This is a genomic window from Streptomyces sp. NPDC001194 (assembly GCF_042896985.1).
Taxonomy (GTDB): Bacteria; Actinomycetota; Actinomycetes; order Streptomycetales; family Streptomycetaceae; genus Streptomyces.
The window spans coordinates 114,359-169,343 of the sequence record NZ_JBIAXU010000019.1; the positions used below are offsets into that span (position 1 = coordinate 114,359).

Annotated in this window: 49 protein-coding genes and 1 riboswitch; of the genes, 35 read left to right on the plus strand and 14 right to left on the minus strand. The window is 72.1% G+C overall.

Annotated features, from left to right (window positions below; genetic code table 11):
• Positions 1-81: 81 nt before the first annotated feature.
• The 4 genes from ACFY1T_RS29355 to ACFY1T_RS29370 all read left to right on the plus strand — a co-directional run bounded on the left by ACFY1T_RS29355 (position 82) and on the right by ACFY1T_RS29370 (position 4,999).
• Positions 82-1,482, plus strand: a complete 1,401-nt coding sequence (locus ACFY1T_RS29355) for an ABC transporter substrate-binding protein (RefSeq protein ID WP_390790822.1) — start codon at positions 82-84, stop codon at positions 1,480-1,482.
• A gap of 12 nt (positions 1,483-1,494) precedes the next feature.
• Positions 1,495-2,424, plus strand: a complete 930-nt coding sequence (locus ACFY1T_RS29360; protein WP_390790823.1) for a carbohydrate ABC transporter permease — start codon at positions 1,495-1,497, stop codon at positions 2,422-2,424.
• A gap of 14 nt (positions 2,425-2,438) precedes the next feature.
• Positions 2,439-3,314, plus strand: coding sequence for a carbohydrate ABC transporter permease (locus ACFY1T_RS29365; RefSeq protein ID WP_390790824.1), 876 nt, complete (start codon positions 2,439-2,441; stop codon positions 3,312-3,314).
• A 68-nt stretch (positions 3,315-3,382) separates the two neighbouring features.
• Positions 3,383-4,999: a glycoside hydrolase family 13 protein gene (locus ACFY1T_RS29370; RefSeq protein WP_390790825.1), complete on the plus strand. Its 1,617-nt coding sequence runs from the start codon at positions 3,383-3,385 to the stop codon at positions 4,997-4,999.
• A gap of 48 nt (positions 5,000-5,047) precedes the next feature.
• Here the strand turns inward: ACFY1T_RS29370 and ACFY1T_RS29375 are convergent, their stop codons facing one another.
• Positions 5,048-6,289 carry a citrate/2-methylcitrate synthase gene (locus tag ACFY1T_RS29375; protein WP_390790826.1) on the minus strand — a complete coding sequence of 414 codons (1,242 nt, stop codon included), beginning with the start codon at positions 6,287-6,289 and terminating at the stop codon, positions 5,048-5,050.
• A 55-nt stretch (positions 6,290-6,344) separates the two neighbouring features.
• Here ACFY1T_RS29375 and ACFY1T_RS29380 point away from each other — a divergent pair, with 55 nt between their 5' ends.
• Together ACFY1T_RS29380 and ACFY1T_RS29385 are read left to right on the plus strand one after the other, a co-directional pair.
• A complete protein-coding gene (locus ACFY1T_RS29380; protein WP_390790857.1) occupies positions 6,345-7,511 on the plus strand; it encodes a citrate synthase/methylcitrate synthase in 1,167 nt (388 codons plus the stop codon).
• A gap of 14 nt (positions 7,512-7,525) precedes the next feature.
• On the plus strand, positions 7,526-8,722 hold the full coding sequence (locus tag ACFY1T_RS29385) for a CobW family GTP-binding protein (RefSeq protein ID WP_390790827.1): 1,197 nt from the start codon (positions 7,526-7,528) through the stop codon (positions 8,720-8,722).
• On the opposite strand, the gene ACFY1T_RS29390 is transcribed toward ACFY1T_RS29385, so the two are convergent.
• Positions 8,723-10,819 (minus strand): restriction endonuclease, encoded by a 2,097-nt coding sequence (locus ACFY1T_RS29390; RefSeq protein WP_390790828.1) that lies wholly within the window; start codon positions 10,817-10,819, stop codon positions 8,723-8,725.
• Between the two features lie 100 nt (positions 10,820-10,919).
• Positions 10,920-13,376, minus strand: coding sequence for a DNA topoisomerase (ATP-hydrolyzing) subunit A (locus ACFY1T_RS29395; protein ID WP_030859547.1), 2,457 nt, complete (start codon positions 13,374-13,376; stop codon positions 10,920-10,922).
• A 250-nt stretch (positions 13,377-13,626) separates the two neighbouring features.
• On the opposite strand from ACFY1T_RS29395, the gene ACFY1T_RS29400 reads away from it, so the two are divergent.
• The 4 genes from ACFY1T_RS29400 (at position 13,627) to ACFY1T_RS29415 (ending at position 18,368) form a co-directional block, all read left to right on the plus strand.
• Positions 13,627-14,985 carry a M16 family metallopeptidase gene (locus ACFY1T_RS29400; RefSeq protein ID WP_390790829.1) on the plus strand — a complete coding sequence of 453 codons (1,359 nt, stop codon included), beginning with the start codon at positions 13,627-13,629 and terminating at the stop codon, positions 14,983-14,985.
• Positions 14,986-15,005: 20 nt separating this feature from the next.
• Positions 15,006-16,373: a M16 family metallopeptidase gene (locus ACFY1T_RS29405; protein WP_390790858.1), complete on the plus strand. Its 1,368-nt coding sequence runs from the start codon at positions 15,006-15,008 to the stop codon at positions 16,371-16,373.
• 184 nt (positions 16,374-16,557) lie between these two features.
• A riboswitch (cyclic di-AMP (ydaO/yuaA leader) is annotated at positions 16,558-16,716 on the plus strand.
• Between the two features lie 13 nt (positions 16,717-16,729).
• Complete coding sequence (locus ACFY1T_RS29410) at positions 16,730-17,524, plus strand: M23 family metallopeptidase (protein WP_390790830.1); 795 nt, start codon at positions 16,730-16,732, stop codon at positions 17,522-17,524.
• 178 nt (positions 17,525-17,702) lie between these two features.
• Complete coding sequence (locus ACFY1T_RS29415; protein ID WP_229336108.1) at positions 17,703-18,368, plus strand: GntR family transcriptional regulator; 666 nt, start codon at positions 17,703-17,705, stop codon at positions 18,366-18,368.
• 228 nt (positions 18,369-18,596) lie between these two features.
• Here the strand turns inward: ACFY1T_RS29415 and ACFY1T_RS29420 are convergent, their stop codons facing one another.
• A complete protein-coding gene (locus tag ACFY1T_RS29420; protein WP_053691473.1) occupies positions 18,597-18,878 on the minus strand; it encodes an HPr family phosphocarrier protein in 282 nt (93 codons plus the stop codon).
• Positions 18,879-19,062: 184 nt separating this feature from the next.
• Here ACFY1T_RS29420 and ACFY1T_RS29425 point away from each other — a divergent pair, with 184 nt between their 5' ends.
• From ACFY1T_RS29425 to ACFY1T_RS29440, 4 genes are all read left to right on the plus strand, one after another.
• Positions 19,063-21,840 carry a GNAT family N-acetyltransferase gene (locus ACFY1T_RS29425; RefSeq protein WP_390790831.1) on the plus strand — a complete coding sequence of 926 codons (2,778 nt, stop codon included), beginning with the start codon at positions 19,063-19,065 and terminating at the stop codon, positions 21,838-21,840.
• A 55-nt stretch (positions 21,841-21,895) separates the two neighbouring features.
• Entirely contained in the window at positions 21,896-22,501 is a 606-nt protein-coding gene (locus ACFY1T_RS29430; RefSeq protein WP_229336106.1) for a DUF5998 family protein, read from the plus strand.
• A complete protein-coding gene (locus tag ACFY1T_RS29435) occupies positions 22,501-23,703 on the plus strand; it encodes an alkaline phosphatase family protein (protein WP_390790832.1) in 1,203 nt (400 codons plus the stop codon). Before ACFY1T_RS29430 ends, ACFY1T_RS29435 begins: the two co-directional genes overlap by 1 nt.
• A gap of 64 nt (positions 23,704-23,767) precedes the next feature.
• Positions 23,768-24,418, plus strand: a complete 651-nt coding sequence (locus ACFY1T_RS29440; protein WP_030859530.1) for a thymidine kinase — start codon at positions 23,768-23,770, stop codon at positions 24,416-24,418.
• A gap of 12 nt (positions 24,419-24,430) precedes the next feature.
• Here the strand turns inward: ACFY1T_RS29440 and ACFY1T_RS29445 are convergent, their stop codons facing one another.
• Positions 24,431-25,228, minus strand: a complete 798-nt coding sequence (locus tag ACFY1T_RS29445) for a VOC family protein (protein ID WP_390790833.1) — start codon at positions 25,226-25,228, stop codon at positions 24,431-24,433.
• Positions 25,229-25,403: 175 nt separating this feature from the next.
• Between ACFY1T_RS29445 and ACFY1T_RS29450 the strand changes: the two genes are divergently transcribed.
• Entirely contained in the window at positions 25,404-26,258 is an 855-nt protein-coding gene (locus tag ACFY1T_RS29450; protein WP_390790834.1) for a sulfurtransferase, read from the plus strand.
• A 48-nt stretch (positions 26,259-26,306) separates the two neighbouring features.
• Here ACFY1T_RS29450 and sepH read toward each other — a convergent pair whose 3' ends face one another.
• Complete coding sequence (gene sepH, locus ACFY1T_RS29455; protein WP_030859525.1) at positions 26,307-27,335, minus strand: septation protein SepH; 1,029 nt, start codon at positions 27,333-27,335, stop codon at positions 26,307-26,309.
• A 537-nt stretch (positions 27,336-27,872) separates the two neighbouring features.
• Here sepH and ACFY1T_RS29460 point away from each other — a divergent pair.
• Positions 27,873-28,745, plus strand: coding sequence for a hypothetical protein (locus ACFY1T_RS29460; RefSeq protein WP_390790835.1), 873 nt, complete (start codon positions 27,873-27,875; stop codon positions 28,743-28,745).
• Between the two features lie 6 nt (positions 28,746-28,751).
• On the opposite strand, the gene ACFY1T_RS29465 is transcribed toward ACFY1T_RS29460, so the two are convergent.
• Complete coding sequence (locus ACFY1T_RS29465) at positions 28,752-30,089, minus strand: D-arabinono-1,4-lactone oxidase (RefSeq protein ID WP_390790836.1); 1,338 nt, start codon at positions 30,087-30,089, stop codon at positions 28,752-28,754.
• Complete coding sequence (locus ACFY1T_RS29470; protein WP_030859519.1) at positions 30,040-31,296, minus strand: MFS transporter; 1,257 nt, start codon at positions 31,294-31,296, stop codon at positions 30,040-30,042. The genes ACFY1T_RS29465 and ACFY1T_RS29470 overlap by 50 nt, the downstream gene beginning before the upstream one ends.
• Before the next feature lie 184 nt (positions 31,297-31,480).
• Here ACFY1T_RS29470 and ACFY1T_RS29475 point away from each other — a divergent pair, with 184 nt between their 5' ends.
• Together ACFY1T_RS29475 and ACFY1T_RS29480 are read left to right on the plus strand one after the other, a co-directional pair.
• Complete coding sequence (locus ACFY1T_RS29475) at positions 31,481-32,665, plus strand: ferrochelatase (RefSeq protein ID WP_390790837.1); 1,185 nt, start codon at positions 31,481-31,483, stop codon at positions 32,663-32,665.
• Entirely contained in the window at positions 32,665-33,465 is an 801-nt protein-coding gene (locus tag ACFY1T_RS29480; RefSeq protein ID WP_390790859.1) for an inositol monophosphatase family protein, read from the plus strand. Before ACFY1T_RS29475 ends, ACFY1T_RS29480 begins: the two co-directional genes overlap by 1 nt.
• Positions 33,466-33,540: 75 nt before the next feature.
• Here the strand turns inward: ACFY1T_RS29480 and ACFY1T_RS29485 are convergent, their stop codons facing one another.
• Positions 33,541-33,708 carry a hypothetical protein gene (locus tag ACFY1T_RS29485; RefSeq protein ID WP_390790838.1) on the minus strand — a complete coding sequence of 56 codons (168 nt, stop codon included), beginning with the start codon at positions 33,706-33,708 and terminating at the stop codon, positions 33,541-33,543.
• A gap of 244 nt (positions 33,709-33,952) precedes the next feature.
• Here ACFY1T_RS29485 and ACFY1T_RS29490 point away from each other — a divergent pair, with 244 nt between their 5' ends.
• The 4 genes from ACFY1T_RS29490 (at position 33,953) to ACFY1T_RS29505 (ending at position 37,470) form a co-directional block, all read left to right on the plus strand.
• Entirely contained in the window at positions 33,953-34,606 is a 654-nt protein-coding gene (locus ACFY1T_RS29490) for a response regulator transcription factor (RefSeq protein ID WP_030154340.1), read from the plus strand.
• 5 nt (positions 34,607-34,611) lie between these two features.
• On the plus strand, positions 34,612-35,856 hold the full coding sequence (locus tag ACFY1T_RS29495; protein WP_030859513.1) for a HAMP domain-containing sensor histidine kinase: 1,245 nt from the start codon (positions 34,612-34,614) through the stop codon (positions 35,854-35,856).
• Positions 35,857-36,240: 384 nt separating this feature from the next.
• A complete protein-coding gene (locus tag ACFY1T_RS29500; protein ID WP_030154344.1) occupies positions 36,241-36,537 on the plus strand; it encodes a DUF4193 domain-containing protein in 297 nt (98 codons plus the stop codon).
• Between the two features lie 12 nt (positions 36,538-36,549).
• Positions 36,550-37,470, plus strand: coding sequence for a hypothetical protein (locus ACFY1T_RS29505; protein ID WP_390790839.1), 921 nt, complete (start codon positions 36,550-36,552; stop codon positions 37,468-37,470).
• A 42-nt stretch (positions 37,471-37,512) separates the two neighbouring features.
• Here the strand turns inward: ACFY1T_RS29505 and ACFY1T_RS29510 are convergent, their stop codons facing one another.
• Positions 37,513-37,968: a DUF3093 domain-containing protein gene (locus ACFY1T_RS29510; RefSeq protein WP_390790840.1), complete on the minus strand. Its 456-nt coding sequence runs from the start codon at positions 37,966-37,968 to the stop codon at positions 37,513-37,515.
• A gap of 58 nt (positions 37,969-38,026) precedes the next feature.
• Between ACFY1T_RS29510 and ACFY1T_RS29515 the strand changes: the two genes are divergently transcribed.
• From ACFY1T_RS29515 to ACFY1T_RS29545, 7 genes are all read left to right on the plus strand, one after another.
• Positions 38,027-38,611, plus strand: coding sequence for a PaaI family thioesterase (locus ACFY1T_RS29515; protein ID WP_229336093.1), 585 nt, complete (start codon positions 38,027-38,029; stop codon positions 38,609-38,611).
• Positions 38,611-39,147, plus strand: coding sequence for a dUTP diphosphatase (gene dut, locus ACFY1T_RS29520; protein ID WP_030859505.1), 537 nt, complete (start codon positions 38,611-38,613; stop codon positions 39,145-39,147). The genes ACFY1T_RS29515 and dut overlap by 1 nt, the downstream gene beginning before the upstream one ends.
• Position 39,148: 1 nt before the next feature.
• The gene (locus ACFY1T_RS29525) at positions 39,149-39,928 is read left to right on the plus strand and encodes a DUF3710 domain-containing protein (protein WP_030859504.1); all 780 of its coding nucleotides are present in this window, start codon (positions 39,149-39,151) and stop codon (positions 39,926-39,928) included.
• Positions 39,929-40,091: 163 nt separating this feature from the next.
• Complete coding sequence (locus tag ACFY1T_RS29530; protein WP_390790841.1) at positions 40,092-42,716, plus strand: ATP-binding protein; 2,625 nt, start codon at positions 40,092-40,094, stop codon at positions 42,714-42,716.
• Positions 42,713-43,399 carry a response regulator gene (locus tag ACFY1T_RS29535; RefSeq protein ID WP_030859501.1) on the plus strand — a complete coding sequence of 229 codons (687 nt, stop codon included), beginning with the start codon at positions 42,713-42,715 and terminating at the stop codon, positions 43,397-43,399. The genes ACFY1T_RS29530 and ACFY1T_RS29535 overlap by 4 nt, the downstream gene beginning before the upstream one ends.
• A 24-nt stretch (positions 43,400-43,423) precedes the next feature.
• Entirely contained in the window at positions 43,424-43,843 is a 420-nt protein-coding gene (locus ACFY1T_RS29540) for an OB-fold nucleic acid binding domain-containing protein (RefSeq protein ID WP_078860160.1), read from the plus strand.
• Between the two features lie 3 nt (positions 43,844-43,846).
• On the plus strand, positions 43,847-44,581 hold the full coding sequence (locus ACFY1T_RS29545) for a DUF3159 domain-containing protein (protein ID WP_390790842.1): 735 nt from the start codon (positions 43,847-43,849) through the stop codon (positions 44,579-44,581).
• An 86-nt stretch (positions 44,582-44,667) separates the two neighbouring features.
• On the opposite strand, the gene ACFY1T_RS29550 is transcribed toward ACFY1T_RS29545, so the two are convergent.
• Together ACFY1T_RS29550 and ACFY1T_RS29555 are read right to left on the minus strand one after the other, a co-directional pair.
• A complete protein-coding gene (locus ACFY1T_RS29550; RefSeq protein WP_030859497.1) occupies positions 44,668-45,330 on the minus strand; it encodes a TrkA family potassium uptake protein in 663 nt (220 codons plus the stop codon).
• Positions 45,327-45,995, minus strand: a complete 669-nt coding sequence (locus tag ACFY1T_RS29555) for a TrkA family potassium uptake protein (RefSeq protein WP_030154367.1) — start codon at positions 45,993-45,995, stop codon at positions 45,327-45,329. Before ACFY1T_RS29555 ends, ACFY1T_RS29550 begins: the two co-directional genes overlap by 4 nt.
• 209 nt (positions 45,996-46,204) lie before the next feature.
• Here ACFY1T_RS29555 and ACFY1T_RS29560 point away from each other — a divergent pair, with 209 nt between their 5' ends.
• Positions 46,205-48,253 carry an APC family permease gene (locus tag ACFY1T_RS29560; protein WP_390790843.1) on the plus strand — a complete coding sequence of 683 codons (2,049 nt, stop codon included), beginning with the start codon at positions 46,205-46,207 and terminating at the stop codon, positions 48,251-48,253.
• 97 nt (positions 48,254-48,350) lie between these two features.
• A complete protein-coding gene (locus tag ACFY1T_RS29565; RefSeq protein ID WP_390790844.1) occupies positions 48,351-49,682 on the plus strand; it encodes a class I SAM-dependent RNA methyltransferase in 1,332 nt (443 codons plus the stop codon).
• 65 nt (positions 49,683-49,747) lie between these two features.
• On the opposite strand, the gene ACFY1T_RS29570 is transcribed toward ACFY1T_RS29565, so the two are convergent.
• Positions 49,748-50,668 carry a ScbA/BarX family gamma-butyrolactone biosynthesis protein gene (locus ACFY1T_RS29570; protein ID WP_390790845.1) on the minus strand — a complete coding sequence of 307 codons (921 nt, stop codon included), beginning with the start codon at positions 50,666-50,668 and terminating at the stop codon, positions 49,748-49,750.
• A gap of 124 nt (positions 50,669-50,792) precedes the next feature.
• Between ACFY1T_RS29570 and ACFY1T_RS29575 the strand changes: the two genes are divergently transcribed.
• The 4 genes from ACFY1T_RS29575 (at position 50,793) to ACFY1T_RS29590 (ending at position 54,375) form a co-directional block, all read left to right on the plus strand.
• Positions 50,793-51,455, plus strand: a complete 663-nt coding sequence (locus ACFY1T_RS29575; protein ID WP_390790846.1) for a ScbR family autoregulator-binding transcription factor — start codon at positions 50,793-50,795, stop codon at positions 51,453-51,455.
• Complete coding sequence (locus ACFY1T_RS29580; protein ID WP_390790847.1) at positions 51,455-52,405, plus strand: NAD-dependent epimerase/dehydratase family protein; 951 nt, start codon at positions 51,455-51,457, stop codon at positions 52,403-52,405. The genes ACFY1T_RS29575 and ACFY1T_RS29580 overlap by 1 nt, the downstream gene beginning before the upstream one ends.
• 122 nt (positions 52,406-52,527) lie before the next feature.
• Complete coding sequence (locus tag ACFY1T_RS29585) at positions 52,528-53,157, plus strand: TetR family transcriptional regulator (RefSeq protein WP_390790848.1); 630 nt, start codon at positions 52,528-52,530, stop codon at positions 53,155-53,157.
• A 123-nt stretch (positions 53,158-53,280) separates the two neighbouring features.
• Positions 53,281-54,375 (plus strand): IS701 family transposase, encoded by a 1,095-nt coding sequence (locus ACFY1T_RS29590; protein ID WP_390790849.1) that lies wholly within the window; start codon positions 53,281-53,283, stop codon positions 54,373-54,375.
• Positions 54,376-54,397: 22 nt separating this feature from the next.
• On the opposite strand, the gene ACFY1T_RS29595 is transcribed toward ACFY1T_RS29590, so the two are convergent.
• On the minus strand, positions 54,398-54,703 hold the full coding sequence (locus ACFY1T_RS29595; protein WP_390790850.1) for a hypothetical protein: 306 nt from the start codon (positions 54,701-54,703) through the stop codon (positions 54,398-54,400).
• Positions 54,704-54,985: the final 282 nt, after the last annotated feature.

Below are 54,985 nucleotides of genomic sequence, written 5' to 3' on the forward strand. Positions count from 1 at the left end.
ATTGCGCACATCTGTGGGTGGTGGTTGAGTGTGCCGCGCTCGCCCCCACGCCTCCTGCCCGATGCTCGAAGGGGACCACCGATGAGAACCAGCCTCCGCCGCAGCACCGCGGCCGCCGTTGTCTGCGCCCTCGCCGTCACGGCCCTCGCGGCCTGCGGTACGAGCAGCAGCGGCAACGACAAGTCCGAGCGGCCGAGCGGCGGTTCCGCCGACGCCGCCGCCCCGCTCGACCCGAAGACGAAGGTCACCCTCTCCATCGACTGCATGCCGCCCGCGGCGAAGGCGGCCGAGCTCAAGGAGTGGAAGGAGGACGTGGCGGAGTTCAACAAGACGTACCCGAACGTCACGATCGAGGGCCGCTCCACCCCCGGCCAGTGCCTGGAGCCCCCGCGCTTCACCGCGATGCTGAAGGCCAAGTCCCAGCCGGACGTGTTCTACGCCTACTTCACCGACCTCCAGCAGGTCCTCGACAACGACGGCGCCGAGGACATCTCCCCCTACGTCACCCCGCGCTCGGTGCCCGCGCTCGGCGACATCGACAAGAACGTCCTGGGCGTCCTCCGGCGCGACGGCAAGCTCTACGGCCTCCCCACCAGCAACTACACGATGGGCCTGCTGGTCAACCGCAAGCTCTTCCAGCAGGCGGGCCTGAACCCCGACACCCCGCCGCGCACCTGGGACGAGGTCCGGGCGGCGGCCAAGAAGATCGCGGCCCTCGGCAACGGAACCGCAGGCTACGGCGAGTACAGCGTCGACAACACCGGAGGCTGGCACTACACGGCCGCCGTGTACGGCCTCGGCGGGGACATCGTCGGCGCCGACGGCAAGGCCGCCTTCAACAGCCCCACCGGACGGCAGATCGTCGACAACCTCCACGCCATGCGCTGGGAGGACGACAGCATGGGCAGGACCCAGCTGCTCAAGTGGGGCGACCTGCAGAAGCAGATGGCCTCGGACAAGCTCGGCATGTTCCTCGCCGCGCCCGACGACATCACGTACATGGTCCAGCAGCTCGGCGCGAAGTACGAGAACTTCGGCATGGGCCCGATCCCCGGCGGTGCGGCGACCCTGGCCGGCGGCAACGGCTACATGATCAAGAAGGGCGCTTCGCCCGACAAGATCAAGGCCGCCGTCGCCTGGCTGGACTTCAAGACCCTGGCGGTGGGCAAGGGCCAGTTCCGGTACGACCGCTCCAAGGCCGACGGCCTGCCGGTCGGCCTCCCGCAGCCCGCCTTCTTCACCGGCGCGAGCAAGACGAGGGACGACGAACTGAAGGCCGCCAGCGCCACCATGCCCGTCGCCAACTTCAAGGCCTTCCTGGACAACCCGGTACCCGGCAAGGCCGAGCCGAGGAAGGCCCAGGAGGTCTACAAGGTGCTCGACAAGGTGATGTCCGGGGTCCTCACCAACAAGGACGCCGACGCCGGACAGCTCCTCGCCGAGGCGGAGAAGGCGGTCAACCAGCTGCTGGCGAACCAGTAGGAGCGGGCGGACATGTCGGCCCCCACCACGCTGCCCGCGGGCCGCGCCGCGCGCGCGGCCTCGAAGGAGGAGTTCCGCCGGGCGTTCAGGCGGAACCTCACGGCCCACGGATTCCTGATCGGCGCCGTCCTCTGCTTCTCCTTCTTCTCCTGGTACCCGATGGTCCGGGAGTTCCTGCTGGCCTTCCAGAAGACGCAGGACGGCACCACCCGATGGGTCGGCTGGGACAACTTCCGCCACGTCTTCCAGGACCCCGGCTTCTGGCAGGCCTGGCGCAACACCCTGCTCTTCACCGGACTCGCCCTGGTCCTCGGCTTCCTGCTCCCCTTCGTGGTCGCCGTCGTCCTCAACGAGTTCCGGCACGCGCAGGGCTACCTGCGCCTGCTGGTCTACCTGCCCGTCATGATGCCGCCGGTCGCCTCGGTCCTGCTGTTCAAGTACTTCTACGACCCCGGATACGGCCTCTTCAACAGGGCCCTGGAATTCCTGCACCTGCCGGCGCAAGACTGGCTGCAGTCCGGCGACACCGCCATGCTCTCCGTCGTCATCGCGTCGACCTGGATGAACATGGGCGGCGCGACCCTGATCTACCTGGCGGCCCTCCAGGGCATCCCCGGAGAGCTGTACGAGGCCGCCGAGATCGACGGCGCCGGACTGCTGCGCAAGATCTGGCACGTCACCGTCCCGCAGACCAAGCTCATCCTCTCGCTCATGCTGCTGATGCAGATCATCGCGACGATGCAGGTGTTCACCGAACCGTTCCTGCTGACCGGCGGCGCCGGCCCCGAAGGCTCGACCACCACCGTCGTCGTCCTCATCTACCAGTACGCCTTCAGCTTCAACGAGTACGGCGGCGCCGCGGCCCTGGGCCTGTGCCTGCTCGTCCTGCTCGCCGGCTTCTCCGCCCTGTACGTCCGCCTCAGCCGCGACAACGAGAGCTGACAGGAGCCCCCGCGATGGCAGAGCGCACGCTGACATCCCCCGCCCGGCTGGGCCGCACCCGGGGCAAGATCCTCTACTGGACCGTCCTCGCCGTGGTCGTCGTCGTGTTCACCGTCGTCTTCCTCGGCCCCCTCTACTGGATGGTGGCCGGCGGCCTCAAGAGCACCGAGGAGTTCGCCCGCGTCCCGCCCACCCTGGTGCCGCACTCGGCGCACACCGCCAACTACACGGCCGCCTGGAAGGTCATGGACCTCGGCAAGCTCCTCTTCAACACCCTCTACTACGCCTTCGGAGCCCTCGCCTTCCAGCTCGTCCTCGACGTCGGCGCCGCCTACTCCCTGTCCAGGCTGCGGCCGGTCTTCGGCAAGGCGGTCCTCGGCATGATGCTGGCGACCCTGATGGTCCCGGCCACCGTCCTCGTCGTACCGCAGTACCTCACCGTGCTCGACATGCCGCTCATCCGGCGGAACCTGCTCGACTCGCCCTGGGTCATCTGGCTGCCGTCCGTCACGAACGCCTTCAACATCTTCCTGCTGAAGCGCTTCTTCGACTCCATCCCGCAGGAGATCCTCGACGCCGCCTCCATCGACGGAGCGAGCGCCCTGCGCACCCTGCGGTCCGTGGTCCTGCCGATGTCCCGGCCCGTCCTCGGCGTCGTGTCGATCTTCGCGGTCGTCGGCGTCTGGAAGGACTTCCTCTGGCCGATGCTCACCCTCCCCGACCCGGCGCTGCAGACCCTCAACGTCGGCATCTACTCGCTGTCCACCGGAGTGCCCGAGAACCACCTCATCGCCGCACTCGCGATGGCCTCGGCGCCCACGCTCCTCGTCTTCCTGGTCTTCCAGCGCAACATCATGGGCGGTCTGACGGCGGGCTCCCTCAAGGGCTGACGCCGAGGGCCGACGACCGCAGCGCCCCGCACCGCCACGCCCGGCCGCCCCCCGTGAAAGGACCCCCCGTGGCTGACCTCCCCCCGCCCGCAGACGCCGCCGACTGGTGGCGCACGGCCGCCATCTACCAGGTGTACGTCCGCAGCTTCGCCGACGGCGACGGGGACGGCACCGGCGATCTCGCGGGCGTCCGGGCCCGCCTCCCGTACCTCGCCGAACTGGGCGTGGACGCCCTCTGGTTCACCCCCTGGTACCTCTCCCCGCTCGCCGACGGAGGCTACGACGTCGCCGACTACCGCAGCATCGACCCCGCCTTCGGAACCCTCGCCGAGGCCGAGAAGCTCATCGCCGAGGCCCGCGAGCTGGGCCTGCGGACCATCGTGGACATCGTCCCCAACCACGTCTCCGACCGGCACCCCTGGTTCCGGGCCGCGCTCGCCGCCGGGCCCGGCAGCCCCGAGCGCCGCCTCTTCCACTTCCGCCCCGGCCGCGGCGAAGGGGGCGAACTGCCGCCGGGGGACTGGCCCTCCCAGTTCAACGGCGCCGCCACCTGGACGCGCGTACCCGACGGCGAGTGGTACCTGCACCTGTTCACCCCGCAGCAGCCCGACCTCAACTGGGACCACCCCGCCGTGCGGCGGGAGCACGAGGACGTGCTGCGGTTCTGGTTCGAGCGGGGGGTGGCCGGCGTACGGATCGACTCCGCCGCCCTGCTCGCCAAGGACCCGGCCCTGCCCGACCTGGCCGGCCGCCCGCCCGAGCCCTGGCCGCCCGGGACCGGCGAGTCCCATCCGTACATCGACCGGGACGACCTGCACACCGTCTACCGCGCGTGGCGCGCGATCGCCGACGCCTACGGAGCCGTCTTCGTCGGCGAGGTCTGGCTGCCCGACTCCGAGCGCTTCGCCCGCTACCTGCGCCCCGACGAGCTGCACACGGCCTTCAACTTCTCCTTCCTCAGCTGCCCCTGGGACGCGGGGCGGCTGCGCACCTCCATCGAGGAGACCCTCGCCGAGCACGCCCCGGTCGGCGCCCCGGCCACCTGGGTGCTGTGCAACCACGACGTGACCCGTACCGTCACCCGCTACGGGCGCGCCGACACCGGCTTCGACTTCGCCGCCAAGGCCTTCGGCACCCCCACCGACCTGGCCCTCGGCACCCGGCGGGCGCGCGCCGCGGCCCTGTTGACGCTCGCCCTGCCCGGGTCCGTGTACGTCTACCAGGGCGAGGAACTGGGCCTGCCGGAAGCCGACATACCGGCCGGCCGGATCCAGGACCCCATGCACTTCCGCTCCGGTGGCACCGACCCGGGGCGCGACGGCTGCCGGGTCCCGCTGCCGTGGACCGCCGAGCCGTGGCACGACCCCTGGCTGCCGCAGCCCGAGGGCTGGGGGGCGTACGCAGCGGACCGCCAGGGCGACGACCCGGACTCGATGCTCTCCCTCTACCGGACGGCCCTCGGGCTGCGCCGCGCGGCCGGCGGTTTCGGAGACGGCTCGCTCGCGTGGGTGCCCGCGCCGCCCGGGGTGCTGGCCTTCGCCCGCCCCGACGGGCTGGTCTGCGTGGTCAACCTGTCCGGTGCCCCGGTCGGGTTGCCGGCGCACACGAGCCTCCTGCTGAGCAGCTCCCCCCTGGATGCGGACGGGATGCTTCCACAGGACACGGCGGTCTGGCTGCGGACCTGACCCCGCGGCCGGACCGCCGGCACGAGAGCGTTCACGGGCCGGGGCGCGTCACGGCATCGGCTGGGGCGGGCGGGGCCCCTGGTACTGGCCGCTCGGACGCATCCGCAGCGGCCGCTCCTGGTACTCCTCCAGCGCGTGCGCCATCCAGCCCGCGGTCCGGGCCACCGCGAACACCGTCTCCCCGGCCTCCGCGGGCATCCCGCAGGACACCGTCAGCACCGCCAGCGCCAGGTCCACATTGGCGTGGAGCCCGCCGCGCCGGGCCGCCGCCGTCGCGACGACCTCCCGGGCGGCCGCCAGCGCGGGCCCCGCCTGCGGTACGCCCTCCAGCCGGGCGAACAGCGCCGTGGCCCGCGGGTCCTCGCCCTCGTACAGCCGGTGCCCCAGCCCCGGGACCCGCCGCCCCGCCCGCAGGTGGTCGGCGACCACCGGCGCGGCTCCGCCCCGCTCCAGCGCCTCCACCAGCGTCCTGTGCGCGAGCCGTCCGGCCGCGCCGTGCAGCGGTCCTTCGAGCGCCCCGAGACCGGCCGAGACGGCCGCGTACGGATGGGCCCGCGCGGAGGCGGCCACCCGTACGGCCAGGGTCGAGGCGGCCAGATCGTGGTCGATGAGCAGGGTGAGGGCCAGGTCCAGCGCGCCCAGCGCGTCCGGATCCGGCTCACGCGGCGTCAGTCGCGTCCACAGCTGCCGGGCCAGCCGGCCGTCCCCGCTCAGGCCGGGCGGGCCCAGCTCGGGCAGCGCGCCGACCAGGGTGGGGATCAGGCAGCGAGCGGAGCCCAGTACGGCCTCGGCGGAGAGGTCGAAGCGCAGCGGATCGGTGACCGCGGCGGCCGCCGTCGCCACCCGCAGCCGGTCGATCGGACCGCTGTGCTCGGGCAACGCGGCCACCGCGCGCCGGGCGGCGGAGAGCGCCTGCGGGGGAGCGGTGAACCGCGCGCTGCGCGGCAGCGCCCCGGTCCACAGCCACTCGGCGACCTCCTCGTAGGGGTACCGCGAAGCCAGCTCGACGGCGTCCACGCCCCGGAAGTAGTACCGGTCGGGCTCGATGAGCGTGAGCGAGGTGCGTACGGAGAGCTCCGCGCCCGGGGGCGCCGCCGCCTCGCGGCGGCTGCGCAGGGCCAGGGCCTCCACCTCGCGCGCGTCGAAACTGCTGCCGCGGCCGACGGGATCGCGGCGGCTGGTGAGCTGGCCGCGGCTGACGTACGCGTACACCGTCGCGGGCTTCACCCCCAGCAGTTCCGCCGCCTGCCGGGTGCTGAGCCGGCGTTCGCCCTCCGCCTCGTCGTTCATGACATCCACCCTACATATATTGATTCAATCAACATTGACAAGGATTCAATCCATGATGGATGGTCGATTCATGAACAGCACCGTCGATGTGCCCCGCGGTCTCGCGGGAGTCGTGGTCACCGAGACCGAACTCGGTGACGTCCGAGGCCGCGAGGGCTTCTACCACTACCGCCAGTACTCGGCCGTCGAGCTCGCCGCGAGCCGCAGCTTCGAGGACGTGTGGCACCTGATGTTCCGCGGCGCCCTCCCGGCCGACGCCGCCGAGCGGGCCGCCTTCGCCGCCGAGATCGCCCCGCTGCGCCGCCTGCCCGACGCGGTGCGGGGAGCCCTGCCCGGCCTCGCCCGGGCCACCGCCCTCTCCGGCCCGCTCGCCGGGCTGCGGACCGCGCTGTCCCTGCTCGGCGCCTCCGCCGGGTTCCGCCCCGTGTACGACATCGACCCCGGGCGGCGGGCCGCCGACGCGCTGGCCGCCTGTGCCGCCGTACCGACCCTGCTCACCGCCCTGCACCGGCTGGGGCAGGGCCTGGAGCCGGTCGAGCCGCGCGCGGACCTCCCGTACGCCGCCAACTACCTGTACATGCTCACCGGTCAGGAGCCCGACCCGGCCAAGGCGCGGGCCGTGGAGCGGTACCTGATCTCCACCATCGACCACGGCTTCAACGCCTCCACCTTCACCGCCCGCGTGATCGCCTCCACCGGCGCGGACGTCGCCGCCGCCCTCACCGGGGCGGTCGGCGCGCTCTCCGGCCCGCTGCACGGCGGCGCGCCCAGCCGCGCCCTCGACACCCTGGACGCCATCGGCACGGCGGAGCGCATCGAGCCGTGGGTCCGCGAGCGGGTGCTCGCCGGGGACCGGATCATGGGCTTCGGGCACCCCGTGTACCGCACGGAGGACCCGCGTTCGCGCATGCTGCGCGACATCGCGCTCGGGTTCGGCGGTCCGCTCGTGGACTTCGCCGTGGAGGTGGAGCGGCACGTCGAGGAGATCCTCGCGGAGCTCAAGCCGGGGCGGGAGCTGCACACCAACGTGGAGTTCTACGCCGGCGTGGTCATGGAGCTGTGCGGGCTGCCGCGCGAGATGTTCACCCCGACCTTCTGTGCGGCCCGCGTGGTCGGCTGGAGCGCGAACATCCTCGAACAGGCGGCCGATTCGAAGATCATCCGTCCGGCCGCCCGGTACGTGGGCCCGAACCCGCCCGAGCCGGTTCCGGCGCTCGGCTGACTACGATCGGCCGTGTGAACAGCAGTCAGCCCGCCCAGTGGTCCGCTCCGGCGGCCGCCCAGCCGATTCCCGTCGTCGTGCTGTCCGGATTCCTCGGATCCGGCAAGACGACGCTGCTCAACCACCTCCTCGGCAACCGGGGAGGCACCCGGATCGGCGTCGTCGTCAACGACTTCGGCTCGATCGAGATCGACGCGATGGCCGTGGCGGGCCAGGTCGGCGACTCGATGGTCTCGCTCGGCGGCGGCTGCCTGTGCTGCGCGGTCGACGGCAGCGAGCTCGACGCGTACCTGGAGAAGCTCTCCGCACCCGTCCACCGGATCGACGTGATCGTCATCGAGGCGAGCGGGCTGGCCGAGCCCCAGGAGATGATCCGGATGCTGGTGGCCAGCGAGAATCCGGCGATCCGGTACGGCGGGCTGGTCCAGGTCGTGGACGCGGCGGAGTTCGACGCGACCCGGGCCAAGCACCCGGAGACCGACCGACACCTGGCCGTCGCGGACCTGATCGTGCTGAACAAGACCGACCGGGCGGAGCCGGCCGGCCTCACCCGGATCGAAGCCGAGCTCGGCAGGGTCTGCCCCGGCACGCCGGTGGTGGCAGCCGACCACGGCCGGATCGACCCGGAGCTGCTCTTCGACCGGCGCCCGTGGACCGAGACCCGGGGCCAGCTGTCCTTCGAGGACCTGATCTCACAGGCCAGGGACGGCGACGACGCCGATCACGAGGACCACACCGGACACGCCCACACGGTGTACGAGAGCACGGAGTTCGTGTCCGAGCAGGCCCTGAACCCGCGCCGCTTCATCGACTTCCTCGACCGCCGGCCGGCCGGGCTGTACCGGATCAAGGGCTACGTCCACTTCGGCGTCCCCGGCCACGAGGAGCGCTACGAGGTCCACGCCGTCGGCCGTTTCCTCCGCTTCGTGCCGGGCCCCTGGGGCCGGGGCGAGCCGCGCCGGAGCCAACTGGTCCTGATCGGCGCCGGTACGGACGGCCCCGCCCTGCTCCGCGATCTGGAGGCCTGCCGCGAACCGGCCCCGCAGCACGCGCCCCCGGAGAGCATGTGGGGCGTCCTGCGCTACGTCGACCGCCCGCCGCTGCCGGAGGCCGGGCAGGAGCCCGAGCCGGAGCCGGAGCCGGAGCCCTGCGATCCCGATCCGTACGGCGATCCGTACGGCGAGCCGTACGGAGGTCCCGACTCCGACTGATCAGGCGACCTCGACGCCGTACTCGCCCAGCAGGTCCTCCAGGCCGCCGCGGTAGCCCTTTCCGCCGATCACGAAGTCCCAGTCGCCGTTGGAGCGGCGCCGGAACGAGCCGAGGACCAGAGCGGTCTCCCCGGCCCGCCCGTCCGAGACGTCCAGCCGGCCGAGCTCCTCGCCGCCCGCGGACAGGAGGCGGATGTGGGCGTCCGTGAATCCGGCGAGATCGGCGTCCGGATCGACCTCCGGGTCGATCGCGGCCACGAGGACCAGCCGGTCGGCGGGCTCGGGCAGGGCGTCGAAGGAGACCTCCAGGGCCGCCTTGTCGGGCGCGGCGTGCGCGCGGGACCGGACCGAACCGTCCGGTGTCCGCGGGTTGTTGTAGAACACGAAGTGCTCCTCGCTCAGCACCCGGTTGCCCGTGCAGACGAGGGCGCACACGTCCAGCGCGACGGCCCCCGTCCAGTCCATGCCGAGCACGTTGTGCTCCGCCGAGGGGGCGGCGGGCTCGGGCTCGGGCTCGGGGGCGCGCTGCGCCGGACCGCCGCCGAGCCGCCCGCGCAGCCCGTACTGGTGGAGGAGCTCGACGAGGTCCGCCCCGGGAACCAGCTCCAGCGGCTTGCCGTTGGCAAAGGCGTACGACCCCGGACCGAAGGACGCGGTGGTGACCAGGACCCCCTTGTTCGCCCCCTTGTCCTGGACCGTGCCGTACAGATCACGCACGGCCGTCGGCGGCACCGTGTTCCGGTAGCGCTTGACCTGCACGACGATCCGCCCGCCCCGGATCGGCGCCGGGTCCAGCGCCTCCACGTCCACCCCGCCGTCGCCCGACCGCTGCGTGGTCACCGCCTCCATGCCCATCGCCCGGAACAACTCGGCGACCAGGTTCTCGAAGGCGATCGGATCCATCGCGAAGAGGTCCGGCTCGTCCTCGTCCGCTCCGCCCGCCTGCCCGCCATGGCTGACGACCCCTCCGCCGACCTCGTCCGGCCGCCGTCCGGGGCGCACCGCGGTCAGCTGGTCGGGCCGCCCCGACAACTGCCCGCCCAGCCCCGACACCAGACAGTCCACGGCGCTGACCTGCTCCAGGCGCAGCCCTCCGAAGGCGGACCGCGCCGCCGGCACCGTGGAGAGGACGAACCGCGCCTCCTGCCCGGTCGCCGGATCGTGGCAGTCCACGAACCCGTTGACCACGACCGAGTCCAGTACGCCGTACTCGTCCGCCGCGAACAGCTCGCGCACCACCAGCAGCATGCACTGAGCCAGCAGGTCCCGGTACAGGGCCCGGCGCTCCGTCACCCGGCGGGGCTTCACCCTGTCCTGGTCCGTACTCGGCAGGTACTGCACCGCGCTGGCCTCCGGCACCACCGCGTACCCGGGGAGCTCCCAGTCCAGGACCAGCTGGCGCGCCGCCGGGTCGTACGCGGCCGCCACCTGCCGCGGCAGCGCCTCCGGCCAGGCCGTCGAGGCGTACAGGGCGGCCGAGAAGTACTCCACCGCCGCCTCCGCGTCACCCGTGCGCAGGGCGGCGGCCAGCTCGGTGAGCCCGCTGTTGTGCGCCCGTACCCCGGCGAGCTGCTCGGCGGCCCACCGGTCGTACTGCTGCCGGTACGCGGCCAGCTGCTGCTGCCGCTGCGCCTCCGCGGCGCTCGCGGCCCGCCAGGCCTCCGTGTACCGGGCGTGGGCCTCCCGCTCCGCCTGCGCCCGGTGGTGCGAGCCGAGCGTCCAGCCGCTGCTCTGCTGCTGGAACTGGTCGATGCGCGGCATCGGCACCGGATGCGCCAGCGCCCCGGGGTCGAAGGGTTCCAGCTGCTCGGGCCGGGCCAGGGCGGATATCCGGAACGCCGGCGCCCGGCAGCCCGCGACCAGCAGCCCCTTGAGGGCGTCGACCTCGGCGTCGATCTGCGCGGTCCGCCGCAGGGCCTCGGCCTCGCGGTACTGCCGGTGGCTGCGGTTCGCGTCCCGTTCCTGGGTCCGCTGCCGGTCCCGTTCGTACGCCAGCAGCCGGCGCTCCGCCTCCCGCTGCTGGATCACCTGCGTCTGCTGCTGCCGGCGCTGGGCCTCGGCCCAGTCCCCGATCAATCCGCCCGACCGACGACTCATCAGCTGTGTACTCCCCCCACCAACACCCAGAGGGAAAACACTAGTCGGCATTCGGGTGGTACGTCCCCCCGGTCGCACCACCCGAACGCCGCAGTACGTCCTACAGCGCGCCCCCCGCCAGGGCGGCGACGACCGCGGGCAGCGCGGCCCCCGATCCGTCGCGGCGCGGGTCCACGGCCGGCAGTTCGGCCGGGCTGCCGTTCGCCGCGGCCGCGCGGACCGGGGCGTTGCCGGCCCAGGCCAGGACCAGCAGGTCCTCGCCCTTCAGGAACCGCTGGCAGCGCACGCCGCCGGTGGCCCGGCCCTTGCGCGGGTACTGGTCGAACGGGGTGAGCTTTCCGGACAGCATCGAGTCGTCCAGCGTCCCGTGCGAGCCCGCCACCGTGAACACCACGGCCTCGCGGGCCGGGTCCACCGCCGAGAAGTGGATCACCTTGGCGTTCTCGGCGAGCTTGATGCCCGCCATGCCGCCCGCGGGGCGGCCCTGCGGGCGCACCTGGCCCGCCGGGTAGCGCAGCAGCTGGGCGTCGTCGGTGAGGAAGACCAGGTCCTCCTCGCCCGTGCGCAGTTCGACCGCGCCGACGATCCGGTCGCCCTCCTTGAGGGTGATGACCTCCAGCTCGTCCTTGTTCGCCGGGTAGTCCGGCACGACCCGCTTGACCACGCCCTGCTCGGTGCCCAGGGCCAGCCCCTGCGAGGACTCGTCCAGCGAGGTCAGGCAGACCACCTTCTCGTCCGCCTCCAGCCCGGAGAGGAACTCCGAGACCGGGGCGCCTCCCGCCAGGTTCGGCGCGGCGTGGGTGTCCGGCAGCTGCGGAAGGTCGATCACCGCGAGCCGCAGCAGCCGCCCGTACGAGGTCACCACGCCGACGTCGGCCCGGGCCGAGGCCGCCACCTGCGAGACGATCAGGTCGTGCTTCGCGCGGGAGCCGCCCTCCTCCTCCGGCAGCGGCTCGCCGTTGGCGGTGCGCGCCAGCAGGCCCGTCGAGGACAGCAGGACCCGGCACGGGTCGTCCGCGACCTCCAGCGGAACCGCGGCGACCGCCGTGCCCGCCGACTCCAGCAGGACCGTACGGCGCTCGGTGCCGAACTTCTTCGCGACCGCGGCCAGTTCCGCGGAGACCAGCTTGCGCAGCTCGGTGTCGGACTCCAGGATCCCCGTCAGCTCGTCGATCTCGCCCGTCAGCCGGTCGCGCTCGGACTCCAGCTCGATCCGGTCGAAGCGGGTGAGCCGGCGCAGCGGGGTGTCCAGGATGTACCGGGTCTGGATCTCGCTCAGCGAGAAGCGCTCGATCAGCCGCTCCATCGCCTGCGCCGAGTTGTCGCTGTCCCGGATGATCCGGATGACCTCGTCGATGTCGACCAGGGCCACCAGCAGGCCCTCGACCAGGTGCAGCCGGTCGCGTCGCTTGGTGCGCCGGAACTCGCTGCGCCGCCGCACGACCTCGAAGCGGTGGTCGAGGTAGACCTCCAGCAGCTCCTTGAGGCCCAGCGTCAGCGGCTGGCCGTCGACCAGCGCGACGTTGTTGATGCCGAAGGACTCCTCCATCGGCGTCAGCTTGTACAGCTGCTCCAGGACGGCCTCCGGGTGGAAGCCGTTCTTGATCTCGATGACCAGGCGCAGGCCGTGCGAGCGGTCGGTGAGGTCCTTGACGTCCGCGATGCCCTGGAGCTTCTTGGAGCCGACCAGGTCCTTGATCTTCGCGATGACCTTCTCGGGACCGACCGTGAAGGGCAGTTCCGTGACGACCAGGCCCTTGCGGCGGGCCGTCACGTTCTCCACGGCGACCGTCGCGCGGATCTTGAACGTGCCGCGACCGTTCTCGTAGGCGTCCTTGATCCCCGAGAGGCCCACGATCCGGCCGCCCGTGGGCAGGTCCGGACCCGGCACGAAGCGCATGAGCGCCTCCAGGTCCGCCTGCGGGTAGCGGATCAGGTGGCGGGCGGCCGCGATGACCTCGCCCAGGTTGTGCGGGGGCATGTTGGTGGCCATGCCGACCGCGATCCCGGAGGCGCCGTTGACCAGCAGGTTGGGGTACGCCGCGGGCAGCGCGACCGGCTCCTGTTCCTGGCCGTCGTAGTTGGCGGTGAAGTCGACGGTGTCCTCGTCGATCGACTCCGTCATCAGCGACGTGGCGTCCGCCATCTTGCACTCGGTGTAACGCATCGCGGCCGGCGGGTCGTCGTTGCCGAGCGAACCGAAGTTGCCGTGGCCGTCGACCAGCGGCAGCCGCATCGAGAAGGGCTGGGCCATGCGCACGAGGGCGTCGTAGATCGACGCGTCACCGTGCGGGTGCAGCTTGCCCATGACCTCGCCGACGACGCGGGCGCACTTCACGTAACCGCGGTCGGGGCGCAGGCCCATCTCGTTCATCTGGTAGACGATGCGCCGGTGTACCGGCTTCATGCCGTCCCGGGCGTCGGGCAGGGCGCGGGAGTAGATCACCGAGTACGCGTACTCGAGGAAGGAGCCCTGCATTTCGTCGACGACGTCGATGTCGAGGATCTTCTCCTCGAAATCCTCCGGCGGCGGGGTCTTCGTGCTGCGGCGGGCCATCGCTGCGCGGCTCCTTAACCAAGAAAGAAAGTGTGCTGGTGTCTGGCGGGTGGTCTGATCGGCGTGGACGGGGGTGTCGCGGACCATTGTGGCCCGAGGCGCCGACAACGCCGACTCCGACCCTGGGGTCACCCCCGGACGGAGGGGTGGGCGAGTGTGAGTCGGGAACTTCTCCGGTGCCCGACGCGCTTGCATACAGTGGCAGGTCTGACGGAAAACTCTGCATCGCGATCGAAGGGACCACATGCCCATGGGTCACACGGCCACAGCCCAGGCCGGCTCCGGCGGCCTGACAGCGACCGAGCACCGGCTGGCCAACGGCCTGCGCGTGGTGCTCTCCGAGGATCACCTGACCCCGGTCGCCGCGGTCTGCCTCTGGTACGACGTCGGCTCGCGCCACGAAGTCAAGGGACGGACCGGCCTGGCTCACCTCTTCGAGCACCTGATGTTCCAGGGCTCGGCGAGCGTACCCGGCAACGGGCACTTCGAGCTGGTCCAGGGGGCCGGCGGCTCGCTCAACGGCACCACCAGCTTCGAGCGCACCAACTACTTCGAGACCATGCCGGCCCACCAGCTGGAGCTCGCGCTCTGGCTGGAGGCCGACCGCATGGGCTCGCTGCTGGCCGCCCTGGACGACGAGTCCATGGAGAACCAGCGCGACGTCGTCAAGAACGAGCGCCGCCAGCGGTACGACAACGTCCCGTACGGCACGGCCTTCGAGAAGCTGACCGCCCTCGCCTACCCGGAGGGCCACCCGTACCACCACACCCCGATCGGCTCGATGGCCGACCTGGACGCGGCCTCCCTGGAGGACGCCCGCGCCTTCTTCCGCACGTACTACGCGCCCAACAACGCGGTGCTGTCGGTCGTCGGCGCCATCGACCCGGTACAGACGCTCGCCTGGGTCGAGAAGTACTTCGGCTCCATCCCCGGGCACGACGGCAAGCAGCCGCCGCGCGACGGCACGCTGCCCGAGACCATGGGCCGCGAGCTCCGCGAGGAGATCGTCGAAGAGGTCCCGGCCCGCGCGCTGATGGCCGCCTACCGGCTCCCGCACGACGGCACCCGCGAGTGCGACGCCGCCGACGTGGCGCTGACCGTCCTGGGCGGCGGCGAGTCCTCCAGGCTCCACAACCGCCTGGTACGCCGCGACCAGAGCGCCGTCGCGGCCGGCTTCGGCATGCTGCGGCTCGCCGGCGCGCCCTCGCTGGGCTGGCTGGACGTGAAGACCTCCAGCGGGGTCGAGGTGCCCGCCATCGAGGCGGCCGTCGACGAGGAGCTCGCGCGGTTCGCCGCCGAGGGCCCGACGGCCGAGGAGATGGAGCGCGCCCAGGCGCAGCTGGAGCGCGAGTGGCTGGACCGGCTGAGCACGGTGGCCGGGCGCGCCGACGAACTGTGCCGCTTCGCGGTGCTGTTCGGCGACCCGCAGCTGGCGCTCAGCGCGGTCGGGCGCGTCCTCGACATCACCGCCGAGGAGGTGCAGGCCGTGGCCGCGGCCCGACTGCGCCCCGACAACCGCGCGGTGCTGGTGTACGAGCCGCTCCCGGCGGAAGCCGGGGAAGCGGACGAGGCCGACGTGAACGACGAGAACGAAGGGGCGGAGCAGTGAGCGACACCGCAGCCGTCACGATGACCTTCCACCCGCGGCCCCAGGCGGGCGAGGCCAGGCCGTGGGCCTTCCCGGCCCCCGAGCGCGGATCGCTGCCCAACGGCCTGACCGTGCTGCGCTGCCACCGCCCCGGGCAGCAGGTCGTCGCCGTCGAGGTGAACCTCGCCGCCCCGCTGGACGCCGAGCCCCAGGGCCTGGACGGCGTGGCGACCATCATGGCCCGCGCGCTGTCCGAGGGAACGGACAAGCACTCCGCCGAGGAGTTCGCGGCCGAGCTGGAGCGCTGCGGCGCCACGCTCGACGCGCACGCCGACCACCCGGGCCTGCGGGTCTCGCTGGAGGTCCCGGCCTCCCGCCTGCACAAGGCGCTCGGTCTGGTGGCCGAGGCGCTGCGCGCCCCGGCCTTCGCCGACAGCGAGGTCGACCGGCTGGTGCGCAACCGGCTCGACGAGATCCCGCACGAGCTGGCCAACCCGCAGCGCCGGGCCGCCAAGGAGCTCTCCCGGCAGCTCTTCCCGCCCACCCTGCGGATGTCCCGGCCGCGCCAGGGCACCGAGGAGACGGTCACCCGGATCGACTCCGCGGCCGTACGCGCCTTCTACGAGGCCCACGTACGGCCCGCCACCGCCACCGCGGTGGTCGTCGGCGACCTGACCGGCATCGACCTGGACGCCGTCCTGGGGGACACCCTGGGCGCCTGGACCGGCAACTTCGCCGAGCCGCTCCCGGTCCCGCCGGTCACCGCCGACGACACCGGCCGCGTGGTCATCGTGGACCGGCCCGGCGCGGTCCAGACGCAGCTGCTCATCGGCCGGATCGGGCCGGACCGGCACGACCGGGTCTGGGCGGCGCAGGTGCTCGGCACGTACTGCCTGGGCGGCACCCTCACCTCGCGCCTGGACAAGGTGCTGCGCGAGGAGAAGGGCTACACGTACGGCGTGCGCGCCTTCGGCCAGGTGCTGCGCTCCACGGCCGACGGCAAGGGCGCCTCGATGCTCGCCATCAGCGGTTCGGTGGACACCCCCAACACCGGCCCGGCGCTCGAGGACCTCTGGAAGGTGCTCCGCACGCTCGCGGAGGGCGGCCTGACCGACGCCGAACGGGACGTGGCGGTGCAGAACTTGGTGGGCGTGGCCCCGCTGAAGTTCGAGACGGCCGCGGCCGTCGCCGGCACGCTCGCCGACCAGGTCGAGCAGGAGCTCCCGGACGACTACCAGGCGCAGTTGTACGCGCAGCTGGCCCAGACGGGCACGGTGGAGGCGACTTCGGCCGTTCTGGCCGCCTTCCCGGTGGACCGCCTGGTCACGGTCCTGGTGGGCGACGCCGCGCAGATCGAGGAGCCGGTGCGGGCGCTCGGCATCGGTGAGGTCACCGTCGTCACCAACTGACGGACATTTCAAGGGGCTCCGGCGGCTTGTCCGCCGGAGCCCCTTTTGTCTGTTTCGTGGAGAGGTTGCTCGTATGGGGTGTGGCGTATGCAACAAAAACGCGTGTGTGTTTGGCGATTGACTGATGATCCGCCTAGCGTCGGCCGTGCTGTCCGTCAGTTGTACCCGCCGCATCCGCGGCACCGGGCAGCGATCGCCGAGTCCCCGTCAGGCGCGAGCCTGGGGAGCCGGGGACCCACATGCGTCCCTGGGGTGAATCGGACCGCCTCGCCAGAGGGGGTCCGTAGGAGACCTTCCTGCTCCGAACCCGTCAGCTAACCCGGTAGGCGAGAAGGAAGGAAAGGATCAGCCCCTTCATGGCGTTTGGCAGTCGTGCCGCCGGTAAGCACCGTGGTTCCAGTCGTCTGAGCCGCAAGACCGCCGGTTACGCCGGCATAGCCGCCCTCGCCACCACCGGTGTCGTCGGCTCCCTCGCAGGCCCGGCGTTCGCCGCGTCGGACAAGTCCCCCTCCATGGAGGACACCGGCCTGAACGCCGTCGTGACGGCCGAGGACCTTCCGGGGCAGATCGAGGCCCAGGCCGATGCCCAGGAGCACGCGGCCGAGGCCGCGGCCCTCAAGGCGAAGGCGGAGGCCGACGCGAAGGCGCGCGCCGCCGAGGCCCGGCAGAAGGCCGAGGAGAAGGCGAAGGCCGAGCGCGAGGCCGCCGAGCGTGCCGCCCGCGAGGAGGAGCGCAAGCGCCTCAACACCTTCGTCGCCCCCGTCGACGAGTCCTACATCAGCACCCAGTGGCACGCGGGCGGCGGCATGTGGTCCTCCGGCAGCCACACCGGCATCGACTTCCACGCGGCCTCCGGCACCACGGTGCACGCGGTCGGCCTCGGCACCGTGGTCGAGGCCGGCTGGGGCGGCGCGTACGGCAACAACGTCGTCATCAAGCACGCCGACGGCACGTACACGCAGTACGGCCACATGTCCTCGCTGAGCGTCTCCGTCGGCGACCAGGTCACCGCCGGCCAGCAGATCGGCCTGTCGGGCTCCACCGGCAACTCCAGCGGCCCGCACCTGCACTTCGAGGCCCGTACCGGCGCCCAGTACGGCTCGGACATCGACCCGGTCGCGTACCTGCGCCAGCACGGCGTCAACGTCTGACCCGCAGCACTCCACCGAAGGCCCCGGCTCTCCGAGCCGGGGCCTTCGTGTTGGCCGTAAACATCCGCTATTCACGCCCGCGCTCGGAATTTAACGCGTAGTGCAATAGAGTCCCCGTACGATCGGGATACGGTCGCGGCAATGGCGTCGGCAGTCGGAAATAGGCGGAGGTCCGGACTTGCGTATTCCTGCGCACGCGGTATGCACGGCAATCCGCGAAGACATCGTCTCCGGGGTCTTCGAACCGGGTGCCCGGCTGACCGAGGAACTGCTGGCCCGCCGGTACGGAGTCTCCCGCGTCCCCGTCCGCGAGGCGCTGCGGACCCTGGAGTCCGAAGGCTTCGTCACCACCCGCCGGCACGCGGGCGCCTGCGTCGCCGAGCCCACCGAGCAGGAGGCGGCCGACCTCCTGGAGCTGCGGCTGCTGCTGGAGCCGCTGGCGGCGGCCCGCGCGGCCCGGCGGCGCACCGAGGGCCACCTCAAGGTGTTGCGCGGGCTGGTCAGGCTGGGCCAGGAGCGGGCCAGGCGGGGCCAGGGGGAGGATCTGCGGTCCCTGGGCGGCTGGTTCCACGAGACCCTCGCCCAGGCCTCCGGCAGCCCCGGGCTGATCGCGCTGCTCACGCAGATGCGGCACAAGGTCGCCTGGATGTACGCCGTGGAGGCGCCGGCCCGGCCCGTGGACTCCTGGGCGGAGCACGGCGCGATCGTGGACGCGGTCGCGCGCGGGGACGCCGAGCGGGCCCGGGCGCTGACGGCGGTGCACGCGGAGCGCGCGGCGGGGGCGCACCGGCTGCGGGTGAGGACTTCGCAACATGCCGTAAACATGTCGAGCGGCCCGCATTAACAAAAGGCGCGTATCAAAGAGTGGGAGCGGCCCGGGGAAATGGGGGCGGCTTGAAAAGCGAGTGCGGCTCGTCGGGCGAGGGCTGCGGCAGCTGAATTGGCGCCGCATTTCCTGTCGTCCTGCGCGTGTGCGCTGAATTCCCGAATACGGGGGAACGAAGAAGCCGCGGCCACCGGAATACCGGTGGTGGCCGCGGCTTCTTCGTGTGCCCGGGGTGAACCCGAAGGGTCAGACGGTCTCGGGGAGCTCCTCGAGACCCTCGGCGACCAGCTTCGCGAGGCGGTCCAGCGCCGCCTCGGCGCCCTCGGCGTCGGACGCGAGGATGATCTCCTCGCCGCCCTGCGCACCCAGGCCCAGCACCGCGAGCATGGACGCGGCGTTGACGGGGTTCCCGTCGGCCTTCGCGATGGTCACCGGGACGCCGGAAGCGGTCGTCGCGCGGACGAAGATCGAGGCGGGACGAGCGTGCAGGCCCTCGGCCCAGCCGACGTTGACGCGGCGCTCTGCCATGGTGATGCCCTTCAGGTTCTTACGGTTGTCTAGACCAGTCTCTCACGACGCCCCTCATGCTCCGACCGACCTTCGGCCCGAATCCACCGCCGTTCGACCTACCCCAGCTTGCACTGGTTTGCCCATGCTTGCCGCGTGCGCCGCGCAGGAGCTATCCGGCCAGTCCTGGCCTTAAGATCGCCGCATGACCACCGCGTCGGACCCCTCGTACCCGGCCCACTGGGAAGCGGACGTCGTCCTGCGCGACGGCGGCACCGCCCGGATCAGGCCGATCACCACGGAGGACGCGGGCCGGCTGGTCAGCTTCTACGAGCAGGTCTCCGACGAGTCGAAGTACTACCGCTTCTTCGCGCCCTACCCCCGGCTCTCGGCCCGCGACGTGCACCGCTTCACCCACCACGACTACGTGGACCGGGTCGGCCTCGCGGCGACCGTCGGCGAGGAGTTCATCGGCACCGTCCGCTACGACCGGATCGGCCCCGACGGCCGGCCCGCCTCCGCCCCCGCCGACGAGGCCGAGGTCGCCTTCCTCGTCCAGGACGCCCACCAGGGCCGCGGGGTCGCCTCCGCGCTCCTCGAACACATCGGCGCGGTCGCCCGCGAGCGGGGCATCCGCAGGTTCGCGGCCGAGGTGCTGCCCGCCAACAACAAGATGATCAAGGTGTTCAAGGACGCCGGGTACGAGCAGAAGCGCAGCTTCGAGGACGGCTCCGTCCACCTCACCCTCGACCTCGAACCCACCGCCGAGTCCCTGGCCGTCCAGCGCGCCCGCGAGCAGCGCGCCGAGGCCCGCTCCGTACAGCGGCTGCTGACCCCCCGCTCCGTGGCCGTCATCGGAGTCAGCCGCTCCGGCGGCGGCGTCGGCGCGGCGGCCCTGCGCAACCTGCGCGACAGCGGCTTCCGCGGTCACCTCTACGCCGTGAACGAGGCCGTCACCACCGATCTGCTGGACGGCGTGCGGGCCTACCCCGCGCTCGCCGCCGTCGGCGCCCCCGTCGACCTCGCGGTGATCGCGGTCCCCGCCGAGCGCGTCCCCGAGGCCGTGGCCGCCTGCGGCGAACACGGGGTGCAGGGGCTCGTGGTGCTGTCCGCCGGGTACGGGGAGAGCGGTGCGGCCGGGCTCGACCGGCAGCGCGAACTGGTGCGCCAGGTGCGCTCGTACGGGATGCGGCTGATCGGGCCGAACGCCTACGGCGTGATCAACACCGCCCCCGAGGTCAGGCTCAACGCCTCCCTGACCCCGGCGCCCGCGCCGATCCGGGGCCGCATCGGGCTCTTCACCCAGTCCGGGGCGATCGGCATCTCGCTGCTCTCCGCACTGCTGCGGCGGGGCGAGGGGCTCTCGTCCTTCGTCTCGGCGGGCAACCGGGCGGACGTCTCCGGCAACGACATCCTCCAGTACTGGTACGAGGACGAGGCCACCGACGTCGCGCTCATGTACCTCGAAACCCTCGGCAACCCGCGGAAGTTCACCCGGCTCGCGCGGCGGACGGCGGCCGTGAAGCCGGTGGTCGTCGCACGGGGCGGCCGCCACACCCCGGCCGGGCACGTGGTCCCCGGGACCAGGCTGCCGGACGCCACCGTCTCGGCCCTGCTGCGGCAGGCGGGGGTGATCCGGGTCGGCACGGTGACGGAGCTGGTGGACGTCGGCCTGCTGCTGGCCTCGCAGCCGCTGCCGGCCGGACCGCGCGTGGCGATCCTCGGGAACTCGGAGTCGCTCGGCGTCCTCACGTACGACGCCTGCCTCGCGCAGGGGCTGCGGCCCCGGGCCCCGCGGGACCTGACGACGGCGGCGACCCCGGAGGACTTCCGGACGGCGCTGCGCGCCGCGCTGGGCTCCGCCGAGAACGACGCGGTGATCGTCACCGTGATCCCGTGGGTGAACGAGCAGGAGCCGCAGGACGACCTGGCCGACGCCCTGCGGGACGCGGTCGCCGCGTACCCCGGCAAACCGGTCGCGGTGGTCCACGTGGAACTGGCCGAGCTCGTCGACGCCCTGTCCCCGGCCGGGCTGACCGCCGCGCCCGCGGGCGGGCCGCTGCCCGCCCGCCCCCGCCCCACCGACGAGGACGGGGGCGGGTACGCCCGGCCGGACGTGCGGATCCCCGCGTACCCCGCCGCCGAGCGGGCCGTACGGGCCGTGGCCGAGGCCGTCCGCTACGGCCAGTGGCGGCGCGCCAACGCCGACGCCGGCCAGGTCCCCGAGTACGAGGACATCGACGAGGCCGGCGCCGCCGCCCGGCTCGCCGCCCTGCTGGCCGGCGTGGGCGACGGCGTGCTCACCCTCTCCGAACCCGACGCGGCCGCGCTGCTGGCCCACTACGGGATCCGGGTGCTCCCCACCCTGCCCGCGCCCACCGCCGACGCCGCCGTCCGGGCCGCCCGGAGCCTGGGCTACCCCGTCGCCCTCAAGACCACCGCCCCGCACCTGCGCCACCGCGCGGACCTCGGCGGCGTACGCCTCGACCTCGCCACCGAGGCCGACCTGCGCCGCTCGTACGAGGAGCTCACCGACCTCCTCGGGACCCCCGACGAGCTGCTCCCCGTGGTCCAGGCCATGGTGCCCCGCGGGGTCGACACCGTCGTGCGGTCCGTCATCGACCCCGCCGCCGGCTCCGTCCTCTCCTTCGGGCTCGCGGGCGTCGCCTCCGAGCTGCTGGGCGACACCGCCCACCGCCTCGTCCCCGCCACCGACCGGGACGCCGCCGGGCTGATCCGGTCCATCCGGACCGCACCCCTCCTCTTCGGCTGGCGCGGCAGCGACCCCGTCGACACCGCCGCCCTCGAAGAGCTCCTGCTGCGACTGTCCCGGCTGGTCGACGACCACCCCGAAGTGGTGGGCGTCACGCTCGAACCCGTCGTCGTCGCCACCGAGGGCCTCTCCGTGCTCAGCGCCGCCGTCCGCGTGGCCCACCCGCCCGCCCGCACCGATCTCGGCCCCCGGACACTGCCGAGCTACTGACCGGGCCGTTAGTCCAGCACCTTGGGCGCCCTGGGCGCCCCGTACGGGCCTTAGGATGGGCCCCATGGCGAAATCCGGTACGACGACCCAGGGGCTGCGCACGGCGATCGAGCGCAGCGGCTACTACCCGGCCCTCGTGGCCGAGGCCGTGGAGGCCGCGGTGGGCGGCGAGCCGATCTCGTCGTACCTGGTCCACCAGGAGACGACCTTCGACTCCAACGAGGTGCGCCGGCACGTCACCGTCCTGGTCCTGACCGGCAACCGCTTCATCGTGAGCCACACCGACGAGCAGGCCGCCGACGCCGGGTCCCCCTCCCCGTACGCGACCACCTCCACCGAGTCGGTCAAGATCGGTGCGATCTCCTCCGTGGTGCTCAGCCGCGTCGTCGCCAACCCCGAGTCGTACACCCCCGGCACCCTGCCCCGCGAGGTCGTCCTGACCATCGGCTGGGGCGCGGTCTCCCGGATCGACCTGGAGCCCGCCGCCTGCGGCGACCCGAACTGCGACTCCGACCACGGCTACACCGGAAACTCCACCGCCGACGACCTCAGCCTGCGCGTCAGCGAGGCCGGCGACGGCCCGGAGGCGGTCCGCCAGACCCTCGTCTTCGCGCAGGCGCTCAGTGAAGCGACCGCGGCGACATCCGGTCCCGCCCGCTGATGTCCTACTCCGCACCATCGAACTGGGACGAGCCGGAGCTGCTGGACCTCGGCGGCGCCCCCGTCCCGGAGTACGGAACCGGCTCGCTCGCCGACCTGCTGCCGACCCTCGTGGCCGGCCAGGGCGTCCCCGGGTTCACCGCCGCGATCCCCGAGCTCACCCCGGCCGACCGGAACTGCGTGTTCCTGGTCGACGGCATGGGCTGGGAGCAGATCAAGGCCCACCCTGACGAGGCCCCGTACCTGACCTCCCTCCTCGGCAGCTCGCGCGGCGGCACCGGGCGCCCGATCACCGCGGGCTTCCCGGCGACCACCGCCACCTCGCTGGCCTCCGTGGGCACCGGCCTGCCGCCCGCCCGGCACGGCCTGCCCGGCTACGCCGTGCGCAACCCGGCCACCGGCGAGCTGATGAACCAGCTCCGCTGGTACCCCTGGACCCCGCCGAAGCCCTGGCAGCCGTACCCGACGGTGTTCCAGCAGGCCGACAAGGCGGGGGTGGCGACGGCGCAGGTGTCCTCCCCGGCCTTCCAGACCACCCCGCTCACCAAGATCGCGCTGAGCGGCGGCACCTTCCTCGGCCGGATGACCGGCGAGGAGCGGATGGACCTCGCGGCCGAGCGCCTCGCCGCCGGCGACCGCTCGCTGGTGTACACGTACTACAGCGAGCTCGACGGGGCCGGCCACCGGCACGGCGTGAACTCCGACGCCTGGCGCGGCCAGCTGATGTACGTCGACCGGCTGGTGCAGCGGCTCGCCGAACAACTCCCGCCGCGCACCGCGCTGTACGTGACCGCCGACCACGGCATGGTGGACATCCCCTTCGACGAGGACTCCCGGATCGACTTCGACGAGGACTGGGAGCTGGGCGCGGGCGTGGCCCTGCTCGGCGGCGAGGGCCGGGCCCGGCACGTGTACGCCGTCCCGGGCGCCGAGGCCGACGTGCTGACCGTGTGGCGCGAGGTGCTGGGCGACCGGTTCTGGATCGCCGGCCGCGAAGAGGCCCTGGAACTGGGCTGGTTCGGGCCGCCGGGTGAGTGCGACGAGCGCGTGCTCGGCAGGATCGGGGACGTGGTCGCCGCCGCGTACACCGATGCCGCGATCACCGCCTCCGTCAAGGAGCCCAACGAATCGGCGCTCGCCGGGATGCACGGCTCCATGACCGCGGCCGAGCAGCTGGTCCCGCTGCTCGAAATCCGCACCTGACCCGAACCGACCCGGCCCGCACGTCCCTCCCGCCCACCACGTCCCGAAAGGTCCCGTTCCTTCCATGCCTGAATTGGTGTTTTTCTCCGGCACGATGGACTGCGGGAAGAGTACGTTGGCGCTCCAGATCGCCCACAACCGGTCGGCGCGCGGGCTGCAGGGCGTGATCTTCACCCGTGACGACCGGGCGGGCGAGGGCAAGCTGTCCTCCCGTCTCGGGCTGGTGACGGAGGCGGTGGAGGCGCCGGAGGGCATGGACCTGTACGCCTACCTGGTCGCCGAGCTGTCCAAGGGCGGCAAGGCGGACTACGTGATCGTGGACGAGGCGCAGTTCCTCGCCCCCGAGCAGATCGACCAGCTCGCGCGCGTCGTCGACGACCTGGCCCTGGACGTCTTCGCCTTCGGCATCACCACGGACTTCCGCACCAAGCTCTTCCCCGGCTCGCAGCGCCTGATCGAGCTGGCGGACCGCCTCGAACAGCTCCAGGTCGAGGCCCTGTGCTGGTGCGGCGCCCGCGCCACGCACAACGCCCGCACGGTGGGCGGCGAGATGGTCGTCGAGGGCGCCCAGGTCGTCGTCGGCGACGTGAACCGCCCGGCGGAGGAGATCGGCTACGAGGTCCTCTGCCGCCGCCACCACCGCCGCCGGACGACCTCGGCCGCGGCCCACGCCGCCGCCCTCTCCCCGGACGTCCTCCCGGTCAACCACGCCTGAGCGCGCCGGCGGTCAGTGGCCGTTCGAGGGGCGGGGTTCGACGAGGGTGAAGACCGCGCCCTCCGGGTCGGTGACCGTCGAGACGCGGCCCGTCAGCCCCTCGCGGGGCGGCTGGACGACGCGCCCGCCGAGGAGGTGGACCCGGTCCGCGGCCGTGTCCACGTCCTCGACCTGGAAGTACGTCATCCAGTGCGGGCCCCGGTCGTGGGGGAGCGAGCGCCCGACCCCGTGCACGGCGGCGACCGGGCGCCCGTCCAGCAGCAGCGTCACGTAGTCGAAGTCGGAGGTGGCGGTGGCGTGCGTCTCGGCCTCGTGGCCGAAGACGTGCTCGTAGAACTTGCCGACGGTCGAGGTGTCCTGCGTGACCAGCTCGGCCCAGACCGGGGTCCCGGGGACACCGGACAGCCGGGTTCCGATGTGCTCCTCGGCCTGCCAGATCCCGAAGATGGCCCCCAGCGGGTCCGAGCAGATCGCCACGCGCCCCTCGCCGCCCGCGTCCAGCGGGCCCACCGCGACCGTGCCGCCGCAGGCGCGGATCGTCTCGGCCGTCGAGTCCGCGTCGTCGGTGGCGAAGTACGTGGTCCAGGCGACCGGGAGATGCCGGTCCGGCGGCATCTCGCCGATGCCGGCCACCTCCTGGCCGTCGAGCAGGGCGCGGACGTACGGGCCGAAGGGCTGGGGGCCGGGCTCGTACTCCCAGCGGAACAGGTCGGTGTAGAAGGCCTCGGTGGTCCCGAGGCCGTGCACCATCAGGCTCGACCAGCACGGCGTGCCGGGCGGGCGCCGCGTTTCTTCCGGTTCCTCGGTCATGTCAGCCGTCTCCTCCGTCGTCGCTCATCCCGGACCAGATGCTTCCACTACGGCGGGTCCGGCGCGCCTCGACCGGCCGGGTTTCGCCTGCGCGGGGAGAGATGACCGAATCGATGCGGCCTGTCGATGCCGGGCTTGTCACACGGGCTGTGGAGTGGGGAGGAGGATGGGCCGCATGACTGCGAACTCTGCGCCCCCCGTGATCGTTTCCGCCGCCGAACTGATGGACGAGATGGCCGGTTCCCGGCCGCCGGTGCTGCTCGACGTCCGCTGGCAGCTGGGCGGTCCGAACCTGCGCTCCGCGTACGAGGCGGGCCACCTGCCCGGGGCGGCGTACGTGGACCTCGACCGCGAACTGGCAGGTCCGCCGGGAGCCGGCGGGCGTCACCCGCTGCCGCAGCCGGAGGAGTTCGGCGCGGCGATGCGCCGCGCCGGGGTCTCGGCGGACGCGCCGGTGGTCGTGTACGACGGGGGTCTGGGCTGGGCCGCCGCACGGGCGTGGTGGCTGTTGCGCTGGACGGGTCACACGGACGTACGGGTGCTGGACGGCGGGCTGACCGCGTGGACGGCGGCGGGCGGTCCGGTGACAGCGGATGCCGTCACCGTTACGGAGGGCGATTTCAAGCCAAACCCGGGGGCGCTGGGGCTGCTGGACGCGGACGCGGCGGCGTCGCTCGCGCGCAGCGGGATCCTGCTGGACGCACGGGCGGGGGAGCGGTACCGGGGGGAGGTCGAGCCGATCGACCCGGTGGGCGGGCACATCCCGGGTGCGGTGTCGGCGCCGACGACGGAGAACGTGGACGCGGACGGGAAGTTCCTCGCGGCGGACGCGCTGCGGGTGCGCTTCGACGGACTGGGCGCTTCGGGCGGGGCGCCGGTCGGCGTGTACTGCGGTTCGGGCGTCTCGGGGGCGCACGAGGTGCTGGCGCTCGCGGTGGCGGGGATTCCGGCCGCGCTGTACGCGGGCAGCTGGTCGCAGTGGTCCGCGGACCCGGCCCGGCCCGTGGCCACGGGCCCGGACCCGCAGTAGCGGGGCCGCGCCCGGGCCGGACGGCCCGGGCGCGAGGCGCCGCCCGGGCTACTCCTGTTTCTTGCGGCGGGTGCCGAAGACGATCTCGTCCCAGCTGGGGACCGCCGCGCGGCGGCCCGGACGGACGCCGTCGGCCTCCGCCTGCCGGTCCGTGGTGCCCGTCAGCCGGTCGCGGTGGCCCGCGACCGTGCGCGGCATCAGGACGTCCGCGTAGGCGGAGCCGGCGCCGGCGCTCACCGCCGGTGGCTCCTCGACCTCGGCCTCGGGCTCTTCCTCCGCCGGGGGTTCGGGGCGTTCAGGGACCACCAGGTCGCCGCGGAAGCTCGGCACGGCCTCCAACAGGCTCGTCAGGGTGTCCCGTTCCTCCTCGGGCTCCGGCGCCTGAGCCGTGTTGCCGGGGGCCCGCTCAAGCTGCCGGTCCAGGGCGCGGTCCAGGGGCCGGTCCCTGGGCAGGCGCGCGATCCTCGGCACGAAGGGGAAGCTCGGCTCCGGTGTGGCCGGCAGGTCGTCGGCCTCGCCGATCAGCGAGCGGGCCTCGTCGTCCACGGCGACGACCAGCCGGCGCGGCGGGTCGTACGTCCAGCTCGCCGAGTGCGGTTCGCCCACGACGCGGTAGACCAGCAGGACCTCCCAGGTGCCGTCGTCACGGCGCCAGGAGTCCCACTGCACGGACTCCTTCTCGGCGCCGCGCAGCGTGAGCCGCTCCTGCACGGCCTCGCCGAGCTGGGGCCCGGTGTTCTCCCCGGGGCGGCGCACGGGCGTCTTGCGGGCCCGCTCCGCCATGAACGCGCGCTCGGCCAGCACCGGGCCCTCGAAGCGGCGTACGCGGTCGACGGGGATGCCGGCGAGTTGGGCGACCTCCTCGGCGGAGGCACCGGCTCGTATGCGGGCCTGGATGTCACGGGGGCGGAGGTGGCTCTCCACCTCGATCTCGATCTGGTTCAGGCGCGCGCGGTCGTTGCGCACGGCAGCCCGCAGCCGCTCGTCGATCGGAAGCGTGTACTCCGTGCTGTCCGCAGCCTTGAGCACCAGTCGTGTGCCGTCATTTGAGACGGCCACGACACGCAGTTCGGGCATGGGGACCTCCCGGGTGGTGCCTGCCGACGTCACGTGCGTCGCTGCTTCCGCTAGTCGAGTGTGGCCTGCCCGGGTGCAGCCTGCCACAACCTTGCCGAGTTCAACCGGCGTGTCGGGCATGCGCCCTTGATCGCCGTTATGGCACGGTTACCTGTTGGGCACGCACAGTGACCGAACGGTTACTGTGCGCATCAGGAATGCGTGCAATGCCGCGGCATCACCGGTCTCGAGTGCCGTTTCTCCATCAGTCGGCCCCCTCTCCCGAGTCCGGACATCCGTAAGGAAGGACGGCCCCAGGGCTCGCCACAGTACTCCATTCGGGCCACCTGGGTGGACCGCCGCGCCGCCGAACTTGTCGCGGGCGGCGGGAGTTGGGCTGCCCTGAATCGGGCGGGACCTGCGCCCGCACCCGAATCCGCGTGTCCTGCTTCACAGAATCACCAGAAACGGAACCATTCGTTTCGCTCGGCGGTCAGTAACTGCTGAGAGCGGTGAAGCGCGAAACGTCGCGAGAGGCAGAACACGCAGGGGATGAGGATGGGTCAGAAGGCCACGCCCGAGACCGGACCGGGGTCCTGGACGAACGGACCGGGCGGACCGGACGGGCCGAACGGCGCGGACGGCGCGGACGGCGCGGACGGCCCCGGGAAGAAGAAGCTCGATCTGAGCGTGGCCCAGATCGCGGGCTCCTCCCTCGCCACCGTCGCCGCGGCCCTGCTCGCCTCGAAGCTCGGCGTCTACGGGACCATCCTCGGCGCCGGCGTGGTCAGCGTGGTCGCCACCGCGGGCGGCCCCGTCATCCAGCACCTCTTCAAGCGCACCGGCGACCAGCTCCGCGAGAGCGCCCGCCCCAGGGCCCGTCAGGTCCCGCCGCCCGGCGGGGAGAAGGCGCCCGGCGACACCCCGCCGCTCCGTACGGCGGCGCCCTCCGGAGCGTTCGGCGCGGCCACCGTGCACGGCACCCGCGTACGGGGCTGGAAGCGGACGGCGGTGGCCTCGGGCGCGGCCTTCGCCATCGCGCTGGGCGGCCTCGGGACGTACGAGGCCTTCTCCGGCACCGCGATCAGCCAGGGCGGCGGCACCATCTGGTCCGGCGGCACGCGCAAGGCGGGCGACGAGCGGCCCGACGGCCCGGGCAAGGAGCCCGGCACCGGCGGGAAGGGCGGGGCGACCCCGGGGTCCGGGACCTCCCCGAGCCCTTCGGCCCCGCACGGAGGCCGGGACCGGAGCCCCGGTCCGAGCCCCGACCCGTCGTCCCCGGATCCCTCGGGCTCCCCCGACTCCGGCGGCCCGGCGCCGAGTCCGAGCCCGCCGACGCCGGACCCGAAGCCCACGCCCACCCCGACTCCGACTCCGACGCCCACACCCACGCCGGCCCCGGGCGGCAGGGGGCAGCAGGACACCCCTTGAGCCGGGTTACCCGCCCAGGACGCGGCGCAGGTAGTCGTTGCCGAACAGCCGGTCCGGGTCGAGCCGGTCCCGCAGCGCGGTGAACTCGCCGAAGCGGGGGTAGACGCCGGCGAGGTACTCCGCGTCCCGCGTGTGGACCTTGCCCCAGTGCGGCCGCCCGCCGTGCGCGGTGAAGATCCGCTCGGCGGCGGTGAAGTAGGCCTGGTACGGCGTGCCCTTGTACATGTGGACCGCGATGTAGGCGGTCTCCCGCCCGGAGGCCGTCGACAGCGCGATGTCGTCGGCGGGAGCCGTCCGGACCTCCACCGGGAAGCTGATGCGCAGACCGGAGCGGTCGACCATGGACCTGAGCTCCCGCAGCGCCTCGACCACCCGCTCGCGCGGGAGCGCGTACTCCATCTCCACGAACCGCACCCGGCGCGGGCTGGTGAACACCTTGTACGGGATGTCCGTGTAGGTGCGCGCCGACAGGGCGCGGCTGGCGATCCGGGCGATGGAGGGAATGGTCGCCGGGACCGCCCGGCCGAGGGAGTTGACGGCCTGGAAGACGCCGTTGGACAGCAGCTCGTCCTCGACCCAGGCGCTCACCGCGCCGGGCGGGGCGGCGGGACCCTGGCTGCGGTTGTTGCGCTTGGTGTTGCAGTTGCCGGTGTGCGGGAACCAGTAGAACTCGAAGTGCTCGTTCTCCGCGAAGTGCTGCTCGAACTCGGCGGTCACCCGGTCGAAGCCCATGGGCTCCTCGCGGGCGGTCAGGAAGAAGACCGGCTCCACGGCGAAGGTGATCGCGGTGACGATGCCGAGGGCGCCGATGCCGATCCGGGCGGCCGCGAAGACCGCGCGTTCCTCGTCGTCTCCCTTCTCGGAGCAGTGCAGCAGCCGCCCGTCCGCCGTGACCAGCTCCAGGCCGCGGATCTGGGCGGCGATGGAGGCCGAGTCCCGGCCGGTGCCGTGGGTTCCGGTGCTGGTGGCTCCGGAGACCGTCTGCTCCATGATGTCGCCCATGTTGGTGAGCGAGAGGCCCTCCCGGGCCAGGGCCACGTTCAGGTCCTTGAGCGCCGTTCCCGCCCAGACCGTCACGGTGCCGGCGGTCCGGTCGATCTCCCGGATCCCGGCCAGCGCCTGCGGACGTACGAGCACCCCGTCGGTCGCGGCCGCCGCGGTGAAGGAGTGGCCGGTGCCGACCGCCTTCACCTTCAGCCCGTCCTCGGCGGCCCGGCGGACCGCCTCCTGAAGCTCCCCGACCGAGGCCGGGGTCACCACCCGGGCGGGCGTGGCCGTGACGTTGCCGGCCCAGTTACGCCACGCGGTCGCCGTGCTGTCGTGCCCTGCTGTCGCCGTCCCCATCGGTTGCTGGCTCCTCCCCTTGCGCCGGCCTCGTCAGCCGGCGGTATCCCGCGAACGCAACCGCCGCCGCGGCCACTCCCGACGAGATGGAGACGACGTACCCGCTGCGCGCCCCGGAGGCGTCGATGACCAGTCCGGTCACCGACGAGCCGACCGCGACGCCGACCGCGAGGCCGGTGCTGATCCAGGTCATGCCCTCGGTCAGCTTCGCGCGTGGTACGTGCGCCTCGATCAGGGCCATCGTGGTGATCATCGTGGGAGCGATGGCGAGGCCCGAGACGAAGAGCGCCACGGCCAGAAACGGAAGGTTCCCGGCCAGTAGGAGGGGGATCATACTCACGGCCATCGCACATACGCCCAGTACCCAACGGCGTTCGCTCTTGCCCTTGAGGTGGAGCAGGCCGAAGACGACGCCCGCCAGACAGGATCCGAACGCCCAGATGGCCAGGACGAAGCTGGCGGCGGACTTGTGGCCCTGCTCCTCGGCGAAGGCCAGCGTGGACACGTCGATGGAACCGAAGATGGCGCCGGTCGCCACGAACGTCGCGGTCAGGACCTGGAGTCCGGGGGAGCGCAGGGCCGACGTGCGGTCCCCGTGCTCCTCGCGCGGGTGCGGCTCGGGCTCGGTGGAGCGCTGCGCGGTGAGCAGCCAGACCCCGACGAGCAGGCAGAGCGCGGCGATCAGCGGACCGGCCTCGGGGAACCAGGTGGTGGACAGGCCGATGGCGATGATCGGGCCGAAGATGAAGCAGACCTCGTCCACGACGGACTCGAAGGAGTACGCGGTGTGCAGTTCGCGCGGGGAGTCCCGGTAGATCACGGTCCACCGGGCGCGGACCATCGAGCCGACGCTCGGGACGCACCCGGCGACGGCCGCGCAGACGAACAGGGTCCAGTCCGGCCACCCGTTGGCGGCGGCCACCAGCAGGACGGCGACCGAGGTCACGCAGATGAGCGTGGCGGGACGGAGCACCCGCCGCTGCCCGTACTGGTCCACCAGGCGGGACACCTGGGGACCGATGGACGCGGCGGCCAGAGCGAGGGTGCCGGTGAGGGCGCTCGCCATGGCGTAGCGACCGGTGATCTCGGAGATCATCGTCAGGATGCCGACGCCGACCATGGATATGGGCAGGCGGCCTATGAGGCCTGCGGCGCTGAACCCCGCAGTGCCGGGGGCCGCGAATATCGCGCGGTAGGGACTGGGCAAGTTGCCCTCCGTAAGGGACGTCGTTGGCCCATACAGGTTACGACCGCCGACCAGGCACCCGCACGGGGAGAATCCGGACCAGGGCCCGGCGGGAAAACTTAGGGTTACCTTACCCAGAATGCGTGTGCGGGCGCGCCGCCGGGCCGGTTCCCGGGCGCGGATCCCGGGTGGCAGGATTCGGACCATGTCAGACCAGCTCCGCGCCGCCGCCTCGCCCCCGGCCGAAGGCCTCGCCGCCCCGTACGACGCCCTCCTGCTTCTCTCCTTCGGCGGTCCCGAGGGACCCGACGACGTCGTGCCGTTCCTGGAGAACGTGACGCGCGGGCGCGGCATCCCGCGCGAGCGGCTCAAGGAGGTCGGGCAGCACTACTTCGGCTTCGGCGGGGTCAGCCCGATCAACGGGCAGAACCGCGAGCTGCTGGACGCCCTGCGCAAGGACTTCGCCGAACACGGGCTGGACCTGCCCGTGTACTGGGGCAACCGCAACTGGGCGCCGTACCTCACCGACGTGATGCGGGAGATGGCCGCCGACGGGCGCCGCCGGATCGCGGTGCTCGCGACCAGCGCGTACGCCTCGTACTCGGGCTGCCGGCAGTACCGCGAGAACCTCGCGGACGCGCTGGCGGCCCTGGCGGAAGAGGGCGTCGCCGAACTGCCGAAGGTCGACAAGCTGCGGCACTACTTCAACCACCCGGGCTTCGTGCAGCCGATGATCGACGGGGTGCTCGCCGCGCTGGAGTCGCTGCCGCGGGAGGTGCGCGCCGGTGCGCACCTCGCCTTCACCACCCATTCGATCCCCACGGCGGCCGCCGACACCTCCGGCCCGGTCGAGGAGCACACCACGGGCGGCGAGGGCGGGGCCTACGTCAAGCAGCACCTGGACGTCGCGCGGGTGATCGCGGACGCGGTACGGGCCGAGACGGGCACGGCGCTGCCCTGGGAGCTGGTCTACCAGTCGCGCAGCGGCGCCCCGCACGTCCCGTGGCTGGAGCCGGACGTCTGCGACCACCTGGAGGCGCTGCACGGGGCCGGGGCGCCCGCGGTGGTGATGGTGCCGATCGGCTTCGTCTCGGACCACATGGAGGTCCTGTACGACCTCGACACGGAGGCCACGGCCAAGGCCGCCGAACTCGGGCTGCCCGTCGCCCGGTCGGCGACCGTCGGGGCCGATCCGCGGTTCGCCGCCGCGGTCCGGGAGCTGGTGCTGGAACGCGCCGCCGCGGAGCGGGGCCGGCCGGTGGAGCGGTGCGCGCTGGGGCTGCTCGGGCCCAGCCACGATCTGTGCGCGGTGGGCTGCTGCCCGGCGCGCGTGCCCCGGCCGGCGGCCGCGGGCGTCGACAGCCCGTACGCCCGGGAAGGTCGAGCGTGATCTCCGAAGAGCTGAAGGCCGAACTGCTGGACGTGGGCCTGGACGCCGCCCGGCAGGCCGGGCGGCTGCTGCGGGACGGCCGGCCTGCCGATCTCGCGGTGGCGGCGACGAAGAGCAGCCCGATCGACGTGGTGACCGAGATGGACATCGCGGCGGAGAAGCTGATCACCGGGATCCTCGCGCGGCGGCGGCCCGAGGACGGGCTGCTCGGCGAGGAGGGCGCGGACGTCCCGGGGACCAGCGGGGTGCGGTGGGTCGTGGACCCGCTGGACGGGACCGTCAACTACCTGTACGGGCTGCCGAGCTGGAGCGTCTCGGTCGCCGCCGAGTACCGGGGCGAGACCGTGGTCGGGGTCGTGGCGGCCCCGATGCGGGGCGAGACGTACACGGCGGTGCTCGGGGGCGGGGCCTGGCTCGACGGGGTCCGCCTCGCCTGCCGGGCGGCGGCGCCGCTGGACCAGGCGCTGGTCGGGACCGGGTTCGCGTACCTCCAGGAACGCAAGGAGCAGCAGGCGGAGGTGGCCCTGCGGGTGATCCCCCGGGTGCGGGACATCCGGCGGGGCGGATCGGCGGCGCTGGACCTCAGCGACGTGGCCGCCGGGCGGCTGGACGCGTACTACGAGCGCGGGCTGAACCCCTGGGACCTGGCGGCCGGCGAGCTGATCGCCCGGGAGGCCGGGGCGCTCACGGGCGGGCGGCCCGGGCGGCCGGCCTCGGGGGAGCTGGCGCTGGCCGCAACGCCGGCGGTGTTCGCCTCGCTCCAGCCGCTGCTGGAAGAGGCCGGGGCCTGGCACGACTGAGACCGCGCCCCGGCATGAGGGAACCCCGGCTGCCGCGTGCGGCCGCCGGGGTTCTTGCCGGACAGGGGAAAGCCGTCAGCAGACGGAAACGGGAACGCCGTGTTCGGCGGCGAGGCGCTGGAGGTCCTCCAGTTCCGCCTGTTCCACTTCCACGAGGAAGTCGTCGCCCGTCTCGCGGGCCAGGTCGAGGTCCGACTGCGTGGCCCGGATGCGCTGCAGGAGACCCGCGGTGAATGCGTCCATGGTGGGTTCGCCCCCTCTTCGTGGGTCGGCGGCGGCACGTGGCAGTCCGCCGTCAGGGAGTGGTTGGGGTGTGGTGACGTCCTCCCCGGCACCCTGGGCCCAGAAACCTCGGGAGGCGAGGGAATCCTCACTTCCGTCCCCCGCGGCCCCCGGAGGGGCGCCTTACAGCCGGTTTACGGCTGAAACGGGCAGGATGGACGACGCAATACACGTGTGCCCTCAGGGCTCGATGGAAGGAAACGACGTGCGCGTACTCGTCGTCGAGGACGAGCAGCTGCTCGCCGATGCGGTGGCCACCGGGCTGCGCCGGGAGGCCATGGCCGTGGACGTCGTGTACGACGGCGCCGCGGCCCTGGAGCGCGTCGGGGTGAACGACTACGACGTGGTCGTGCTCGACCGGGACCTCCCGCTCGTGCACGGTGACGACGTCTGCCGCAAGATCGTCGAGCTCGGCATGCCCACCCGCGTGCTGATGCTGACGGCGTCCGGCGACGTGAGCGACCGCGTGGAAGGCCTGGAGCTGGGGGCGGACGACTACCTGCCCAAGCCCTTCGCTTTCAGCGAGCTGACCGCCCGCGTGCGGGCCCTGGGGCGGCGCACCACCGTCGCCCTGCCCCCCGTGCTGGAGCGGGCCGGCATCAAGCTGGACCCGAACCGGCGCGAGGTGTTCCGTGAGGGCAGGGAGGTGCAGCTGGCACCCAAGGAGTTCGCGGTGCTGGAGGTTCTCATGCGGAGCGAGGGGACCGTCGTCTCCGCCGAGCAGCTGCTGGAGAAGGCATGGGACGAGAACACCGACCCCTTCACGAACGTGGTGCGGGTGACGGTCATGACCCTGCGGCGCAAGCTGGGGGAGCCGCCGGTCATCGTGACCGTGCCTGGCTCCGGCTACCGGATCTGACGCGGGTGGCGGCGACCCCGGCACCGCCAACGGTGCCGCCGAGACCGACCTGGGACCCCGGCCAGCCCGAGGGTCCCTTCCCTTGGCTGCGGCCGACCATCCGCATACGCCTCACGCTGCTGTACGGCGGGATGTTCCTCATCGCCGGCATCCTGCTGCTGTCGATCATCTACCTGCTGGCGGCCCAGGCGCTGCGGGAGGGCAACGGCCTGCCGTTCAAGATCCTGGACGGCAGGGACATCAAGGTCACCAGCAGCTGTCCCGGGGTGATCGGCACGGGCCAGACGCCCGACCAGTTCAACTCCGTGATCAACACCTGCATCCTGGAACAGCGCCGGCACGCGCTGGACGACCTGCTCAGCCGGTCGCTGATGGCCCTGCTGGGCCTGAGCATCATCGCCTTCGCCTTCGGCTACGCGATGGCCGGCCGGGTGCTCTCGCCGCTCGGCAAGATCACCCGGACCGCCCGCCGGGTGGTCGGCTCCGACCTGACCCGGCGGATCGAGCTGGACGGGCCGGACGACGAGCTCAAGGAGCTCGCCGACACCTTCGACGAGATGCTCGACCGGCTGGAGCGGGCCTTCACCGCGCAACAGCGGTTCGTCGCGAACGCCTCGCACGAGCTGCGCACGCCCCTCGCCATCAACCGGACGCTGCTGGAGGTGCACCTGTCGGACCCGGGTGCGCCGGTGGAGCTCCAGCAGCTGGGCAAGACGCTGCTGGCCACCAACGAGCGCAGCGAGCAGCTCGTCGAGGGCCTGTTGCTGCTCGCCCGCAGCGACAACCAGATAGTCGAGCGCAAACCCGTGGACCTGGCGGAGGTCGCCTCGCGCGCCATCGACCAGGCGCGCGGGGAGGCCGCGGTGAAGGGCGTGGAGATCCGCGGCGAGCGCGCGCTCGCCGTGGTCCAGGGCAACGGCGTCCTGCTGGAGCGGATCGCGCTCAACCTGGTGCAGAACGCCGTCCGGTACAACGTGCCGGAGGACGGCTGGGTGGAGGTCACCACCGAGTCCCAGCACGGCCAGGCGATCCTCATCGTTTCGAACACGGGTCCCGTGGTTCCCGCGTACGAGGTGGACAACCTCTTCGAGCCCTTCAGGCGGCTGCGTACGGAGCGCACGGGCAGTGACAAGGGTGTGGGGCTCGGCCTGTCGATCGCGCGCTCTGTGGCCCGCGCACACGGCGGGCGGATCTCCGCGACGCCGCGCGAGGGCGGTGGCCTCGTGATGCGTGTCACTTTGCCCCTGTGAGTCACCGAAGTGCTTGTTCGCTCTTGGCTGAATGATGAGGGGGTGGCGAAGGTGGCGCCTGTGTGATCGATCACATTGTCGAGTGTTGGGGCATGTGCGTTCAGTGACCCCACAGAGGGCCGGAAAGCCCGGGAAGTCCGGGTTTCCCGCCCCTCGAACGGCGGGAAATACACGGGGTGGCGTTTGTGCAAGACGGCCCCCGGACCGTGTACGGTCCCGGTCGTCATCCCAGCCAATCGCTCCTTCAGGCGTGCGGCTGGGTGTCGATTGAGTAACAGACCTTGATGTGAGGCAAAATCTCCGCCTCAGGTCGGGCACAAGTCCGGCCTCTCGCGCGTTACGTGCGCTGAGACACCGCTAAATCCCAGAGGGGGAGAGCGAACAATGGCAACGGACTACGACACCCCACGCAAGACCGACGACGACGTCGACAACGACAGCATTGAAGAGCTGAAGGCCCGGCGCAACGAGAAGTCGTCGTCGAGCGTCGACGTCGACGACTTCGACGCGGCGGAGGGCATGGAGCTCCCCGGCGCAGACCTCTCCAACGAGGAACTGGCCGTTCGGGTGCTGCCCAAGCAGGCCGATGAGTTCACCTGCATGAGCTGCTTCCTGGTGCACCACCGCAGCCAGCTGGCACGCGAGAAGAACGGCCAGCCGATCTGCCGCGACTGCGACTGAGAGGCGTCGGCCGTGACCGGCTCGACACCATTTCGGAAGCGACGCTTCCGAAAAGCTGGTGATCCGGCGGAGGCGCAAGAGGCGGTTACGGGCCCGGAAACGGGCCCCGCAGCCTCCGGCGTACCCGCCGTGTCGTCCGGCACCGCCGCGGCGGTGCCGTCGGCCGCAGAGTCCGACGAGGGAGCCCGGCACAGGCCCGGGGCTCGTCGGCTGCAAGCCGTCAAGAACGGTGTGCGCAAGGGCGGCGAACATGCCAGGGCCGTCGTCCTGCACATCACGGACCGCGTCATCGAGAACGCACCGCGCGTTCCGGTTCGGGACCTCGCGACCCTGCGCGCGCAGTTCCCGGGCCTCGGTCCCGATCAGCTTGCCGACAAGCTGATCGCGGGCGCCGCGTACGGCACCTCCACGGTCGGCGCGGGCGTCGGAGCGGCGGCCATGCTGCCGGTGCCGCCCGCGATGCCCGCAGAACTGGCCGCGGAGATCACCGGGGTCGCCGCCATCGAGCTGAAGCTCGTCGCGGAGCTCCACGAGGTGTACGGCCAGCGGCCGGCCGGCAACATCAAGGAACGCAGCCTCGCCTACCTGACCGCGTGGACGGAGGAGCGCGGGGTGGACCTGACCAAGCCGACGACGCTGAACATCGCGCTCGGCGGTCAGATGAAGCGCGAACTGCGCCAACAGATCATGAAGCGGACCTTCCGCAACCTGCCGAACCTGCTGCCGTTCATGGTGGGCGCCACCGTCGGCGCGGTCATGAACCACCGCGACACCCGCAAACTCGCCGAGAAGGTCCGTGCCGACCTGCGGAGCCGGGCCGTGGCCTGGGACGCCCTGCCCCAGCTCCCGCCCCTTGAGCAGCCCTCCCAGCCCCTTCCCGAGGCCACCAGGGCCGCACTCGAAGGTCCGACCGGGGACTGGCCGCCCGCCTGAACGCCCGCCGGGCCTCCGCCCGCCCCCCCCGGCCCCCCCGGATCAGCCCCTGGCCGCCCGGATCGCCTCGACCAGCGCCTGCGGCTCGCGGGTGGAGACGTACGCGTACGGGGTCGGGTCCTGCGGGTCGGTGATCGGGACGCGCACCGCCGTCGGGACGTAGCTGCGCAGCAGCATGAAGGCGCGCGTGTCCGCCTTGTACGTGCGCCAGGCGCGCGCCTCCTGCGCGTCCAGCACCTCGGGCTCGCCCAGGGCCGCCACCGGGATCCGCGCCTCACCGGCCGCCAGCGCACCGTTCACCACGCGCACGCGCGCGGAGCCGTACGAACTCACCAGCAGTCCCGCCAGCGCCGTCCCCCCGACCAGCCCGGCCAGCAGCGGCAGCGTGCCCAGCGGCAGCAGCATCAGCGCGCACGCGAGGCCGATGAGCACGGCGATGGCCCACCAGGAGCGGGGGGCGGTCAGACGTTCGTCGTGGTGCGCGGGGGAGAGCTGCATACGGCCAAGCCTGCCACGAGGCGACCGGCGGGTAGCGGCGCGGGTAAGGTCTGCGCCTGTGAGTGGACGAAACACAGCGTTGACGCCTCCGGCCGATGCCGCCGCACCGGTCCGGCACCCCGACGCACCGGCACCCGGCGAGCTGCTCGGCGCGCACTACGGGCACTGCTTCGGCTGCGGCGAGGGCCAGCCCCACGGACTCCACCTGGAGGCCCGTGCCGGGGAGGGCGTCCGCGTCAGCGCCGAGTTCACCGTCAAGCCCGCGCACCAGGGCGCCCCCGGCCTCGCCCACGGCGGCGTGCTCGCCACCGCGCTCGACGAGACGCTGGGCTCCCTGAACTGGCTGCTGCGCGTCATCGCGGTGACGGGACGGCTGGAGACGGACTTCGTGCGGCCCGTGCCCGTGGGCACCGTGCTGTACCTGGAGGCCGAGGTCACCGCCGTCGCCGGACGCAAGATCTACTCCACCGCGATCGGCCGGATAGGCGGGCCCGAGGGCCCGGTCGCCGTGCGCGCCGACGCGCTCTTCATCGAGGTGAAGGTCGACCACTTCATCGACAACGGTCGGCCCGAGGAGATCCGGGCGGCGATGTCCGACCCGGACCAGGTCAGGCGCACGCGCGCCTTCGAGGTGAACCCCTGATGTCTGAGAACAACCACGCCCCGGTCGACGTGCTCATCAAGCGTGTCGACCCCGAGGTGCCCCTGCCCGCCTACGGCCACCCCGGCGACGCCGGCTGCGATCTGGTGACCACCGAGGCGGCCGTGCTGGAGCCCGGGGAGCGCACCGTACTGCCCACGGGGGTGTCCATCGCCCTGCCCGACGGGTACGCGGCGTTCGTGCACCCGCGCTCGGGCCTGGCCGCTCGCTGCGGGCTCGCGCTCGTGAATGCCCCGGGGACGGTGGATGCCGGGTACCGTGGGGAGATCAAGGTGATCGTGGTCAATCTCGACCCGCGCGAGAGCGTCCGGTTCGAGCGCTTCGACCGCATTGCCCAGCTGGTTGTCCAGAGGGTCGAGAAGGTGCGCTTCCACGAGGTGGCGGAACTTCCCGGCTCGGCGCGGGCCGAGGGGGGTTTCGGCTCCACCGGCGGTCATGCGGCCGTGGCCGGATCCGGCGCTGGTCAGCAGGGTGGGAATGGCTACGCTTCGGTCGTATCCGACCGGGAAGGACAGTGACGTGTTCGGACGTCGCAAGAAGAACGACTCCGCCAAGGACGGCGGCGCGGCCGAGCAGGTCGTGGACGGCGTGGCTGCCGATGAGCAGGACGGCGGCGAGGAGCTCGACTCCGCGCCCCGCAGGGTGAATCTGCCGCCGGCCCCGCGGCCCGACGGCCCGTGGGACGTCTCCGAGGTGCCCGGTGCACCCGAGGAGGGTCGCGTCGACCTGGGCGGCATTCTCGTACCGGGTGTCGAGGGCATGGAGCTGCGCGTCGAGGTCGCCGGTGACGCGATCGTCGCCGCGACGGTCGTCCTCGGCGACAGCGCCGTACAGCTGCAGGCCTTCGCGGCGCCCAAGAAGGAAGGCATCTGGGGCGAGGTCCGCGAGGAGATCGCCACGGGCATCACCCAGCAGGGCGGCATCATCGACGAGGTCGAGGGTCCGCTGGGCTGGGAGCTGCGCGCCCAGGTGCCCGTACCGATGCCCGACGGCCAGACCGGAGCCCAGCTGGTCCGCTTCGTCGGCGTCGACGGCCCGCGCTGGTTCCTGCGCGGCGTCATCTCCGGCCAGGGCGCGGTGCGCCCCGAGTCGGCGGGCGTGCTGGAGCAGATCTTCCGCGAGACCGTCATCGTGCGCGGCGACGGCCCGATGGCTCCGCGCGACCCGATCGTGCTGAAGCTGCCGAACGACGCCCAGATGGTGCCGGACGGCGTGCAGACCGAGGACCAGGAGGGCTCCCGCTTCTCCGGCGGCATGGGCCAGCTGGAGCAGGGTCCGACGATCACCGAGGTCCGCTGACCGATCCCGACCGACCGGTTCCGGCCGCGGGCCGTACTCCTTCGGGGGTACGGCCCGCTGTCGTACCCGCCGGTCACGGCCCCGGGTGTCAGGAATCCGTCAGGGATGGGCGGACGGGCCCCGAAAGTGCGTGATCGGCGCAAACGTCCCCGAGAATGGGCGCATGGGACGCGGCAAGCTACGGATCTACCTCGGCGCGGCGCCCGGTGTCGGCAAGACGTACGCGATGCTGTCCGAGGCCCATCGCCGGGTGGAGCGGGGGAGCGACTGCGTCGTCGGCTTCGTCGAGCACCACGGGCGGCCGCGTACCGAGGTGATGCTGCACGGGCTGGAACAGGTCCCGCGCAAGGAGCTCTCGTACCGGGGCGCCGGCTTCACCGAGATGGACGTGGACGCCGTGCTGGCGCGCCGGCCGGCGATCGCGCTCGTGGACGAGCTCGCGCACACCAACGTGCCCGGCTCGCGCAACGCCAAGCGCTGGCAGGACGTGGAGGAGCTGCTGCGGGCGGGCATCGACGTCGTGTCCACCGTGAACATCCAGCACCTGGAGTCGCTCGGCGACGTGGTGGAGTCCATCACCGGGGTGCGGCAGCGGGAGACCGTGCCGGACGAGGTGGTGCGGCGGGCCGACCAGATCGAACTCGTCGACATGTCCCCGCAGGCGCTGCGCCGGCGGATGGCGCACGGGAACATCTACCAGTCCGACAAGGTCGACGCGGCCCTGTCCAACTACTTCCGGCCCGGGAACCTCACCGCCCTGCGCGAGCTCGCGCTGCTGTGGGTGGCCGACCGCGCCGACGAGTACCTCCAGCAGTACCGGGGCGAGCACGGCATCCGCTCCACCTGGCAGGCCCGCGAGCGGATCGTCGTCGGGCTCACGGGCGGGCCCGAGGGCCGCACGCTCATCCGCCGCGCCTCGCGGATGGCCGCGAAGGGCTCCGGCAGCGAGATCCTCGCCGTCTACATCGCCCGCAGCGACGGGCTGACGGCGGCCTCGCCGAAGGAGCTCGCGGTCCAGCGGACGCTGGTCGAAGACCTGGGCGGAACGTTTCACCATGTGATCGGCGACGACGTCCCCGACGCGCTGCTCGAATTCGCCCGCGGGGTCAACGCCACCCAGATCGTGCTCGGCTCCAGCCGCCGCAAGGCCTGGCAGTACGTCTTCGGCCCCGGCGTCGGCGTCACCGTGGCCCGCGACTCGGGACCCGACCTCGACGTGCACATCGTCACGCACGAGGAGGTCGCCCGGGGCCGCGGACTGCCCGTGGTCCGCTCGGCCGCCCGGCTCGGCCGGCCCCGGATCATCGCCGGCTGGATCGTCGGGATCCTCCTCCCCGCCCTGCTGGCCGTCCTGCTCACGCACGTGCACGCAGACCCGGGCCTCGCCAACGAGATGCTGCTGTTCCTCTCGCTGACCGTGGCCGCCGCCCTGCTCGGCGGGCTCTGGCCGGCGCTGGCCTCGGCCGCCTTCGGCTCGCTGCTGCTGAACTACTTCTTCGCCCCGCCCGTCCACCGGCTCACCGTCTCCGACCCGAAGAACATCGTGGCCATCGCCGTCTTCTTCGGGGTGGCGGTCTCCGTGGCCTCCGTGGTGGACCTGGCCGCCCGCCGCACCCACCAGGCCGCCCGGCTGCGCGCCGAGTCCGAGATCCTCTCCTTCCTGGCCGGCAGCGTGCTGCGCGGCGAGACCACGCTGGACGCGCTGCTGGAGCGGGTGCGCGAGACCTTCGCCATGGAGTCCGTGGCGCTGCTGGAGCGCGCGAGCGACGTCGAGCCCTGGAAACGGGCCGGCAGCGTCGGCCCGCGCCCGGTCGGCCGCCCCGAGGAAGCCGATGCGGACATGCCGATCGGGGACCACATGGCGCTGGCCCTGTCCGGCCGGGTGCTGCCCGCCGAGGACCGCCGCGTGCTCGGCGCCTTCGCCGCCCAGGCCGCGGTGGTCCTGGACCGGCAGCGGCTGGTCGGGGAGGCGGAGGAGGCCCGCCGGCTCGCCGAGGGCAACCGGATCCGGACGGCGCTGCTGGCCGCCGTCAGCCACGACCTCCGTACGCCGCTGGCCTCCATCAAGGCCTCCGTGTCCTCCCTGCGCTCCGACGACGTGGACTGGTCCGAGGAGGACCGGGCCGAGCTCCTCGAGGGCATCGAGGACGGCGCCGACCGGCTCGACCACCTGGTGGGCAACCTGCTCGACATGTCCCGGCTGCAGACCGGCACGGTGACCCCGCTGATCCGGGAGATCGACCTCGACGAGGTGGTCCCGATGGCGCTGGGCGGCGTACCGGAGGACAGCGTGGTGCTGGACGTACCCGAGACGCTGCCGATGGTGGCGGTGGATCCCGGGCTGCTGGAGCGGACCGTGGCCAACGTGGTGGAGAACGCCGTCAAGTACAGCCCGGCCGGCGAGCGGGTGCTGGTGCGGGCGAGCCACCTGGGCGACCGGGTCGAGGTCCGGGTCGTGGACCGCGGGCCCGGCGTGCCCGACGAGGCCAAGGACCGGATCTTCGCCCCCTTCCAGCGGCACGGGGACGCCCCGCGCGGCACCGGGGTCGGCCTCGGCCTCGCGGTGGCCCGCGGCTTCGCCGAGGCCATGGACGGCACCCTGGCCGCCGAGGACACCCCCGGCGGCGGACTGACCATGGTGCTCACCCTGCGCGCCGCGACGCGCGACAGTGGACAGTGCCTCCCCGCGGGCGCCGGTCCCGCGGGCGTCGGCCACGCGGACGCCGGCGCCGACGGCACCGAACGCATCGATCTCGACCCCATACGACAGAAAGCAGGACCTCAATGACCCGGGTGCTCGTGGTGGACGACGAGCCGCAGATCGTCCGAGCCCTCGTGATCAATCTGAAGGCGCGCAAGTACGAGGTCGACGCCGCGGCGGACGGGGCCCAGGCCCTGGAGCTCGCCGCGGCCCGCCACCCCGACGTGGTCGTCCTCGACCTGGGCCTGCCCGACATGGACGGCGTCGAGGTGATCAAGGGCCTGCGCGGCTGGACCCGGGTGCCGATCCTGGTCCTCTCGGCCCGGCACAGCTCCGACGAGAAGGTCGAAGCCCTGGACGCCGGGGCCGACGACTACGTCACCAAGCCCTTCGGCATGGACGAGCTGCTGGCCCGGCTGCGCGCCGCCGTCCGCAGGGCCGAGCCGGGCACGGGCTCCGGCGAGGACGAGGTGATCGTGGAGACCGAGGGCTTCACGGTGGACCTGGCCGCCAAGAAGGCCGTGCGCGAGGGGCGCGACGTACGGCTGACGCCCACCGAGTGGCACCTGCTGGAGGTGCTGGTCCGCAACGGGGGCAAGCTGGTGAGCCAGAAGCAGCTCCTCCAGGAGGTGTGGGGGCCCTCGTACGGCACCGAGACCAACTACCTGCGGGTCTACATGGCCCAGCTGCGGCGCAAGCTGGAGGCCGACCCTTCGCATCCGCGGCACTTCATCACGGAACCGGGCATGGGATACCGCTTCGAGAGGTAGTGCGGGCGCCGGTACGCTTCCTGTATGAGTGCTGAACCGCGTCCCGAGAAGTCCGTCAAGCCGGTCAGGCCGGCGGGCCGGTTCCGGCGGATGATTGAGCGGCTGTCCACCTCGCAGGAGGAGCTGCATTCGGCGGAACTGCAGGAGGACGCAGAAGCCGCGGGGTGCACGCGGATCTGCGACTCCCACGACCGCCAGATAGTCAAGGTGACGGGCACCCTGCGTACCGTCACCCTCCGGCCGCGCGCCGGGGTGCCCGCCCTGGAGGCGGAGCTCTTCGACGGCTCGGCGGCGCTGGACGTGGTCTGGCTCGGGCGTCGCTCGATCGTGGGAATCGAACCGGGCCGGCGCATGATCGCCTCCGGGCGGATCGCGATGAGCCACGGCCGCCGGGTCCTCTTCAACCCGAAGTACGAACTCCGACCGCTCGGACAGGAGCAGTAGCCGGTGACGTCACTCGACAAACCGATCACCCCGGATCCCTCGGGCGAACCCACCGCGGACCAGAAGGCCGTGACGCAGGCGGCGCTCTTCGACGCGTTCGGAGGCGTGCGGGGCACCGTGGAGACGATGCTCCCCGGGCTGCTCTTCGTGATGATCTACACGGTCAACAAGGACGTGAAGATGTCCGCGATCGCGGCGGGCGCGGTCGCCGTCCTGCTCGTGATCGTGCGACTGCTGCGCAAGGACACCGTCAAGCACGCGTTCAGCGGGGTCTTCGGCGTGGGCGTCGGCGTGGCCTTCGCCCTGTTCACCGGCACCGCCAAGGGCTTCTACCTGCCCGGCATGATCTACGGCGCCGGTCTGGGCGTGGCCTTCACGCTGTCCGCGCTGGTCGGGTTCCCGCTGCTGGGCGTCATCCTGGGGCCGGTGTTCAAGGAGAACCTGTCCTGGCGCACGCGCAACCCGGGGCGCAAGAAGGCGTACACCAAGGCCAGTCTGGCCTGGGGGCTCATCTTCCTGGCGAAGTACGCCATCCTCTTCCCGCTGTACTGGTGGGGCGACGCGACGCAGCTGGGCTGGGTGCTGATCGCGCTGAAGCTGCCGCCGATGGTGCTCGCGGTGTACTTCACGTGGGTCTTCCTGGCGAAGGCGCCGCCGCCGATCGACGTGATCGCCGAGTGGGAGGCCGAGGAGGCCGCGGAGAAGGCCGGCAAGACCCGGGCCAAGCACGCCAAGTGACACCGAGCACGCCAAGAGACGCAGTGCCCACGTGAAGGGGGGCGGGCAGCCGACCGGCTGCCCGCCCCCCTTCACGTGCACGTCCGTCAGTGACGGGCCTGGAGGAGGTCCTCCAGCTGCTCCTCACGGGCCTGCGCGGCCACGAAGAGCAGTTCGTCGCCCGGCTCCAGGGTCTCCTCGCCGTGCGGGGTGAGGACCCGGTTGCCGCGGATGATCGTGACCAGCGAGGTGTCCTCGGGCCAGGTGATCTCGCTGATCTGGGTGCCGGCGACCGAGGAGTCGGCGGGCAGGGTCAGCTCGACGAGGTTGGCGTCGCCGTGGCTGAAGCGGAGCAGCCGTACGAGGTCGCCGACGCTGACGGCCTCCTCGACCAGGGCCGACATCAGACGCGGCGTGGAGACCGCGACGTCGACGCCCCAGGACTCGTTGAAGAGCCACTCGTTCTTCGGGTTGTTGACCCGCGCCACGACCCGGGGGACCCCGTACTCGGTCTTGGCCAGCAGGGAGACGACCAGGTTGACCTTGTCGTCGCCGGTGGCGGCGATGACGACGTTGCAGCGCTGCAGCGCGGCCTCGTCGAGCGAGGTGATCTCGCAGGCGTCGGCCAGCAGCCACTCGGCCTGCGGCACGCGCTCCACGGAGATGGCGGTCGGAGCCTTGTCGACGAGGAGCACCTCGTGCCCGTTCTCCAGCAGCTCGCCCGCGATGGAACGGCCCACCGCGCCGGCTCCGGCGATCGCGACCCTCATGCGTGTGCCTCCTCGGGGCCTTCGGCGAAGGACGCCTCGACCTTGTCGATCTCGTCCGTACGCATCATCACGTGGACGAGGTCGCCCTCCTGCAGCACCGTCTGGGAGGTCGGCAGCATGGCCTCGCCCAGCCGGGTGAGGAACGCCACGCGGACTCCGGTCTCCTCCTGCAGCTTGCTGACCTTGTGACCGATCCAGGCGGCGGAGGTGTGCACCTCGGCGAGCTGGACCCCGCCGCTCGGGTCGCGCCACAGCGGCTCGGCCCCCGACGGCAGCAGCCGGCGCAGCATCTGGTCGGCGGTCCACCGCACGGTCGCGACGGTGGGGATGCCCAGGCGCTGGTAGACCTCGGCGCGCTTGGGGTCGTAGATGCGTGCGGCGACGTTCTCGACACCGAACATCTCGCGCGCCACGCGGGCGGCGATGATGTTGGAATTGTCACCACTGCTGACGGCTGCGAAGGCGCCCGCTTCCTCGATCCCGGCTTCGCGCAGCGTGTCCTGGTCGAAGCCGACCCCGGTGACGCGGCGCCCGCCGAATCCGGCTCCCAGCCGGCGGAATGCGGTGGGGTCCTGGTCGACGACAGCGACCGTATGCCCCTGCTGTTCCAAGGTCTGCGCGAGGGCGGAGCCCACTCTTCCGCAGCCCATAATGACGATGTGCACGGCCGTCCTTCCGGCTGTCAGCGCTCGCTGGTTCCCAGCCTCATTGCATGCTCTGGCTTCACAGGGTCTCAGACCATGGCCCAAGCTACACACGGGCGGTCCCCCATGTGACCTTTGCGGCGCGCGCGGGGTCTCAATGCGGGTGTCATTGCCCTGTAATACGGGCGGGGGGTTCGTCAGGCCGATTTCGAACGCTTACGATCCTCTGCGTGTCCAAACTGACCGACGTGCCCAAACGGATCCTGATCGGCCGGGCGCTACGCAGCGACCGCCTCGGGGAAACTCTCCTCCCCAAGCGGATCGCCCTTCCCGTGTTCGCTTCCGACCCCCTCTCCTCGGTGGCATATGCCCCTGGCGAGGTCCTGCTGGTCCTGTCGATCGCGGGCGTGTCGGCGTACCACTTCAGCCCCTGGATCGCCCTCGCGGTCGTCGTGCTGATGTTCACCGTGGTCGCCTCGTACCGCCAGAACGTCCACGCGTACCCCAGCGGCGGCGGCGACTACGAGGTCGCCAACACCAATCTCGGGCCGAAGGCCGGACTCACCGTCGCGAGCGCACTGCTCGTCGACTACGTCCTGACCGTCGCCGTGTCGATCTCCTCCGGGGTCGAGAATCTCGGCTCCGCCGTCGATTTCGTCATCGAGCACAAGGTGCTCTCCGCGGTGATCATGATTCTGCTGCTCACGCTGATGAATCTGCGCGGCGTGAAGGAATCCGGGAAGCTCTTCGCCATTCCGACGTACGTGTTCGTCGGAGCCGTCTTCGTCATGATCGCCTGGGGCGCCTGGCGCGGTCTGGTCGCCGGCGACACCATGCAGGCCCCGACGGCCCACCTGGAGATCAAGGCGGAACACCAGGGGCTGGCCGGCTTCGCGCTGGTCTTCCTGCTGCTGCGGGCCTTCTCCTCCGGATGCGCCGCCCTGACCGGCGTCGAGGCGATCAGCAACGGCGTCCCCGCCTTCCGCAAGCCCAAGAGCAAGAACGCCGCCTCCACCCTCGCCCTCATGGGCGCCCTCGCGGTCACCATGTTCTGCGGGATCATCGGCCTGGCCATGGCCACCGACGTGAAGATGGCCGAGGCGCCCGCGACCAACCTCCTGGACAACGGAGTCCCCGTCGGCCCCGAGTTCGTCCAGCACCCGGTGATCTCCCAGGTGGCCGAGGCCGTCTTCGGCAACGGCAGCTTCCCGTTCATCGTGCTGGCGACCGCCACCGCGCTCGTGCTGTTCCTGGCCGCGAACACCGCGTACAACGGCTTCCCGCTGCTCGGCTCGATCCTCGCGCAGGACCGCTACCTGCCGCGCCAGCTGCACACCCGCGGTGACCGGCTCGCCTTCTCGAACGGCATCGTGCTGCTCGCGGGCGCGGCCATCCTGCTCGTGTGGATCTACGACGCCGACTCGACCAAGCTGATCCAGCTCTACATCGTCGGCGTGTTCGTCTCCTTCACGCTGAGCCAGATCGGCATGGTCCGGCACTGGAACCGCCACCTGCGGACCGAGAAGGACCAGGCCGCGCGGCGCCGGATGCACCGCTCCCGGGCGATCAACACCTTCGGCGCGATCTTCACGGGCCTGGTGCTCGTGGTCGTCCTGGCCACCAAGTTCACGCACGGCGCCTGGGTCGCCCTGCTGGGCATGGTGATCTTCTACGGCACGATGTCCGCGATCCGCAAGCACTACGACCGGGTCGCCACCGAGATCGCCGCCGCCGAGGGCCCCAGTGACGACAGCGTGCGGCCCTCCCGGGTCCACTCCATCGTCCTGGTCTCCAAGGTGCACAAGCCCACGCTGCGCGCCCTGGCCTTCGCCAAGCTGACCCGCTCGGACACCCTGGAAGCGCTCAGCATCAGCGTCGATCCGGTCGAGACGAAGGCGCTGAAGGAGGAGTGGGAGCGGCGCGGGATCAACGTACCGCTCAAGATCCTCGACTCCCCGTACCGCGAGATCACCCGCCCGGTGGTCGAGTACGTCAAGGGCCTGCGCAGCGAGAACCCGCGCGATGCCGTCAGCGTGTACATCCCGGAGTACGTCGTCGGCCGCTGGTACGAACACCTGCTGCACAACCAGAGCGCGCTGCGGCTCAAGGGCCGCCTGCTGTTCACCCCCGGCGTGATGGTCACCTCGGTGCCGTACCAGCTGGAGTCCTCGGAGCTCGCGAAGAGGCGGGCGAAGAAGCGGCAGGAGTGGAACGCCCCGGGCGCGGTGCGCCGCGGACCGGTGGACACCCCGCGCCCGAAGGACCGCGCGGGCAAGTAGCGCCGCGGCCGGTGTGGCGAACGGCCGGACGAGATCCACGTAAACTGGTGGGTCGGTCGTCCGGCCGTTCCCATTTATGTTTTGGAGTCTCCCCACCATGACCGAGCAGAACGAGAAGCAGTCCTTGGTCGGGGAGGAGTACGAGGTCGAGGTCGGCCCCGTCGCGCACGGCGGCCACTGCATCGCCCGCACCGCCGACGGCCGCGTCCTCTTCGTCCGCCACACCCTGCCCGGCGAGAAGGTCGTCGCGCGCGTGACGGAGGGCGAGTCGGACTCCCGCTTCCTGCGGGCCGACGCGATCACCGTCCTCGACGCCTCCAAGGACCGGGTCGAGGCCCCGTGCCCGTACGCCGGCCCCGGCAAGTGCGGCGGCTGCGACTGGCAGCACGCCAAGCCGGGCGCGCAGCGCCGGCTCAAGGGCGAGGTCGTCGCCGAGCAGCTGCTGCGGCTCGCCGGGCTCACCCCGGAGGAGGCCGGCTGGGACGGCACGGTCATGCCGGCCGAGGGCGACAAGCTGCCGGCCGGTCAGGTCCCGCAGTGGCGCACCCGCGTCCAGTTCGCGATCGACGAGGACGGCAACGCGGGCCTGCGCAAGCACCGCTCGCACGACATCGAGCCGGTCGACCACTGCATGATCGCGGCGCCGGGCGTCAGCGAGCTGGGCATCGAGAAGCAGGACTGGCCCCAGATGGCCACGGTCGAGGCGATCGCCGCGACCGGCTCCCAGGACCGCCAGGTCGTCCTGACCCCGCGCCCGGGCGGCCGCCTCCCGCTGGTCGAGCTCGACAAGCCGGTCTCGGTCCTGCGGGTCGAGGAGAAGGACGGCGGGGTCCACCGGGTCCACGGCCGCCCCTTCGTCCGGGAGCGCGCGGACGGCCGTACGTACCGCGTCGGCATGGGCGGCTTCTGGCAGGTCCACCCGCAGGCCGCGGACACCCTGATCAAGGCCGTCATGCAGGGCCTGATGCCGCGCAAGGGCGAGATGGCCCTCGACCTCTACTGCGGCGTCGGCATCTTCGCGGGCGCCCTCGCCGAACGCCTGGGCGAGACGGGCGCGGTGCTCGGCATCGAGTCCACGAAGCGCGCGGTCGAGGACGCCCGGCACAACCTGGCGGACTTCCCCCGGGTCCGCATCGAGCAGGGCAAGGTCGAGTCGGTCCTCCCGAAGACCGGGATCACCGAGTGCGACCTCGTCGTCCTGGACCCGCCGCGCGCGGGCGCGGGCAAGCAGACGGTCCGCCACATCGCGGGCCTGAACGCCCGCCGCATCGCGTACGTGGCCTGCGACCCGGCGGCCCTGGCCCGCGACCTCGGCTACTTCAAGGAAGCCGGCTACAAGCCCCGCACCCTCCGCGTCTTCGACCTCTTCCCGATGACGCACCACGTGGAGTGCGTGGCGATCCTGGAGCCGATCCGCGACGACGCCTGAGGCGTTGGTGGGCGAGCCGCCTCCGTGTGTCCGGGTCGCGGTCCGGCGCGGGGGCGGCTTTTTGGTCAGGGGCGGGGGGCGTCCGTGAGCTTTACGTCGGAGCTGAAGATGAGGGCGCCGTTCTGGTGCGCGTGGACGCGCAGGGCGTCCGGGGCGATCGGCTCGGCGTGGAAGCGGCAGGGCGAGTCGAACTCGGCGTAGCGGGTGAAGACCGTGTCCATGGCCACGGGTACGACCGCGCGCGGTGAGTTCATCGCCTGCGCCGCCTGCCGTACCGCTTCGATCAGCAGCATGCCGGGGACGTGGTCCACGGGGTGGTCGAACAGGATGGGATGGGCGGTGTCGGTGCGCAGCTCCCAGACGTCGGAGCGGTCGGTGGGGGAGAGGACGACGTCCTCGGCGCTCTCGCGGCCGACCCGGTGGGGGGCCATCGGCCGGGCCGGCGGGAGGGCGGCCGCGTTGGCCGCGGCGATGTCGGCGTACGGGCCGCGCAGGCGCCGGTAGACGGCGGGGTCCTGGATGGTGAAGCGGGTCCGCGCGGTGCCCAGGAGGAGGCCGTCGCGCAGGGCTTCCACCTCCATGGCGATCGATGCGGCGCGGTTCCTGCGGTATGTGACCTCGTGGCAGTGGATCCGCAGCTCGATCTCGGCGTCCGACCCGTCCGCCCGCAGCGCGGCGGGGGCGAGCTCCCAGGCGAAGGTCTGCCAGAGCAACTGGTGGCCCAGGGGCACCTCGTAGGCGGCGTGCGAGAGGAAGGGCAGCGTCTGGCGGATCGTTTCGCTCAGCAGGAGCGGGTCGTGCATCCCCTTCCGGCCGCGGTAGAAGCCGTGGGTGGCGGGCCAGCGCGCGGTTATCGTGTAGGCGTCGGCGCCCGTCTGCCACCACGTGGCGAGAAGCACCTCCCCCGGGTTCGATTTGTGCGTGTACGCCTGGGGCACGGTGAGGGGCAGCGGACGGTCGAGCATGGCGGTCATGTGCGGCGGCATGTCAAAGCTTCCCTGGTCAGGCTGCAAGTATGCGGCGGGATGGCTAACATAAAGGGCGTTCTGTTTATTTGTCGACCGAGTTGAGGATCAAGCCTTCATGGCACGTGTGCGGCAGGAGCGGGCGGTGAGCACGCGAGAGATGATCTTGCGCGCGGCCGCGCAGGTGTTCGACGAGTGCGGGTACTCCGGCGCGGGGATCAACAGCATCCTCGAGCGGGCGGGCACCACCGCGGGAGCGCTCTACTTCCACTTCAAGTCCAAGGAGGGCCTGGCCCGCGCGGTGGTCCTGGAGCAGGCGGCCGATGTCGCCTTCCCCGACGGCGAGGCCGGACTCCAGCAGCTGCTGGACATGACCATGTACCTGGCGACCGAGTTGCAGAGCAACGTGTTGCTGCGCGCCGGGGTCAAGCTCGCCGTCGAGCAGGGCGAGTCCGGGCTGCGGGAGTTCGCCGTCTACGAGTACTGGGTCGACCAGTTCGCCGCGGAGCTGCGCACCGCGCGCGAGATGGGCCAGCTGCTTCCGGAGGTGGACGAGGGGCAGTTCGCCCGCGTCCTCGTGGCCTCGTTCACCGGTACCCAGGTCATGTCCAAGATCTCCACCGGGCACGCGGACCTGCCCGAGCAGATCGCCCTGATGTGGCGCTACCTGCTGCGGGCCATCGCCACGCCGAAGGCGCTCGGCGAGCTGGTCATCGTCCGGGAGGGGGCCGGTGGGACCAAGGAGGCCGACGGGGCCAAGGAGGCCGACGGGGCCGATGCAGCCGATGCGGCCGCGGAGTCCGCGTGATGCCGTACCGGATCCTGCTGACCGGAGCGACCGGCTTCGTCGGCGCCGCGGTCCTGCGCGCCCTGCAGGGTGAACGCGGCGTCCTCGTACGGGCGCTGACGCGCGACCCGGCGCGCCGGGGTCCGCAGTCCCCGGCTACGGAGTGGATCGCCGCGGACCTCGCGGACCCGGACTCCCTCCACGGGCTGGCCGAGGGCGCCGACGCCGTGGTCCACCTCGCGTCGCGCATCGACGGGAGCGACGCCGAGTGCGAGACCGTCAACGTCCACGGCGCGCGGGCGCTGATGCGGGAGGCGCGGCGTGCGGGTGCCGGGCGCGTCGTCCACCTTTCCACCTCTGCGGTCTACGGCCCCGGCCCGCACGACGGGGTCGCAGTGGACGAGGTCGTCCCCGCGCCGGTGTCGCCGGCCAGCCGGACCCGGCTCGCCGGTGAGGCGTACGCCCTCGCGGCCGGCGGCATCGTCCTGCGGCCCGGCCTGATCCAGGGAGCCGGCGACCGGTGGGTGGTCCCGGCGCTCGCCGAACTCCGGCGCCGGGTACCCGCCCGGTGGGGGGAGGCGCCCGCGCGGCTCTCCGTCGTCGACGTCAACGACCTGGCCCGGCTGATCGCAGGGCTGGCGGCCGGACCCCGGGCCGTGGCCTCCGGCATCTACCACGCGGCCCATCCGGAGCCGGTGCCCAGCGCGGAACTGCTGGCAGAGCTGGTGGCGTTGGACGTACTGCCGCCCGTATCCGAGGAGTGGACCTGGGAGCGGTGCCTGAGCCGACTGCGCGAGACTCCGGGAAGGATGAGCGAGCGTCAGTTCGCCCTGCTCGCCACCGACCACTGGTACCGCAGCGAGGAGATCTGGCGGCTCGCGCAGTGCCCCGCGGGACCCGGTCCGCTGGCCCGGCTCGCCGACTGCGCCGCCTGGTACCGGGCTCATCTCGCCGCCGTCGCGCAGGTGTAGCGCCGAAAGCGGTGCGGGCTCAGGCCGGTATCGGTCCCGTCGGTACCGAGATACTGCCAAAGTCTTCACGAAATCCCGGTTTTCCTTCCACCCGCAACGGTCCCGCAGGTAGCTTCCGAACTGTGGCAAGGCAAGACAGGGCTGAGCTGACGCGGCGTGCCCTCATTGCCGCGGCCTCGGCGGAATTCGACAAGCACGGCTATGCGGGCACTTCGCTGTCCCGCGTCAGCAGCGCGGCCGGGGTCTCCATGGGTGCGCTGACGTTCCACTTCGGCGCCAAGGACGAACTCGCGGCCGTGGTGCAGGCCTGGGGCGCGGCCATGACGAACGCGGCGCTGCAGGACATCCGCGAGCAGCGCGTTCCTCCGCTGCAGGCGGCGATCGACCTGACGCACACGCTGGCGAGGCTGCTGGAGGAGGAGGCCGGCGTCCGGGCGGCCGCCCGCCTGGCCCGAGACGGAGCGAGCACCTCCGAGGACTGGAACGCGGTGTGGATCCCCACCCTCCGGCAGCTCCTCGCCCGGGCCGCGGCCGAAGGGACGCTCGGGGCCGACCCGAAGGACTTCGAGGCCCTGGTCTCGCTGCTCGTCGCAGGGGTGGAGGCCGCGGCGCACACGCACCCGTCGGTCCGTGAGGCCTCGCTCCGCCACGGTCTGCGGCAGCAGCTCACCCTGGCCTGGCAGGTGTTGGCCGGCATGTACCGGGTCGCGAGGCCGGGCGAACCGGAGCTCCTGCCCGCCGGCACTTCCTGAGACGAGCCCCCGACGGGGTTCGCAGTCACCGGTTTCCCCTCCGCGGGGCTCCCTCCCTCCAAAACATAGAGAGCGTTCTGTATTATTGGAGGGTCAGCTACGGACCAGCTCACAGGGGGAACCATGTCCGTGCTCCACACCGAAGCCCGGCACACCCGAACGACCGCCCCGGCGCAAGAGGTGATCGAGGCCCTCTGCGCGGAGCTGTTCTCCTCCTTCCGCAGAGCCGACCACCACGTCAAGGGCGAGCAGTACCTGCGGGGCCTGCTCACCGCCTCCGGACGCAAGTCCATCCAGAACATCGCGCGTTCCCTCGGTGACGAGAGCGCCGCCCAGCGGCTCCACCACTTCATCTGCAACGCGCCGTGGAACTGGAAGCCCGTCAGGCGGGCGCTGGCGCAGCACCTGACGGACCGTGCGCAGCCCGAGGCCTGGGTCGTCCGCCGCATGCTCATCCCCAAGACGGGAACCAGCTCGGTCGGTGTGCACCGGCGTTTCGTGCCCGAGAGCGGCCGGGTGGAGAGCGGTCAGCAGGCGCACGGTCTGTGGTACGCCGGGCGGGAGCTGAACACCCCGATCGACTGGAGCCTGAGCCCGGGTACCGGAAGGCCCGCACCGCATTCCAGGCCAGGCCGGCACCCCGTCACGCAGCAGCTGGACGAAAGCGCCCCGCTGCCGGAGCTGCCCGCGGCGCCCCTGGTCTGGGACGGTCCCGTGCGCGACGTGGCGGGGCTGCTGCGCCTGCTGCCCGTGGAGCGGATGCACGCGGTGGTGCGGCTCTCGCCCGATGCGGCGTTCCGGCCGTTCACGCCCTCGGGGCGGTTCAGCGAGACGCTCACGCTGCCGGCCGAACGCATCCTGGCCGCCCGCCAGGCTCCTTGGCTGTCCGAAGCGGAACCCGCTCCCGGCGTGCGGACCGCCACCGCGCGCGTGGCACTGCCGTCGGCGGCCGGTGCGGAGCGGGGGTTGACGCTCTTCGCCCAGTGGCGCAAGGAGCAGCCCGACGCGGCGGAGTTCTGGGTCACCACGATGCCGTGCGCGGTCCCCGCCGAGCTGCACCGGCTGACCGCCTTGGCCCGGTCGGTCGAACACGACAGCGTGCGTACCGGTGCCAAGGTCGGGCTGCGCGATTTCGAGGGGCGGTCCTACGAGGGGTGGCACCGCCACATGACGCTCGCCTCGGCGGCGTACGCGGCGCTGATGCTCGGGAACGCCTGAGCGTCCCGGAGCCGGGTGGGTCTCAGTCCTCCCGCGCAATCTCATGAGGGGGAGTCAGGATGCACTGCACGTACAGGGATTCCGCCGCGGTCCTCGCGTCTTCGTACGGGCCGGTCGCATGCGCCGCGCCCTTCACGACGGCGATCCAGCCCCCTTCCCGCTCCTGGCGCACTCTTCCGAGGTGCGTCCCGTCGTAGGCGACGACTTGGATCACCCGCGAGGGCGGACAGAGGGGCGCGAGGGCGAGACCTTCGGCATGCGCGATGCCGGCCAGGGCGGCTTCCTCCAGGAACTTGAGTTTCGCCCGGTAGACGATCCGCTCGGCCAATTCGACGATCCTGGACAACTGGGGGACCTTTCGGCGAAGACCCACAGGCGCGCCACCGGACGAACCGGGGCCCCGCACACGTGATGCGGGGCCCGGATTCTTCGTGTCAGGTGGACATTTCAGAGCCTAGTCACGGGTGAGCTTCTTGTAGGTGGCGCGGTGCGGACGGGCCGCGTCCGCACCAAGGCGCTCGATCTTGTTCTTCTCGTAGGACTCGAAGTTGCCTTCGAACCAGTACCACTTGGACTCGCCTTCGTAGGCGAGGATGTGGGTGGCGACCCG

What these genes read in the sequence shown, in the direction of transcription:
- ACFY1T_RS29440 (WP_030859530.1), top strand. Translation starts at nt 23,768, where the DNA reads ATGCCTGAATTGGTGTTTTTCTCCGGCACGATGGACTGCGGGAAGAGT.
- ACFY1T_RS29550 (WP_030859497.1), bottom strand. Translation starts at nt 45,330, where the DNA reads ATGAGGGTCGCGATCGCCGGAGCCGGCGCGGTGGGCCGTTCCATCGCG.
- ACFY1T_RS29565 (WP_390790844.1), top strand. Translation starts at nt 48,351, where the DNA reads ATGACCGAGCAGAACGAGAAGCAGTCCTTGGTCGGGGAGGAGTACGAG.
- ACFY1T_RS29530 (WP_390790841.1), top strand. Translation starts at nt 40,092, where the DNA reads ATGGGACGCGGCAAGCTACGGATCTACCTCGGCGCGGCGCCCGGTGTC.
- ACFY1T_RS29435 (WP_390790832.1), top strand. Translation starts at nt 22,501, where the DNA reads ATGTCCTACTCCGCACCATCGAACTGGGACGAGCCGGAGCTGCTGGAC.
- ACFY1T_RS29580 (WP_390790847.1), top strand. Translation starts at nt 51,455, where the DNA reads ATGCCGTACCGGATCCTGCTGACCGGAGCGACCGGCTTCGTCGGCGCC.
- sepH (WP_030859525.1), bottom strand. Translation starts at nt 27,335, where the DNA reads ATGCCCGAACTGCGTGTCGTGGCCGTCTCAAATGACGGCACACGACTG.
- ACFY1T_RS29460 (WP_390790835.1), top strand. Translation starts at nt 27,873, where the DNA reads ATGGGTCAGAAGGCCACGCCCGAGACCGGACCGGGGTCCTGGACGAAC.
- ACFY1T_RS29485 (WP_390790838.1), bottom strand. Translation starts at nt 33,708, where the DNA reads ATGGACGCATTCACCGCGGGTCTCCTGCAGCGCATCCGGGCCACGCAG.
- ACFY1T_RS29590 (WP_390790849.1), top strand. Translation starts at nt 53,281, where the DNA reads ATGTCCGTGCTCCACACCGAAGCCCGGCACACCCGAACGACCGCCCCG.
- ACFY1T_RS29395 (WP_030859547.1), bottom strand. Translation starts at nt 13,376, where the DNA reads ATGGCCCGCCGCAGCACGAAGACCCCGCCGCCGGAGGATTTCGAGGAG.
- ACFY1T_RS29425 (WP_390790831.1), top strand. Translation starts at nt 19,063, where the DNA reads ATGACCACCGCGTCGGACCCCTCGTACCCGGCCCACTGGGAAGCGGAC.
- ACFY1T_RS29475 (WP_390790837.1), top strand. Translation starts at nt 31,481, where the DNA reads ATGTCAGACCAGCTCCGCGCCGCCGCCTCGCCCCCGGCCGAAGGCCTC.
- ACFY1T_RS29410 (WP_390790830.1), top strand. Translation starts at nt 16,730, where the DNA reads ATGGCGTTTGGCAGTCGTGCCGCCGGTAAGCACCGTGGTTCCAGTCGT.
- ACFY1T_RS29465 (WP_390790836.1), bottom strand. Translation starts at nt 30,089, where the DNA reads ATGGGGACGGCGACAGCAGGGCACGACAGCACGGCGACCGCGTGGCGT.
- ACFY1T_RS29365 (WP_390790824.1), top strand. Translation starts at nt 2,439, where the DNA reads ATGGCAGAGCGCACGCTGACATCCCCCGCCCGGCTGGGCCGCACCCGG.
- ACFY1T_RS29355 (WP_390790822.1), top strand. Translation starts at nt 82, where the DNA reads ATGAGAACCAGCCTCCGCCGCAGCACCGCGGCCGCCGTTGTCTGCGCC.
- dut (WP_030859505.1), top strand. Translation starts at nt 38,611, where the DNA reads ATGTCTGAGAACAACCACGCCCCGGTCGACGTGCTCATCAAGCGTGTC.
- ACFY1T_RS29535 (WP_030859501.1), top strand. Translation starts at nt 42,713, where the DNA reads ATGACCCGGGTGCTCGTGGTGGACGACGAGCCGCAGATCGTCCGAGCC.
- ACFY1T_RS29445 (WP_390790833.1), bottom strand. Translation starts at nt 25,228, where the DNA reads ATGACCGAGGAACCGGAAGAAACGCGGCGCCCGCCCGGCACGCCGTGC.
- ACFY1T_RS29420 (WP_053691473.1), bottom strand. Translation starts at nt 18,878, where the DNA reads ATGGCAGAGCGCCGCGTCAACGTCGGCTGGGCCGAGGGCCTGCACGCT.
- ACFY1T_RS29540 (WP_078860160.1), top strand. Translation starts at nt 43,424, where the DNA reads ATGAGTGCTGAACCGCGTCCCGAGAAGTCCGTCAAGCCGGTCAGGCCG.
- ACFY1T_RS29380 (WP_390790857.1), top strand. Translation starts at nt 6,345, where the DNA reads ATGGATGGTCGATTCATGAACAGCACCGTCGATGTGCCCCGCGGTCTC.
- ACFY1T_RS29430 (WP_229336106.1), top strand. Translation starts at nt 21,896, where the DNA reads ATGGGCCCCATGGCGAAATCCGGTACGACGACCCAGGGGCTGCGCACG.
- ACFY1T_RS29450 (WP_390790834.1), top strand. Translation starts at nt 25,404, where the DNA reads ATGACTGCGAACTCTGCGCCCCCCGTGATCGTTTCCGCCGCCGAACTG.
- ACFY1T_RS29400 (WP_390790829.1), top strand. Translation starts at nt 13,627, where the DNA reads ATGGGTCACACGGCCACAGCCCAGGCCGGCTCCGGCGGCCTGACAGCG.
- ACFY1T_RS29405 (WP_390790858.1), top strand. Translation starts at nt 15,006, where the DNA reads ATGACCTTCCACCCGCGGCCCCAGGCGGGCGAGGCCAGGCCGTGGGCC.
- ACFY1T_RS29510 (WP_390790840.1), bottom strand. Translation starts at nt 37,968, where the DNA reads ATGCAGCTCTCCCCCGCGCACCACGACGAACGTCTGACCGCCCCCCGC.
- ACFY1T_RS29570 (WP_390790845.1), bottom strand. Translation starts at nt 50,668, where the DNA reads ATGCCGCCGCACATGACCGCCATGCTCGACCGTCCGCTGCCCCTCACC.
- ACFY1T_RS29390 (WP_390790828.1), bottom strand. Translation starts at nt 10,819, where the DNA reads ATGAGTCGTCGGTCGGGCGGATTGATCGGGGACTGGGCCGAGGCCCAG.
- ACFY1T_RS29500 (WP_030154344.1), top strand. Translation starts at nt 36,241, where the DNA reads ATGGCAACGGACTACGACACCCCACGCAAGACCGACGACGACGTCGAC.
- ACFY1T_RS29375 (WP_390790826.1), bottom strand. Translation starts at nt 6,289, where the DNA reads ATGAACGACGAGGCGGAGGGCGAACGCCGGCTCAGCACCCGGCAGGCG.
- ACFY1T_RS29360 (WP_390790823.1), top strand. Translation starts at nt 1,495, where the DNA reads ATGTCGGCCCCCACCACGCTGCCCGCGGGCCGCGCCGCGCGCGCGGCC.